The organism is Bacillus sp. Marseille-Q1617 (assembly GCF_903645295.1).
Lineage (GTDB): Bacteria > Bacillota > Bacilli > Bacillales > Bacillaceae_B > Rossellomorea.
The window spans coordinates 691,742-749,412 of sequence record NZ_CAHJXM010000003.1 but is presented as its reverse complement, the minus strand read 5'-3'; the positions used below and the strand labels follow the sequence as shown (position 1 = coordinate 749,412).

General features: G+C 41.3%; 59 protein-coding genes and 1 riboswitch (1 of these 60 cut by a window edge). Of the genes, 19 read left to right on the top strand and 40 right to left on the bottom strand.

What is annotated here, in order from left to right:
* The first annotated feature begins 167 nt into the window (after positions 1-167).
* Complete coding sequence (locus HWX64_RS22220) at positions 168-434, top strand: hypothetical protein (RefSeq protein ID WP_175991448.1); 267 nt, start codon at positions 168-170, stop codon at positions 432-434.
* Positions 435-472: 38 nt separating this feature from the next.
* Here the strand turns inward: HWX64_RS22220 and HWX64_RS21090 are convergent, their stop codons facing one another.
* The 16 genes from HWX64_RS21090 to HWX64_RS21015 all read right to left on the bottom strand — a co-directional run bounded on the left by HWX64_RS21090 (position 473) and on the right by HWX64_RS21015 (position 13,117).
* Positions 473-835 (bottom strand): YidH family protein, encoded by a 363-nt coding sequence (locus tag HWX64_RS21090; protein WP_254871232.1) that lies wholly within the window; start codon positions 833-835, stop codon positions 473-475.
* A 107-nt stretch (positions 836-942) separates the two neighbouring features.
* Positions 943-1,239 (bottom strand): rhodanese-like domain-containing protein, encoded by a 297-nt coding sequence (locus tag HWX64_RS21085; protein WP_175991447.1) that lies wholly within the window; start codon positions 1,237-1,239, stop codon positions 943-945.
* 25 nt (positions 1,240-1,264) lie between these two features.
* Positions 1,265-1,627 carry a rhodanese-like domain-containing protein gene (locus tag HWX64_RS21080; RefSeq protein ID WP_175991446.1) on the bottom strand — a complete coding sequence of 121 codons (363 nt, stop codon included), beginning with the start codon at positions 1,625-1,627 and terminating at the stop codon, positions 1,265-1,267.
* 563 nt (positions 1,628-2,190) lie between these two features.
* Positions 2,191-2,499, bottom strand: coding sequence for a hypothetical protein (locus HWX64_RS22010; RefSeq protein ID WP_175990789.1), 309 nt, complete (start codon positions 2,497-2,499; stop codon positions 2,191-2,193).
* Between the two features lie 149 nt (positions 2,500-2,648).
* Complete coding sequence (locus HWX64_RS21070; RefSeq protein WP_175991445.1) at positions 2,649-3,575, bottom strand: DUF1002 domain-containing protein; 927 nt, start codon at positions 3,573-3,575, stop codon at positions 2,649-2,651.
* A 226-nt stretch (positions 3,576-3,801) separates the two neighbouring features.
* Positions 3,802-5,256: an ATP-binding protein gene (locus HWX64_RS21065; protein ID WP_175991444.1), complete on the bottom strand. Its 1,455-nt coding sequence runs from the start codon at positions 5,254-5,256 to the stop codon at positions 3,802-3,804.
* 180 nt (positions 5,257-5,436) lie between these two features.
* On the bottom strand, positions 5,437-6,213 hold the full coding sequence (locus tag HWX64_RS21060) for a sulfite exporter TauE/SafE family protein (RefSeq protein ID WP_175991443.1): 777 nt from the start codon (positions 6,211-6,213) through the stop codon (positions 5,437-5,439).
* An 81-nt stretch (positions 6,214-6,294) separates the two neighbouring features.
* A complete protein-coding gene (locus HWX64_RS21055; RefSeq protein ID WP_175991442.1) occupies positions 6,295-7,422 on the bottom strand; it encodes an MBL fold metallo-hydrolase in 1,128 nt (375 codons plus the stop codon).
* Between the two features lie 49 nt (positions 7,423-7,471).
* Positions 7,472-8,041 carry a sulfurtransferase TusA family protein gene (locus tag HWX64_RS21050; protein WP_175991441.1) on the bottom strand — a complete coding sequence of 190 codons (570 nt, stop codon included), beginning with the start codon at positions 8,039-8,041 and terminating at the stop codon, positions 7,472-7,474.
* 48 nt (positions 8,042-8,089) lie between these two features.
* Entirely contained in the window at positions 8,090-8,569 is a 480-nt protein-coding gene (locus HWX64_RS21045) for a DsrE/DsrF/DrsH-like family protein (RefSeq protein WP_175991440.1), read from the bottom strand.
* A 52-nt stretch (positions 8,570-8,621) separates the two neighbouring features.
* Positions 8,622-8,849 carry a sulfurtransferase TusA family protein gene (locus HWX64_RS21040; RefSeq protein WP_058297472.1) on the bottom strand — a complete coding sequence of 76 codons (228 nt, stop codon included), beginning with the start codon at positions 8,847-8,849 and terminating at the stop codon, positions 8,622-8,624.
* 96 nt (positions 8,850-8,945) lie between these two features.
* Positions 8,946-9,206 (bottom strand): metal-sensitive transcriptional regulator, encoded by a 261-nt coding sequence (locus tag HWX64_RS21035; protein ID WP_175991439.1) that lies wholly within the window; start codon positions 9,204-9,206, stop codon positions 8,946-8,948.
* Positions 9,207-9,416: 210 nt separating this feature from the next.
* A complete protein-coding gene (locus HWX64_RS21030; RefSeq protein WP_175991438.1) occupies positions 9,417-10,367 on the bottom strand; it encodes an ArsA family ATPase in 951 nt (316 codons plus the stop codon).
* A 25-nt stretch (positions 10,368-10,392) separates the two neighbouring features.
* Positions 10,393-10,650: a cory-CC-star protein gene (locus HWX64_RS21025; protein ID WP_175991640.1), complete on the bottom strand. Its 258-nt coding sequence runs from the start codon at positions 10,648-10,650 to the stop codon at positions 10,393-10,395.
* 90 nt (positions 10,651-10,740) lie between these two features.
* The gene (locus HWX64_RS21020) at positions 10,741-12,480 is read right to left on the bottom strand and encodes a carbon starvation protein A (protein ID WP_175991437.1); all 1,740 of its coding nucleotides are present in this window, start codon (positions 12,478-12,480) and stop codon (positions 10,741-10,743) included.
* Between the two features lie 232 nt (positions 12,481-12,712).
* Positions 12,713-13,117: a sporulation protein gene (locus HWX64_RS21015; protein WP_175991436.1), complete on the bottom strand. Its 405-nt coding sequence runs from the start codon at positions 13,115-13,117 to the stop codon at positions 12,713-12,715.
* Positions 13,118-13,250: 133 nt separating this feature from the next.
* Here HWX64_RS21015 and HWX64_RS21010 point away from each other — a divergent pair, with 133 nt between their 5' ends.
* Complete coding sequence (locus tag HWX64_RS21010; protein WP_175991435.1) at positions 13,251-13,583, top strand: YckD family protein; 333 nt, start codon at positions 13,251-13,253, stop codon at positions 13,581-13,583.
* 106 nt (positions 13,584-13,689) lie between these two features.
* Here the strand turns inward: HWX64_RS21010 and ltaE are convergent, their stop codons facing one another.
* A complete protein-coding gene (gene ltaE / locus HWX64_RS21005; protein ID WP_175991434.1) occupies positions 13,690-14,706 on the bottom strand; it encodes a low-specificity L-threonine aldolase in 1,017 nt (338 codons plus the stop codon).
* Positions 14,707-14,988: 282 nt separating this feature from the next.
* Here ltaE and HWX64_RS21000 point away from each other — a divergent pair, with 282 nt between their 5' ends.
* Positions 14,989-16,245 (top strand): helix-turn-helix transcriptional regulator, encoded by a 1,257-nt coding sequence (locus tag HWX64_RS21000; RefSeq protein ID WP_175991433.1) that lies wholly within the window; start codon positions 14,989-14,991, stop codon positions 16,243-16,245.
* A gap of 167 nt (positions 16,246-16,412) precedes the next feature.
* Here the strand turns inward: HWX64_RS21000 and HWX64_RS20995 are convergent, their stop codons facing one another.
* Positions 16,413-17,216 (bottom strand): DUF421 domain-containing protein, encoded by an 804-nt coding sequence (locus HWX64_RS20995; RefSeq protein WP_368495602.1) that lies wholly within the window; start codon positions 17,214-17,216, stop codon positions 16,413-16,415.
* Positions 17,217-17,322: 106 nt separating this feature from the next.
* Here HWX64_RS20995 and HWX64_RS20990 point away from each other — a divergent pair, with 106 nt between their 5' ends.
* From HWX64_RS20990 to HWX64_RS20965, 6 genes are all read left to right on the top strand, one after another.
* Positions 17,323-18,555, top strand: a complete 1,233-nt coding sequence (locus tag HWX64_RS20990) for an aminopeptidase (RefSeq protein WP_175991432.1) — start codon at positions 17,323-17,325, stop codon at positions 18,553-18,555.
* A 169-nt stretch (positions 18,556-18,724) separates the two neighbouring features.
* Positions 18,725-19,564, top strand: a complete 840-nt coding sequence (locus HWX64_RS20985) for an alpha/beta hydrolase (RefSeq protein WP_175991431.1) — start codon at positions 18,725-18,727, stop codon at positions 19,562-19,564.
* Between the two features lie 147 nt (positions 19,565-19,711).
* Positions 19,712-20,905 (top strand): class I SAM-dependent rRNA methyltransferase, encoded by a 1,194-nt coding sequence (locus HWX64_RS20980; RefSeq protein ID WP_175991430.1) that lies wholly within the window; start codon positions 19,712-19,714, stop codon positions 20,903-20,905.
* 251 nt (positions 20,906-21,156) lie between these two features.
* Positions 21,157-21,693 carry an HAD-IIIA family hydrolase gene (locus HWX64_RS20975; protein ID WP_175991429.1) on the top strand — a complete coding sequence of 179 codons (537 nt, stop codon included), beginning with the start codon at positions 21,157-21,159 and terminating at the stop codon, positions 21,691-21,693.
* Between the two features lie 131 nt (positions 21,694-21,824).
* Positions 21,825-23,738 (top strand): DUF294 nucleotidyltransferase-like domain-containing protein, encoded by a 1,914-nt coding sequence (locus HWX64_RS20970; RefSeq protein ID WP_175991428.1) that lies wholly within the window; start codon positions 21,825-21,827, stop codon positions 23,736-23,738.
* Positions 23,738-24,478, top strand: coding sequence for a PolC-type DNA polymerase III (locus HWX64_RS20965; RefSeq protein WP_175991427.1), 741 nt, complete (start codon positions 23,738-23,740; stop codon positions 24,476-24,478). The genes HWX64_RS20970 and HWX64_RS20965 overlap by 1 nt, the downstream gene beginning before the upstream one ends.
* An 82-nt stretch (positions 24,479-24,560) precedes the next feature.
* Here the strand turns inward: HWX64_RS20965 and HWX64_RS20960 are convergent, their stop codons facing one another.
* The 7 genes from HWX64_RS20960 to HWX64_RS20930 form a co-directional block, all read right to left on the bottom strand.
* Complete coding sequence (locus HWX64_RS20960; RefSeq protein ID WP_175991426.1) at positions 24,561-25,823, bottom strand: glutamate-5-semialdehyde dehydrogenase; 1,263 nt, start codon at positions 25,821-25,823, stop codon at positions 24,561-24,563.
* 301 nt (positions 25,824-26,124) lie between these two features.
* On the bottom strand, positions 26,125-27,240 hold the full coding sequence (gene proB / locus HWX64_RS20955) for a glutamate 5-kinase (RefSeq protein WP_175991425.1): 1,116 nt from the start codon (positions 27,238-27,240) through the stop codon (positions 26,125-26,127).
* 131 nt (positions 27,241-27,371) lie between these two features.
* Entirely contained in the window at positions 27,372-28,217 is an 846-nt protein-coding gene (proC, locus tag HWX64_RS20950; protein WP_254871231.1) for a pyrroline-5-carboxylate reductase, read from the bottom strand.
* A gap of 554 nt (positions 28,218-28,771) precedes the next feature.
* Complete coding sequence (locus tag HWX64_RS20945; protein WP_175991423.1) at positions 28,772-29,725, bottom strand: LCP family protein; 954 nt, start codon at positions 29,723-29,725, stop codon at positions 28,772-28,774.
* A gap of 275 nt (positions 29,726-30,000) precedes the next feature.
* Complete coding sequence (locus HWX64_RS20940) at positions 30,001-31,473, bottom strand: heme ABC transporter ATP-binding protein (RefSeq protein WP_175991422.1); 1,473 nt, start codon at positions 31,471-31,473, stop codon at positions 30,001-30,003.
* Between the two features lies 1 nt (position 31,474).
* On the bottom strand, positions 31,475-32,527 hold the full coding sequence (locus HWX64_RS20935) for an iron ABC transporter permease (protein ID WP_175991421.1): 1,053 nt from the start codon (positions 32,525-32,527) through the stop codon (positions 31,475-31,477).
* A complete protein-coding gene (locus HWX64_RS20930; protein ID WP_175991638.1) occupies positions 32,490-33,431 on the bottom strand; it encodes an ABC transporter substrate-binding protein in 942 nt (313 codons plus the stop codon). The genes HWX64_RS20935 and HWX64_RS20930 overlap by 38 nt, the downstream gene beginning before the upstream one ends.
* A 242-nt stretch (positions 33,432-33,673) precedes the next feature.
* Positions 33,674-33,871, bottom strand: a riboswitch (cobalamin riboswitch).
* A gap of 175 nt (positions 33,872-34,046) precedes the next feature.
* On the opposite strand from HWX64_RS20930, the gene msrA reads away from it, so the two are divergent.
* Both msrA and HWX64_RS20920 read left to right on the top strand, forming a co-directional pair.
* On the top strand, positions 34,047-34,577 hold the full coding sequence (gene msrA / locus HWX64_RS20925) for a peptide-methionine (S)-S-oxide reductase MsrA (protein ID WP_175991420.1): 531 nt from the start codon (positions 34,047-34,049) through the stop codon (positions 34,575-34,577).
* A gap of 56 nt (positions 34,578-34,633) precedes the next feature.
* Positions 34,634-34,783 (top strand): hypothetical protein, encoded by a 150-nt coding sequence (locus tag HWX64_RS20920; RefSeq protein ID WP_175991419.1) that lies wholly within the window; start codon positions 34,634-34,636, stop codon positions 34,781-34,783.
* Between the two features lie 87 nt (positions 34,784-34,870).
* On the opposite strand, the gene HWX64_RS20915 is transcribed toward HWX64_RS20920, so the two are convergent.
* The 4 genes from HWX64_RS20915 to HWX64_RS20900 form a co-directional block, all read right to left on the bottom strand.
* Complete coding sequence (locus HWX64_RS20915; RefSeq protein ID WP_175991418.1) at positions 34,871-35,416, bottom strand: GNAT family N-acetyltransferase; 546 nt, start codon at positions 35,414-35,416, stop codon at positions 34,871-34,873.
* 119 nt (positions 35,417-35,535) lie between these two features.
* A complete protein-coding gene (locus HWX64_RS20910) occupies positions 35,536-36,396 on the bottom strand; it encodes a S1 RNA-binding domain-containing protein (protein ID WP_175991417.1) in 861 nt (286 codons plus the stop codon).
* A gap of 325 nt (positions 36,397-36,721) precedes the next feature.
* Positions 36,722-37,933 (bottom strand): MFS transporter, encoded by a 1,212-nt coding sequence (locus tag HWX64_RS20905; protein ID WP_175991637.1) that lies wholly within the window; start codon positions 37,931-37,933, stop codon positions 36,722-36,724.
* 158 nt (positions 37,934-38,091) lie between these two features.
* Positions 38,092-38,619 (bottom strand): YhcN/YlaJ family sporulation lipoprotein, encoded by a 528-nt coding sequence (locus HWX64_RS20900; RefSeq protein ID WP_175991416.1) that lies wholly within the window; start codon positions 38,617-38,619, stop codon positions 38,092-38,094.
* 164 nt (positions 38,620-38,783) lie between these two features.
* On the opposite strand from HWX64_RS20900, the gene HWX64_RS20895 reads away from it, so the two are divergent.
* The gene (locus HWX64_RS20895; protein ID WP_175991415.1) at positions 38,784-39,509 is read left to right on the top strand and encodes a ZIP family metal transporter; all 726 of its coding nucleotides are present in this window, start codon (positions 38,784-38,786) and stop codon (positions 39,507-39,509) included.
* A gap of 54 nt (positions 39,510-39,563) precedes the next feature.
* Here the strand turns inward: HWX64_RS20895 and HWX64_RS20890 are convergent, their stop codons facing one another.
* From HWX64_RS20890 to HWX64_RS22005, 3 genes are all read right to left on the bottom strand, one after another.
* Positions 39,564-39,992 (bottom strand): DUF4395 domain-containing protein, encoded by a 429-nt coding sequence (locus HWX64_RS20890; RefSeq protein WP_254871230.1) that lies wholly within the window; start codon positions 39,990-39,992, stop codon positions 39,564-39,566.
* Positions 39,993-40,113: 121 nt separating this feature from the next.
* Complete coding sequence (locus tag HWX64_RS20885; RefSeq protein WP_254871229.1) at positions 40,114-40,467, bottom strand: ferritin-like domain-containing protein; 354 nt, start codon at positions 40,465-40,467, stop codon at positions 40,114-40,116.
* Complete coding sequence (locus HWX64_RS22005) at positions 40,412-40,558, bottom strand: hypothetical protein (RefSeq protein ID WP_254871228.1); 147 nt, start codon at positions 40,556-40,558, stop codon at positions 40,412-40,414. Before HWX64_RS22005 ends, HWX64_RS20885 begins: the two co-directional genes overlap by 56 nt.
* A 243-nt stretch (positions 40,559-40,801) precedes the next feature.
* Between HWX64_RS22005 and HWX64_RS20880 the strand changes: the two genes are divergently transcribed.
* A complete protein-coding gene (locus HWX64_RS20880; RefSeq protein WP_175991414.1) occupies positions 40,802-42,403 on the top strand; it encodes an ABC-F family ATP-binding cassette domain-containing protein in 1,602 nt (533 codons plus the stop codon).
* Positions 42,404-42,476: 73 nt separating this feature from the next.
* Here HWX64_RS20880 and recQ read toward each other — a convergent pair whose 3' ends face one another.
* From recQ to HWX64_RS20855, 5 genes are all read right to left on the bottom strand, one after another.
* Positions 42,477-44,612 carry a DNA helicase RecQ gene (gene recQ / locus HWX64_RS20875; protein ID WP_175991413.1) on the bottom strand — a complete coding sequence of 712 codons (2,136 nt, stop codon included), beginning with the start codon at positions 44,610-44,612 and terminating at the stop codon, positions 42,477-42,479.
* A 132-nt stretch (positions 44,613-44,744) separates the two neighbouring features.
* Positions 44,745-46,349 carry an amidohydrolase gene (locus HWX64_RS20870; RefSeq protein WP_175991412.1) on the bottom strand — a complete coding sequence of 535 codons (1,605 nt, stop codon included), beginning with the start codon at positions 46,347-46,349 and terminating at the stop codon, positions 44,745-44,747.
* A 128-nt stretch (positions 46,350-46,477) separates the two neighbouring features.
* A complete protein-coding gene (locus tag HWX64_RS20865; protein ID WP_175991411.1) occupies positions 46,478-46,639 on the bottom strand; it encodes a hypothetical protein in 162 nt (53 codons plus the stop codon).
* 109 nt (positions 46,640-46,748) lie between these two features.
* Positions 46,749-46,964 carry a cold-inducible protein YdjO-related protein gene (locus tag HWX64_RS20860; RefSeq protein ID WP_175991410.1) on the bottom strand — a complete coding sequence of 72 codons (216 nt, stop codon included), beginning with the start codon at positions 46,962-46,964 and terminating at the stop codon, positions 46,749-46,751.
* 222 nt (positions 46,965-47,186) lie between these two features.
* Positions 47,187-47,318, bottom strand: coding sequence for a YuzL family protein (locus HWX64_RS20855; protein WP_175991409.1), 132 nt, complete (start codon positions 47,316-47,318; stop codon positions 47,187-47,189).
* A gap of 141 nt (positions 47,319-47,459) precedes the next feature.
* Here HWX64_RS20855 and HWX64_RS20850 point away from each other — a divergent pair, with 141 nt between their 5' ends.
* The 3 genes from HWX64_RS20850 to HWX64_RS20840 all read left to right on the top strand — a co-directional run bounded on the left by HWX64_RS20850 (position 47,460) and on the right by HWX64_RS20840 (position 51,308).
* The gene (locus tag HWX64_RS20850) at positions 47,460-48,974 is read left to right on the top strand and encodes a spore germination protein (RefSeq protein ID WP_254871227.1); all 1,515 of its coding nucleotides are present in this window, start codon (positions 47,460-47,462) and stop codon (positions 48,972-48,974) included.
* Between the two features lie 67 nt (positions 48,975-49,041).
* A complete protein-coding gene (locus HWX64_RS20845; RefSeq protein WP_175991408.1) occupies positions 49,042-50,157 on the top strand; it encodes a GerAB/ArcD/ProY family transporter in 1,116 nt (371 codons plus the stop codon).
* On the top strand, positions 50,154-51,308 hold the full coding sequence (locus HWX64_RS20840; RefSeq protein ID WP_175991407.1) for a Ger(x)C family spore germination protein: 1,155 nt from the start codon (positions 50,154-50,156) through the stop codon (positions 51,306-51,308). The genes HWX64_RS20845 and HWX64_RS20840 overlap by 4 nt, the downstream gene beginning before the upstream one ends.
* A gap of 55 nt (positions 51,309-51,363) precedes the next feature.
* Here the strand turns inward: HWX64_RS20840 and HWX64_RS20835 are convergent, their stop codons facing one another.
* A complete protein-coding gene (locus tag HWX64_RS20835) occupies positions 51,364-51,723 on the bottom strand; it encodes a DUF1033 family protein (RefSeq protein ID WP_175991406.1) in 360 nt (119 codons plus the stop codon).
* A gap of 163 nt (positions 51,724-51,886) precedes the next feature.
* On the opposite strand from HWX64_RS20835, the gene HWX64_RS20830 reads away from it, so the two are divergent.
* Positions 51,887-52,339 carry a cupredoxin domain-containing protein gene (locus HWX64_RS20830; RefSeq protein WP_175991405.1) on the top strand — a complete coding sequence of 151 codons (453 nt, stop codon included), beginning with the start codon at positions 51,887-51,889 and terminating at the stop codon, positions 52,337-52,339.
* A 61-nt stretch (positions 52,340-52,400) separates the two neighbouring features.
* On the opposite strand, the gene HWX64_RS20825 is transcribed toward HWX64_RS20830, so the two are convergent.
* Complete coding sequence (locus HWX64_RS20825; RefSeq protein WP_175991404.1) at positions 52,401-53,579, bottom strand: D-alanyl-D-alanine carboxypeptidase family protein; 1,179 nt, start codon at positions 53,577-53,579, stop codon at positions 52,401-52,403.
* A gap of 1,370 nt (positions 53,580-54,949) precedes the next feature.
* Here HWX64_RS20825 and HWX64_RS20820 point away from each other — a divergent pair.
* Together HWX64_RS20820 and HWX64_RS20815 are read left to right on the top strand one after the other, a co-directional pair.
* Positions 54,950-55,579: a 5-bromo-4-chloroindolyl phosphate hydrolysis family protein gene (locus HWX64_RS20820; protein WP_175991403.1), complete on the top strand. Its 630-nt coding sequence runs from the start codon at positions 54,950-54,952 to the stop codon at positions 55,577-55,579.
* 17 nt (positions 55,580-55,596) lie between these two features.
* The gene (locus HWX64_RS20815) at positions 55,597-56,730 is read left to right on the top strand and encodes a toxic anion resistance protein (protein ID WP_175991402.1); all 1,134 of its coding nucleotides are present in this window, start codon (positions 55,597-55,599) and stop codon (positions 56,728-56,730) included.
* Between the two features lie 23 nt (positions 56,731-56,753).
* Here HWX64_RS20815 and HWX64_RS20810 read toward each other — a convergent pair whose 3' ends face one another.
* A protein-coding gene (locus HWX64_RS20810) for a sodium:proton antiporter (protein ID WP_175991401.1) crosses the window boundary here: on the bottom strand, positions 56,754-57,671 show its 3' portion. 657 nt of this gene lie beyond the right edge of the window; the window shows 918 of its 1,575 coding nt (coding positions 658-1,575); the start codon falls outside the window, past its right edge; its stop codon occupies positions 56,754-56,756.

The window sequence follows — 57,671 nt, the reverse complement described above, 5'->3', positions numbered from 1 at the left end:
ATGAATGCCGGATTTTCATACCTGCGAAATACTCTAAAGGAAGAAGTATAGTTGACCGCCTGTATTACTATTTATTGGATTTTATAAAATGTTTAAAAGAATAGATGCCGGGAATACAAAAAGCAAAGAAGCAATTTAAAAAGATGCATTTACTAGGAGGAGAAAATATGAAAGTGAATAAAACATTATTAGTTGGAGCTACTGTAACTGCAGGTTCGTTAGGATGGCTTTTATCTTCTAAAGAAAACAGAAATCACCTGCACAATATGAAAGAAGGAATCATGACAAAGATCAAAAAACGGAAATCAGAAGACCTTCCAGTTGAAAAAGGCGGTAATCCCGACCCTCAAAATATCGAGGATAATTCGATGGTAAGTGAAGGTGCAATGACGTCAGTTCAATATTATAATGAAAAGAAACAGGATAATGAATAAAGCAGGGATTTCAATCCCTGCTTTTTTGCTTTTACAAACTATATATTTAACGAAAATAAATACATACATACAAAGATTAAAATGACCATCGCAACAATGGACATGAAGATAATCACTGCGTTGGCGGATGTAAACGTTTGTGTATTGATATGCTTGCGTGCCCGATAATAATTAACGGTTGAGCCGATTATCAGGAATAGACCGATCAATATGCTTACCCCGCTTATCAAAACAGTGATCTGCCCTTGAAATTCATTCTGCTGGGTTGAGGTGTAATGCAAGCTGGTTGTTAAAAAACCTATCCCCAGTATCGCTATGGATGTTCTGATCCAGGCTAAATAGGTCCGTTCATTTGCCAAATGCTGCTGGATATATTTAGATTCATTTGTTTCTTTCAACACACATCATCTCATTTCCTTTGTTCTGCCATTACTCCTTACTATAATTACCTTGATTATGATTGAGAAAACAAAAAGGACCAAAAAATTTCAGTCCTTTACACGCAGTATTATTGAAGTGTACCTTCCCAAGCAGACATCCCACCATCCATGTTCACTACATCAAAGCCTTGATATTCAAGAAACCGGACAGCCTGACTGCTTCTTCCACCAGATTGACATACGATGAAATATTGATTTGTCTTATCCAATTCATTCATTCTGAATTCCAATAGACCCAAGGGAATATTTACTGCATCAGGAATTTTCCCTGTTCTGACCTCGTCTGTTTCTCTTACATCAATGATATTTAGTACATCCCCATTTTCAAGTTTCTTTTGTAATTCAGCAGGTGTAATACGATTCATATTCATTCCCCTTTCTTTCATCAGATTATTCAGACCATGCATTCATTCCGCCTCTTACGTTTACAACAGATTGGAATCCTGAAGATGATAAAATCTTACCCGCTTTGGCACTTCGCATTCCACTCTGGCAGATCACGATTATTTCTTTTTCCTTCGAAAGCTTGTCCATATTTTTTTGCAGTGTATGAAGCGGAATATTTTTAAATCCTTTTATACGACTTCCTTTAAACTCACCAGGAGTGCGTACATCAATAAATTGTTTGGAAGTATCTCCTAAGTGCTTCTTTAACTCTGAAGTGGTGATTTGTTTTATATTTTTCCCGGGCTTCATTTGCCTTACATATAATAATATCAAGAATACCATGATCAATAATCCTATAAATTCCATGAAGACACCCTTTCTGTTTAATATATAATCATTATATACCCCTATAGGTATACAGTCAAATAATTTTTTCACTCAGTTAATCGCAATATAAATTTATAAGGAGAAGGAAAGAGCTGGGACAAAACTAAAAAGTCACCACTTTAAGGCTAACATTTTATTTTAGGGTTTAATACCGCTATTGATTTCCGTGCAAGACTTCGCTTTCCGCGGGTAGCCCGTGAGCCTCCTCGGCAAGCCTGCGGGGTCTCACATGTCTAGCTGCAGGGCTTAGAGGCACAGGTCATAAGCCAAACCGACCAAGAAGGCAAAGAGCGCCTTCCAGGCCGATTCGTCTTATGCCCCCCGCCTCTCTTCAAAGCCCTTCCGCTTTTCTTATAAGCTACTCTTTCCGCAGGAGTCTTCGTCTTGCACTACAATCAACCGCTGGAAACAGCTAAAAATTAATTGTACGTTTAGACAAATAAAAAACCCAACTAATTTGCCTTCTAGGAGACAAATTAGTTCGGGTTTTTCTTAACATTAATGTTTCATCCTTCAATGTAAATATCTCATCACATAAATAATCAATAGTAATAAAAATATCTTTTTCCAAATTTATTATATGGGCCTCCTACGATCTGTCCTCCCAGAAACCCCAGTCCCAATCCGATCAACCCGGCACCTAACGGATTTAAACCATACCCATAGCCATAGCCATATCCTGGCCCGGGTCCCTGTACTGGCGGAGGATACCCTGGAAACCAATATCCGTATCCAGGCTGTCCGCCAACCGGTCCATATTGAGCATATGCCCCTTGGTAGGATGGATCAATAGTTGAAAACCCAGGACTCTGATTAAAGTTCATTCCATACATATTTCGTTTAAAGTTCATAGCTGACACTCCTCTTTATTAGCCTATTAGCAAACAGGAATTATGGAAGGGCATTTGACTAGTGAAAATAAAGTATTCATATCATGTCATTCCACTTAAAAAAATGAGATCTCAAAAAAAGAAGCCCAGATTGGTCTGGGCTTCAAAAGTTACGAGAATAAATTCTTTATCGATCTAAAGAAATCAGCTATTGCGTCCAATAAACTTGTAAAGAAATCTGATACCTTTTGACCAAAACTCTCATCATTTACAATATCTTTTATGGTTGATTGAATATCCTTCGTTAAATCCTCGAGTTGCTGCTGGACGTTATCAAAGTCAATATCGAGGGATCTGATTTTATCAAATAAATCAACCAGTAATTGACGATCTTCGGGACTTAGCTCAATGTTCATATTCTGAAGCTTTTCTTCAACTATTTTCTCCACTTCTTCTTTGGTTGCCGGATCCTGTTCTGCAATTTCCTTTTTGATTTCTGTAAGCAATTCACTTACTTGTTCTTTATCGATGCCGGCTTCCTTTGCTAATTCAGTGGCTACGTTTAATTCTTCGTTCGCCACTTCCATCCGAACGGAATCCAGTTTTTCACCACTAACATCATAAGCCTTATAGATGCCAGTTAAAGCGGAGTGTCCGCTTACCTTTACAGGGGAGGCTACTTCAACATCTGCATTTTCCACTCCAGCAGTCAATAAAGCATTGGCATACATGGATTCAGTTACTTCTGTAATATGATCAGGTGTAACGATTTCTACATTCAGACCCTGTCCTTTTTCCTGTCTGGTTATCTTGGCCGATGAAAACATGCGGGCATTCCTGTTTTCTCCTTCGATATATTTAACAAGGTCTTCCCCTGTTGCGGTAAATTCCTCGACATCGTCATTCTCATCAATGCCGAGCTGGTCCTGTACATCCTTTTTTTGCTGTTCCGTGAGTGTCTCACCGTATACCACAATCGGAACTCCAAACTTTTCATTAATACTTTCTTTTTCATTGTTGTTATCTGAAGCCGCTGCGGGCTGTCCTAAACCAATCACCAATAGTATAAGAAGTACAATACTCATTAATTTTTTCATTTTTGGATTCTCCTTTTTACTCCATTCAATGTTTTTGGTGGTTCTTCAAACTTTCATACATTGTACTAGTCCCTTTCTTTCTTTGCATCATTCTCTGGTCTTATTTTTCTACATTGTAATAGACGTTTAATAATGAAATAAGTTTCAAACCAAGCTTGGTAATTTACTCCACAACAATACACGTGCAATATAAAAATCGATGATGGACTTGGCCTCATCGTTTTCGTTAACTATGTACTGCTATAGGTAAAAGTACCTCGACACTTGTTCCGTTTGAATCACTGCTGATGTTCATCTTACCAAAGTGATTCTCGATGATTTGTTTACTCACCATGATCCCTAAACCTGTTCCATCACTTTTGGTAGTAAAGAAGGGTTCGCCGATTCTGCCGGCTATTTCTTCAGGGATTCCTTCTCCTTCATCAATAAACCGAATCACCATGTCCTGGCTGCATCTTTCAATTTCGATTGTGACTTTTCCTCCAAAGGACATAGCTTCAATTGCATTTTTTATAAAATTGATGAATACTTGTTTGATCTGATTTTCATCACAGGTTATTGAGCATGGACGGCTATTGAACCTATATGAAATTTCAATATTTTTCATGATGGCATCTGCATTAATCAATGTAACTACCTGATTGACCAAGTCAATCAAATTAACTTCTTTCATGTCAGCATCCTTAGGTTTTGCCAATGCGAGCATCTCATTTAAAATCGATTCGATTCTCGTCATTTCAGATGAAATTACTTCAAAATAACCTTTCTTTTGAGGTAAATCACTCTCCATTAATTGGAGGAAGCCTTTAATCGAAGTAATTGGATTTCTTATTTCATGGGCGATTCCGGCAGCCAGCTGACCTGCAACAGATAGTTTTTCTGACTTTAACATCAGTTCTTGTGTTAATTTTTGTTCAGAAAGATCGCGTATAATAATGTGAAAGGCTTTTTCATGATTAAAATAAGTCGGAATGGCTTTTATCTCTACTTCTATGGACGATCCATCCAAGCAAACAAGCTTATAGGATTTTGGCAGGACCGTTTCTCCTTTGCTTAATTTCGTCAGTCTTTCTTCCAGCGTCTCTCTATCAGTATGATGTACAAATTCCAGTATGCTTCTATTCATGATCTGCGACTTACTTTCCGCTTTCAACAGCTTGACGCCTGTTTCATTAATATATTGACAAATATCCTTTTTGGAGATCAGTACCGTGTCAGGGGAAAACTCCACAATTCTTCTATACAGCTCCCCGCTGTATTCAAGATTCTTATCATTTAATTTTTCAGCCGTCAAATTTTTCAAGAAACCATACATCCCGATGACTTCACCATTATGTTCAATTGCTAAAAAGGTCATATTCGTATCTATTTGCTTATCATTTGAATCAACGATTCTTAAGTCCACATTACGGATACCGCCGTTCCTTATTGCGGAAAGTGCAGATTTTGCATTATCGATGTCTTTATGAGCTATATAGTGCAGGAAGTTGGTATGTAATAATTCAGAATGTGGGTATCCCAATTCTGGTTTCACCAGCTCATTCAGATACATAAAATGCCCTTGGTCATCCAAGACAAATATACAGTCAGCATGATTCGTGAACGTTATTTCATTGGAAAGAAGCTTTTGCTGTATATGATCATGCAGCAGCCTTCTTTTTATTTGAGCTTCATCAGACACAGTCCTCTTCCCTCCATCCAGCATATTAAAATTGGTTTTTATTTCCTAGACAACTCTATTGTACCGAAAATGAAACCATTTGTATAACGTTTTTGCTCAATTCTGATAATTCAAACTAGTAAAAAACACCTATTCCCGCCTGCGATACATTGCAGTGTGGGAAAGGTGTCTTAGGATTTCTTATAGTATATCGAGCCAAATCTTGATGGCTGTACCCAAAATCAATACTGCCAAGATAGTCTGCAGTAATTTAGTGTTCATTTTCTTACCTGCCGTGGCACCGAGTGGGGAAGCGATTAAGCTTGCAACCACCATAATCAATGCCGGTACATAATCTACTTGACCAGTACTGATTTTCCCGACTGTTGAGCCGATAGAAGAAATGAGGGTAATGGCAAGTGATGAAGCAATCGTCATCTTTGTAGGGATTTTAAGAACCACAAGCATGATTGGAACTAATAGAAATGCTCCAGCAGCTCCAACGATCCCTGCTCCGATCCCGACGATTAATGACAATACGGCTGCAAGCCATTTATTGAATGTAACATCCTCAAACTTGATGTCATCGATGCCTTTTTTGGGGATGAACATCATGATTGCTGCCGTTAATGCAAGTACTCCGTATACAAGGTTGATGCCGTCTTCACTCATGGCCTTGGAACCGTAGCCCCCGATGAAGCTTCCGATCAGGATGCTCACACCCATGTAAGTGATGAGCGTTTTGTTCAAGTAACCGCCTTTACGGTAAGCCCATACCCCGCCCAGTGTGGCGAAGAACACTTGCACCGCACTGATACCGGATACTTCATGAGCGGAAAATGAAGCGACTCCAAGTAATGGAGGGATATATAGAAGCATCGGGTACTTGATGATACTCCCTCCGATTCCTACCACCCCGGAAATATATGAGCCAATGAAGCCAATTAAAAAGACTGTAATGATAAATGCCAGATCCACTGTAAAGTTCCTCCTTTACTGTTAAATGGGAACCTTTTAAAGGTCCCCATTTATTTCTTTCGTGTTGAAAAAGTATTCAGATTATCGAACGGCACAGCGGTTTGGTCCGATTTCCATTTCACGCTGCTTTTCTTCATCAGGAGTGACTTTCCCCATGTTTGTTTCACGGATTTCCTGATAAGCATTTGGCTGTGGAGGCAGGTTTTCAGAAACCAATTTTCTGAACTCTTCTTCATCTTCAATATTCAAACCGTGGTTTTTGGCAAATAGAGTACCCAGTTTTTCTCCAACCGTTCCGTCTTCGTTTAATTCGTCAATGATCATGAAGTGAGCAGGTAATACAGTCAGCTCCATGGATAAGTTTTTATAACGCTTATAAAGACTTTCTCTTAAGTCTGCAACCCAGTCTTCAGCTTTTCCAGCAAGGTCTGGACGTCCGATGCTGTCTATGAACAGGATGTCTCCTGATAGTAAATATTTCTCGTCAATGACGAATGAAGTTGATCCAATTGTGTGTCCAGGTGAATATAAAGCATTGATATCGATCGTTGAATTACCGATAACGACTTTATTACCATCCTGGAGTGCAGCATACTCAAACGTAACTTCCTCAGCATCTTTCGGAGGCAGCCAGTAAGCGGCATTCGTCGCTTCAGCGATTTTTCGTCCGCCTGAAATATGATCCGCATGTAAGTGAGTATCGAAAACATTCGTGATTTCTGCGTTTTTCTCTTTTGCAAAATCGATGAAAATATCAGTCATGCGTGTAGCATCAACCACTGCTGCTTCACCATTCGAAACCACCATGTATGAAAGACAGCCTTTACCTAAACGGACGAATTGATATAGCTCTCCTCCGTCAGTGAGATCACCGACCTTGACCGGTTCAAGATGTTCACTCCACGCTTTCATTCCGCCTTCAAGATAAGCCACATCTTTGCCTTCTTCTGAAAGCATTTCTGCCACCATTACAGAAGAACCTTCTTTCGCACAGACAACCAGAATATCCTTATCGTTTGGAAGTTTATCCATTATCTCTTCGACACCATCTAAAAGATCGAAGTAAGGGATGTTCAGATATTCAAACGTATGTCCGTCAATTTTCCAATCTTCAAACGCATCTGTGTTACGTACATCCAAGATAAACAAATCTTCTTTATTCATCACTTTTTTTGCTACTTCTTTTGGACTCATTGCTTTTACTGCCATTGTTTCTACCTCCCAGTATTATTTTTATCTGTTATTCACGAAAGATTTATTATTCAACGTCAGACTCTACGTCGCCTGACCATTCGCTCATGCCAGGCACTACGTTGATGACATTCTCAAATCCTTTATCTGCTAATAATTGCGCTGCCATATCACTGCGGTTACCCGTGCGGCACACCACATAAATGTTCTTATCTTTAGCAAGCTCATCAGCTTTGGCTTCTAATTCTCCAAGGGGAATGGAAACCGCTCCTGGAATGTGTTTGAATGCGTATTCTGCCTTTTCACGTACATCCACTACGAGCGTGTTGCCGTCGCCGAGCTTACCTGCCAATTCTTCATTATTGGTAACCGTTTCGTGCTTACGCTCCACACTATCTTCACCGCTTGATTTACGAACGAAGTGCTTCAGAACATCGCCTTCTTCAATCGTGCCAAGATATTCATGACCTGAACTCTTCGCCCATGCTTGAAGGTCGGCTTTTGATCCTTTATCAGTGGCCTGAATTTCAATTACGTGTCCGGCTTCAAGGTCCTTCATTGCTTTCTTCGTTTTTACGATCGGCATAGGACATGCTAAACCTTTTGCATCCAATACAAAATTCGCTTCAATAGTCATACAAAAACCTCCGAGTACCACATAGGGTATATTTTTTATTAAAAAAAATTAGATGAATAAGTTTACGTTACCGTTTTCTGCATCCGCTAGATATGCGGCTACTCCTGCATATTCAATCTCTTCCATAAGTTCATCTTTATGAAGTCCCAATAAATCCATTGTCATGGTACAAGCAACAAGCTTTACATCTTGCTCTTTAGCCATCTCAATCAAGTCAGGCAGCGGCATTGCATTATGCTTTTTCATGACTCCTTTGATCATTTTAGGTCCCATTCCTGCAAAATTCATATTGGATAAACCCAATTTATCTGCACCGCGCGGCATCATTTTACCGAACATCTTTTCCATGAAGCTTTTCTTAACAGGAACCATCTCTTCTTTTCTCAGTGCATTCAAGCCCCAGAAAGTATGGAAAATCGTTACCTCATGGTCGTATGCAGCAGCACCATTTGCGATGATGTATGCAGCCATCGCTTTATCATAATCTCCACTGAAGAGAATAATATTAGTTGATTTTGTCTCTGACATCTGTTTTCCTCCTTTAAAATACAAGAGGGGGTATGTTTCCCCTCAAAAAAATTTATCCTTTTTTAATCCAGAATGTGAATACATCATTTTCTTCTTTAGAATCTACAAGTTCATGTCCACCTGACTTAGCCCAAGCAGTCAAATCACTCTTTGCACCTTTATCAGTCGTTTGGACTTCAAGGATCTGTCCTGATTCGATTTCTTTAATTGCCTTTCTTGTTTTCACGATTGGCATCGGGCAAGCTAATCCTTTTGCGTCTAGTACTTTATCTGCGTTCATTCGTAATTCCTCCTAAATGTTTGTTTATATTTTATAATTTAAAAATACCTATAAGGGTATGTTAAATGATATAAAAAAAGTTGTCAACACTTTTAATTATCTGCTTTTCACTAACAAATTTACTGCTTCTTTTACAATTTCATCTGTATTTTCACCAGATTCTTGTGAATCTCTCACACATTCAACAAGGTTCAAACTTACAATCAAGCCGACTGAACGATCGAGAGCCGTTTTGGCTGCTGACAGCTGGGAAATCACATCTTTGCAATCTTCCCCCTGCTCCATCATCCTCAAGACTCCCCGGAGCTGCCCTTCAACACGTTTGATTCGATTTTTAACTTGAGAATTGTATTCCATGTAGACACCTCCCAGAAACAAGCTTATTGTGTTTTTTCTTGCTACATCCACAATACTATACCCTACTAGGTATATTGTCAACAGGTTATTAAAAATTTTTTCATCTTTCTTTGATTTCCAGATAAGATTTCTTTCTCAACATTGAAACGTGATGATCGATTGATTCGACCATCACATTCGCTGCTCTTCTATATTATTGTGAACGATTCCTTATACCCTTCCATATACCTCCTGCTGTATGTGCTGAACGAATGATTCCAGATGTGTGAGTGTACATACATCTTCCTCTAATAAAGGAATTTCATACAATCTCTGTTCGGTAAATTTCTTCTTCATCAGCTGCAGGTAATTTTTCTCCTGCTCTTTTCTTTTTTGAAGAAATGCCCCGTCTGCTGAAGGAGGAAGGATTTTATTGACGATCAACCCTTGAATTTTCAAATGATGCTTTTCCATTAATTCGATGGCTTTTTCCGTTTCCAGAATCGGGAGCCTCTCTGGGATCAAGACAAAGATGAACCCTGTCTGGGCTGTATCTAACATGATTGAGCGAACTTGTGCAAATTTATCTCTTCGATTCTGTAATACCTCGAAAATCGGGTCCTCCACCGGCTCCCCATCATTCAACAGCTGAGAATAGTTTTTATTTGTTTTCTTCCTTCTTTCAAGCATGCCGTCCATCCAGACACCCATCAACTCAGGAAGTGAAAGCAGGCGGATTGTATGACCGGTCGGCGCAGTGTCAAAGATGATCTTATCAAACTCATCCTTTTCTTCTAAAATGATCGATACAATCCTGTCAAATAAGGCTGCTTCTTCAGCACCCGGTGCAGATGCCGCCATATCGATTTGCCGGTGAACCTCCTCAATTATAGAGGACTTGACCATGCCTTTTAAATTATTCTTTACACCCTTGATATACGTTTGTGTTTCCAGCTCAGGATTTATTTCAAGGCCCCATAAGTTTTCAAGTAAAGGTGTTATCTCTTCACCTATCTCTTTATGAAAGATATCTCCTAAATTATGAGCTGGATCTGTTGAAATGATAAGCGTCTTCCTCCCTGACTTGGCGAACATCAAAGCTAATGCAGAAGCAGAGGTGGACTTCCCCACCCCTCCTTTACCTCCTACAAAAAGAATCGATTGCTTTTCCATATCATTCATTCGTTTTTCACACCTTCCCTTAGCTTCAGCAGCACCTTATTCCTTCCAGCGGGGAATGCTCCATACCCATCCGTAAATGCCAATCATGAAACTTCTCTATCATATACGGGTAGAGTTCCAATGTGTAGTAAAAGACCGGATTAGGGAGTCCCAGCATATCCGAATATAGTAATAAAAAGAACAAATCATCCTCATCTCTTAATTCCCTAGCAATTTCAGTTTTATGAGGATGTTTAATGATCTCATCATATAGATTGATGATGTGTTTAAATTTTTCTATCATGGATGAATGGATCATCCTTTACCTCCCCCTTAATAAAAGGGAACCCTTTCTGCGCCTCTGCTCAAAAGGGTTCCCTATCTTTCAATACGATCAGGCAGTGAACTGTGTCGGGTCCTCTCCTCTTTTAGAGAGGGATGAGGCAGCTGTGATTAAAATCCATAGTGTGAATATCAAGATGATGCTTCCAAATATAAACAAAAGCATGTTCCCTTCTGTTTCACCTATCCCGGACCATTCGAATAGTACCTGATTAATCATTGCCCAAAGCGTCATGAACATAAGGAACAGCATTGGGATCAATGTGGCAAAATAATTTCTTCCCTGTCTCTTGAGCCAAATGGTGATCAACAGTAAACTGATGCCTGCCAGCAATTGATTCGATGTACCAAATAACGGCCAAAGCAGATACCCTCCTGAACCGAATCCTTTAGGTCCTTGCGGCAGAAGTGTCAGGGCTGCACTGGATACCACGGCTATCGTGGTGGCCACATGTGTTTTCGTAAGCGGCATGACATTATACTCTTCGCCCAATTCTGCAATGATATATCTCATTAACCGTACAGAAGAATCGAGAGTGGTTGCAGCAAAGCTGACGATTATGACGGAAACGATTGTTGCAGCAATATCTGCCGGGATTCCTAAACCTGTCGCAAGCTGTCCTGCCCCTTGGATGAATACCCCCAGCCCTGCACCGCTTGCCGCTGCAAATCCGCTGTATGTAGCTTTGAATTCTTCCACATTCGGGAAAAAGGTAATGCAGGCGATGATGGCAATAAGAGCTAAAGCCCCTTCACCAACTGCCCCTAAATACCCTACAAACCTGGCATCTGTCTCTTTATTCAGTTGTTTAGATGACGTACCGGATGAGACCAACCCGTGAAAGCCAGAAATTGCTCCGCAGGCAATGGTAATGAATAATAACGGGAACCAAGAAACATCAGCCGAACCATTGGTCATAGGCGCTGTGATCTGAGGATTCGTAAATAATAACCCCAAATAAAGCAAGCCAAGCCCGACCACTAATTGATGTGAATTGATATAATCCCTGGGCTGTAATAACTTCCATACAGGAAGGGTTGATGCAATATAAACATAAATCATTAAAATGACGATCCAGACAAAAAATGCCATGCTGGTGGAACTTAAACCAAATAGAGACGATGCGCCTTCACCGCCGAAATATTTAACAAGGTCGATTTGAAGGAATTCCACCCTGCTTGCAATGATTGCAGATGCATACATCACCGCAAGGGCAACAATGGATGGCAGCAGCATGCTTCCGCTGCGTTTATATACTCTATATCCGATCCATACCGCCAATGGTATCTGGATGAAGACAGAAAGCACACTTGCCGGAAATGTAATGAAAAGATTCGCGATTACCCATGCAAAAACCGCATTGACCATTAGTACCAGGATAAGGATAATGCATAGAAAGAGTACCTTTGCCCTTTTTCCAATCAGCTTACTCGCCAATGTACCAACGGATTGCCCCTTATTTCTGACAGAAAGCACAAGCGTACCGAAATCATGCACCCCTGCAGCGAAGACCGTTCCAAGAATAACCCATAAAAATGCTGGCAGCCAGCCCCAATAAACAGCGATGGCAGGTCCTACAATCGGTGCAGCTCCAGCGACAGATGTAAAGTGATGTCCCCAAAGGACGAACTTGTTTGTCGGAACAAAGTCAACCCCATCCTTAAATTGATGTGCTGGCGTGACGTAGTTCGGATCTAATCGGTAGATTTTTTCCGCAATGAGCTTTGAGTAATACTTATACCCAAATAAAAATACGATCCCCCCTATTAATGCAAGCCAGATTCCTCCCATAATACTCCTCCTTCATAATAAGAAATACAGCCATATCATTCATTTTCATTCAGGAAGCCTTTCATGCTGCGTGAAAATACAGAATTTTTAGAATGTATTCGCTTACTACATTTTACATGGGCTTATCCTTCATTTCAACGGATTTTTACGTGATAGAATTTACTTTACATGAGCCTGAGAAAAAGGTCCTGTAAAATAAAGAGCCGGAATCCTTTAGATTCCGGCTCTTCTATTAACTCACTATGATACGGTCTTCATCTGTCGGATCGACAGCCTGGGGAATATCCACTGTTGTCCTTAAGATGGTTTGATCAGTCTCAGTTGTTTTAGGATGATTGATCTCTGTTGGGAATTGAAAGCTGATTGATTTTTTCTCCCCGGCTTTTATCGTTCCGATATCATTTAGTATGATGGTCTTCAGCTCTTTTTCGTGGTAGGGAAAGTCACTGTCCTCTTTATCTTCTTCGTATTTATGCAGAAGAAGCAATTGAACTTCATTGATCGGCTGATCAGCCTTTCCCCCTTCTATGATGACGTCCCCTTTGATAATTTCGCCTTGTTTAATGGACGCTTTTCCTACGACGGTATCTACTTTTACATGCCCGATCCCGATACTGGATAAAAATTTTTCTAGCATATTATGACCACCTTCTGATTCAAAAATTGTATGAACATCACTTTACATTACCCAAAATCTATAAAAACCTATACATATATTGCTATATTTTCGTTGAAACTATCAAAGAAACTAAAGGAAAGAAGGGATTTGAATGAAAAAATTTATTTTCACACTAGTCACGGTCTGTCTCCTAAGCTTTAGCTTACATGGATATGCTTCTGCTGAAGGTCAACAGCTCACTCCTCAGAAAGTCAATCTGTCGGACACTCAGAAACAAGAACTGGACAAATTGCATAAGCAGCTATTCACTACAAAAAAGGAACTAATCAATAAGTATGTAGAGTACGGCGTTTTCACCCAAGAACAAGGCGATATGATGCTTAAGAAAATGGAAGAACGCTATCAAAAACTTAAAGAAAATGGTTATATGATGAGATGGCATCATCATCAGGGAAAAATGCCTCAACCTCAAAAGAACAATTAAGAAAGCAGCTTCTGCCGGGGCTTGCTTACCATACCATTTAATTAAAAACTACTATCGTTCAGAAAAAGCTGGTTGGATGCTTGTCTTCTTCCCGGCTTTTTTTGTTTTAAAGGGATTTAAGGATCTTTGCCACCTTTTCCACTTCATCCATACTTACATCATAATGAGTGGTAAATCTTACAGTATCCGGTCCGAAACCACCTATCATTATTCCCTTGTCTTTAAGGAGTTCTACAAAACCTTCAGTTGAAAGTCCACTGTCCTGAATATCTGCAACTACTATATTGGTGTCAACATCATTCACCACCTTGATTCCTTTGACGCTTTGCAAAGCATCTTTGAGGACCGCGGCCTTTTCATGGTCTTCCACCAATCGCTCCCTCATGGTTGTCAGCGCCACCAGGCCGGGAGCAGCAATGATTCCCACTTGTCTCAAACCACCCCCAAGTCTCTTCCTCCACTTTCTTGCCCGCTTAATGAATGTTTCATCCCCTGCAATGATGGATCCAACTGGTGCTCCCAAACCCTTCGATAAGCAAACCTGCACAGTATCACAATGTTTGGTGAATTCCTTTACATCCTTTCCACTCCCGGCTGCAGCATTAAAAAGTCTTGCGCCATCTACGTGAACGGGAACAGAATTATTTCTGGCAATTGAATGGATAGCTTCCATGTTCTCTGGGGAAATGATTGCTCCTCCTGCACGATTATGGGTATTTTCGAGACAGATCAAGCCCGTTTCAGGAAAATGTTGATCCTCATCCCTGATCGCTTTTTTCACTGCTTCAGGATTCATTTCTCCTTTTAGACCTGGTATTGTCCTGGTCTGAACACCAGCCAAAGCTGCAACCGCACCCGATTCATAATAAAAAATATGGGAATTTTCTTCTAGTATGATTTCATTCCCAGGACGGGTATGTGTCAAAACGGCTATTTGATTCCCTTGTGTCCCGCTTGTAACAAAGAGTGCCGCTTCTTTTCCCAATATGCGGGCAGCTTCCTGCTCTAACCTTGTTACTGTGGGATCTTCCCCGTATACATCATCCCCCACTTCAGCTTCAAATGCAGCCTGCCTCATTTCCATGGTTGGTTTGGTTACTGTATCACTTCTTAAATCGATCATCCTTAACCCTCCTGAGTCTTTTATTCTTTGAACATATTATAACAAAAAAGTTTTAACTCTTTTAGGATGAAATATTCACCCTTTAAAACTTGAAGATAATTCCATATACCCATTAAAAATATAATTATAGGAATATTCGCAACATTCACTTCTTTTTTGTGTTACTATTTTAATGGATGGTGTAAAGACACTTGGTTTTTCGGGTGTACCATGTTTCTTCTATTATAATGGCGACATCAGCCCCATCCTTCATACATCACTAACGTTTAGAGGAGTAAGAACATGAATATCGGTTCAAAAATCCGCTTCCATAGACAAAAAAGAAATTTAACCCAGGAGGAACTATCAAAAGGGATCATTTCCGTCTCTTATCTTTCTAAACTGGAAAACAACCAGGTCACCCCTTCTGATGACATTATTGGTTTATTATGTGAACGTTTGGGAGTGTCCTCACTGCAAAGCGACGGACAGGAACTGAATCAGCTGCTTGAAAAGTGGAATCATTCATTATTATGGAAGAACCTCCAGGAGGCGGAATCCTACCATGAACAGATAAAAACACAGCTGGAGGACACAGATAATTTGACTCCTCAGCTTTATTATCAAATTCTGTGCATTCGCTTTGAATTGATTCACTCCAAGCTCGATCAAGCAAGAAACCATATCATACACATTCATAATCATTATAGAGAATTATCAGATACACTGAGATTTTATTATCACAAGTACAAAGGCAATTATTATTACTTGCTTCAACAATATGAGAAAGCACGAACTGAACTAAAAGAGGCCGAAACTTATTATGTTTTAGGCAGTGTGGTGAATGAAGAAGAAAGAGCGGACCTTTATTATTTATTCAGTTTGGTGTTAACACGTTTAAATGTGTACAGGCTTGCGATTTACTATGGTGAAAAATCATTATCCATATTTCAAGGAGTTTACTTCCAAAAGCGGTGTGCCGAAGTTCACTTGCTGCTTGGTATTTGCTACCGGCGAATCAGGTACAGTGAAGAAGCACTCAAACATTATGAATGGGCAAATTTTATCAGCAGTTCAATCAATTACAACAGTCTCAGCTCTATGGTGGAACAAAACCTGGGGTATTTAAAATCGGTAATGAATAAAAGCGAAGAAGCTATCCTTCACTATTCAAGAAGCATTGAACTGAAAGAATCCGATATGGAAGGAAAGTTAAACTCCATTTTAGCTCTTGTAAAGGAGTACTTTAAGTTAAACCAATTCAACCAGGTGCGGTATTGGCTCCCAAAGGGTTTGGAATTGTGTTCGAGAGACGTGTTTCCTGATAAATATTATCAACTTTCCTATTATGATTATGCCTTGAATGATTTCGCAAATGGGTTTGAATATTTTATGAAGGAACATACATTGCCCTACTTTAAAGAAAATGGTGAACTACTTTTATATGCCGAGTATTCGAAATTCCTTGGTCAATATTACCAGGGAATCAGAAAATATAAAAATGCAGCTTTTCATTTAAAGGAAGCTAATTCCATTTATGAAGATATGCTGTCCTTATAGGGAGGTGAGATCATGAAAAAGATAAAACAATTCGTCATCGTAACAAGCTTAACCGCTATGGCCCTGGGTGGAGTGGTAGTAATCAATTCACCAGAAGAAGATTTCCCGCCATACAGTGTGAAACAATAATCATTTCAGAAAGACTGGTTTTTAAATGACCAGTCTTTTTATTTCAATTCTTCAGGGGGTTCAATCATATGTGTCCCCGTCTCGACTTCACTGAACAAATCGTTTTCTTGATGAATTGTTGATGAGGAAACAGCTTCTGACACGCTTATGGAAGGTGTAATACGGCTTGTATTCACCAGTGATACATTTTCAACCATTAATCTTAATGCATGGATTTCTTGTTTCAATAGATGAATTTCACTTTTTGTCGAAGGCTGATTATTTTCTTTGAGGATAAATCCCACCTGCCCATTTGGCTCTAACGTGACTTCCTCAACATCCGAAAGAGATCGGATTTGATTCTGCCTCAATTTCATTTCCAATTGGTCGACAGTGAGTCGAAGCTTTTTAAGGTTATCTGTCTGTAACTCTCCATTTTTTACCAGGATCTTTGCTCTTCCTGTGATGAACTTTTCTATCCAATCCACCTTTATTTGCAGATATTCAACCACGACCAGAGAGAGCACCAATACCAATCCCACCATCAGGGTAGACCATATGCTTTTTCCCACAATCGGCTGAACCAAAAGCGATCCTATTCCCACCATAATGACAACCTGGGCAAGAGACATTTGAGAAATGGATTTCCTGCCAGCAATTCTCAACAGGAGTGTTCCTCCAAGCACCACAAGTATGGCTTTCCATATTAAATCCAAGTCCACTTCCATCACTCCCTTTATCTTGAAGGCTCCATTCTGAACTTTGCTGTATACACAAGCACCAAGTGCAAAATGAACACGATCACACACTCTTTTTCGGCTGTCAGCTGGATAAGAAAAACTATAGTCCCAGATTACAGCCACTTTCGATTATCATTTGATGCCTTACAGAAAATATCCATTAAATAAATGGAAATTTTCAGAATAAAGTTATATAGTTAGAAAGGATACTTAAAGGGGGAATCAAACAATGAACGCACATTACAAAGAGAATTTAGAAAGATATGCCGATCTCATTGTACAGGTTGGACTGAACCTGCAAAAAGATCAGGAATTATTAATTTCCGCTCCTATTGCAGCCTATGAATTCGTTCGTCAAATTACAGCAAAAGCATATGAAGCCGGAGCTCTACATGTCATGACAGATTTCCATGATGAAGAGTTAAAGAAGATACGGCTGGAGAAATCCAGTGAGGAAGGTTTAAAGGTATTTCCTCATTGGAAACAAAAAGGATATATTGAGATGGCGGAGAACAACGTTGCCTTATTGAACCTTATTGCGCCCAACCCTTCTCTACTCAAACAAGCAGATCCCGGCAGAGTCGCATTATTGAATAAGGTAGCTGCAGAAGCATCCAAGGAATTCTCAGCTTATATTGGAGGCGGAAAAATAAGCTGGCTGATTGCAGCTTATCCAACCGAGGAATGGGCGCAGAGTGTTTTTCCTGAGTCCGATCGTACAGAGGCAGTCGAAAAGCTTTGGGAAAACATTTTTTATACTACCAAAACAGACCGCGGCCAAACAGTTGAACGATGGGAGCAGCACATTAGTAACCTGAATGAAAGAGCCAGCCTGCTGAATCAGTCACAGTTTAAAAAACTTCATTATAAGGGACCAGGAACAGATTTGACGATTGGATTCCATCCTAAAACAAAATGGATCAGTGCCCAATTTACAAATGATAAGGGAATTCCATTTGTCCCTAACCTGCCAACGGAAGAAGTCTTTACTATCCCTGATAAAACAAGCGTAAACGGCGTAGTGAGCTCAACAAAACCACTCAATTATGGGGGGACACTTATTAAAGACTTCTCGTTGACTTTCAAAGAAGGGAAAGTAGTGGACTTTTCTGCAAGGGAAGGATATGAAACACTTAAAAATCTTTTAGCGGCAGATGAAGGTGCCTCTTATTTGGGAGAAGTTGCCCTTGTACCACATGACTCCCCTATCTCTAATACAAATATCATTTTTAATAACACGCTGTTCGATGAGAATGCATCTTGTCATATCGCGCTTGGAAGGGCTCTGTCCGTTTGTGTGGAAAATGGGAAAGAAATGAGTCAGGAAGAATTGAATGATATCGGATTTAATGAGAGCATGATACACGTAGATTTCATGATAGGGTCCAGAGATTTACATATCGATGGAGAAAAAGCAGACGGTACTTTACAGCCAATTTTCCGGAACGGCGATTGGGTTTAATGGCATACGGTAGAAAAAGGGTCTTTTCTAAAGATCCTTTTTTCATTCCATTCAACATTTAATTACCATAAATTACATACAATATGACAAATAAATTTCTTTTTTAACATTTTCAATACCACTCGAATCGCTTACAATAAAGATATAGGATTTAAAGGAGCGATATCATTTGTCAAACTTCACGAATAAACCTGCATTATTTTGGAGCGGACTTATATTAGCCTCTCTTTTCATCATAATTGTTTTATCCAAGACATCTAATGTACAATCAAGCGAAAAAGCATTAACAGAGGTTGAACGATATCCGACCGTGTTTGTACACGGATACAAAGGAACATACAATTCGTTCAAAACAATGCTTGACCGCTTCGAGCATCATCACGGCTGGGGGAAAAAGACGTTAGAAATTTATGTTTCCAGGAATGGCAGTGTATCCTATAAGGGAACGATTCCTGAAAATCCTTCTGCGCCGCCTCTCGTACAGGTGGTGTTCGAGGATAATCGGGCAGCATTGGATAAACAAGCAATATGGCTGGAAAATGCAATGAAACTTTTGCATCACCGCTTTGATGTGGAGAATGTCAATATGATCGGTCATTCAATGGGCGGCTTGGCCACAACCAAGTATCTGGAAAACGCACACGGTCAAGACTTTCTGCCAAAAACATATAAATTCATTTCCATTGCCACACCTTTTCTGGGAGTGACAAAAGATTCATATGACCAAATCAACACCGGTGCTGCAGTGATTGACTTAAAGCCAAATTCTAAAGCAATCGAACACCTGTATCATAATCGCCATTTAATTGATTCATCAATCAAAGTATTATCCATAGCGGGTTCTGGTGACGATATAGTGAATGTACCAAGCGCGCTTGCAAGCGAAAAAATCTTTGATCGAAATGAATTTATGTCTAAAATCGTTTATGACCCTTCTATTTCCCACAGCGGACTGCATGAGACCACAAAAGTCGACCGGCTTGCAGGTGATTTTTTATGGGGGAAATAATCTCTCGTTATAACCTTACCCTTGAAACCAGGGTAAGGTTTTTTTACCTCTCCCCTCTTCCCGCTGATTGGCTGCATAGGACGGTTGCGTTATTTCTTAAGAAGTTCTATACTACACAAGACTATAATGATAGTAAGGATGAATGGCATGACGACTGAAATCACCTTGAAAGCTAACCCTAAATACATAAAACAATTTATAAAAGGATTCCCTTTATTAAACAAGGAGAATGTCAGTTCACCAGTGGACAGCCTCAATGAAGGAGACATCATTAACCTTGTCGATACCAGTAGAAATTTCATCGCAAGAGGATATTACGGCAAACAGAACAAAGGGCTCGGCTGGCTTGTAAGCTGGAAAGAACATGAACCGATCGATCAGGAATTTTTCAACCGAAAGTTTCAAAACGCAGTCAATCAACGGCTTCATTTTTTTTATGATGAACAAACAACAGCGTTCCGTGTGTTTAACAGTGAAGGGGACGGTTTTGGAGGAATCACGGTTGATTACTTTGAAGGATACTATCTTATCCAATGGTACAGTAAGGGTGCCTACTCATTTAAAGAAGATATCGTCTCCGTGATAAAAAAGCTTCCTAATTATAAAGGTCTTTATCAGAAGAAGCGATTTTCCGTTGAAGGGAAGTATGTGGATGAAGATGACTTCGTTCATGGCGAACGTCCTTCCTTCCCTTTACTGGTAAAGGAAAACGGCGTCAACTTTGCCATCTACCTGAATGACGGTGCAATGGTCGGTGTTTTCCTGGATCAGCGGGATGTGAGAAAGCTGATCCGTGATAAATATGCTGAGGGTAAAAAGGTTCTAAATACCTTTTCCTATACAGGAGCTTTTTCTGTATTCGCTGCCCTTGGTGGTGCCTCAGAAACAACTAGTGTGGACTTAGCTAATCGAAGCCTGAGTAAAACGATTGAACAATTCAGCATCAACGGGATTGATTACGAGGCACAAAATATTGTCGTAGAGGATGTATTCAAGTACTTTAAATTTGCTGTGAAGAAAGAACTTACTTTTGATATGGTCATCCTTGATCCTCCAAGTTTTGCGCGTTCCAAAAAGCACACTTTTTCAGCCTCTAAAGACTACAAGGACTTACTTAAAGAAGCTATCGCCATCACAGAAAAGAATGGAGTGATTGTGGCTTCGACAAATTGCAGCACCTTCAATATGAAGAAATTCAAAGGGTTCATAGATACGGCTTTCAAAGAAACCAGCGGAACATATCAGCTGCTGGAGGAGTTTACACTTCCTGAAGATTTTAAAACAATCAACCAATACAAACAAGGTGATTACCTTAAGGTCGTATTTATTCAAAAACGTTGAATATATTTCTGGAGAGTTTCATTCGAGACTTTCCTTTTTTATTTCCCTCTGCCCTCTTCCATGTAATTATTCAGACAGATTGGGTAAACTTGATATCGAGAGTCTCTTATTGTTATAAGCAGGATAGTATAGGACATTCTATGTCGCCCGAAATAATGACAGACTATTCTGTCATTATTTCCTTGGAAACCGCAAGATACGACAAACCATACTTATCACTGTAGAATTTAATCGAATGAGGGGTGTTATTGTTGAATAAAGCGGTATTTCTTGATCGTGACGGGGTTATTAATGAAGTAAAATCGAAACGGGTAAAGTTTGTAAACAAGCCGGAGCAGTTTTATTTCCTAGAAGGTGTAAAGGAAGCAGTCAAATTATTGACTGATGAAGGTTTTCATTTATTTGTCGTTACCAACCAAGGCGGAGTTGGTCTTGGATACTTATCACATGAACATTTACAATCCATCCATGATTATATGGTCGCGGAACTTGAGACAGCGGGGGGGAAAATCCATGAAGTTTCCTGCTGCACCCACAAACCTCATGAAGGCTGTGCTTGCAGAAAGCCGGAACCTGGAATGATGGTGGAGCTCTCAAAGAAATACGATCTCGATCTTTCATCTTCGTTTATGATTGGTGACAGAGAGCCGGATATAGAGGCTGGACGTAAAGCTGGGTGTAAAACCATATTAATTTCCGATGCCGCTTCCCCCCTTTATGATGCTGATTATGTCTTTAAGTCTTTATCTGATGCAGCTGCATTTGTGGCAGACTTATCAAATTCATAGTGCACCTATCCCCTGCTCTCTATTTGGCAGGGGTTTATTTTTCTCCCCAATCCCCGCCGTTTTATCCTTTTCCAAATAGGGAAATCTATGTTAGAGTACTATGGAACTAGTAAGAAAGGGAGGGAATCGTCTTGGAGCAGCATGAACTTTTAGAGATCATCAAAAACGTGTATCCGTTTGATTTGCTGACAGAAGACCAATTAAGCTATATTATTTCGGGTTCAAAATATACTACATTCAAAAAAGGTGAATTCCTTTTCCATGAAGATGAAACACTTGAAGAACTTGACATATATTTCCTTGTTTCTGGCCTGGCTAAAAATGTCCTTCACCGGACAAGCGGTAAGCAATATTCTTTAAGATTTTATTACCCGGGTGACCTGATTGGGATTATGATCATGCTGACAAGCGGGGAAATGACTTTTTCGGTACAAGCGATGGAAGATTGTAATGTGTTTCGCATCCAGAAGCAGCGCCTGCTTGATATCATGACAAAGAATAATGATTTCTCTAAAATTGTGTTTGAAAGTATCGGAAACCGCATGAAAACTCTATATGACGAAATCAAATCGAAGTCGTCAGATAACGATGAGGAAAATATCTCGCTTTTCCGTACAAAAGTACATACCCTGATGGACTTCCCCACTTTTATCGGTGAAGATGATACAATTCTGCAAGCTGCACAGTTAATGAAAGAAAGAAATACATACGGGTTGGTTACAGTCGATACGAACGGTAAAATGAAAGGAATCCTTACTCAGAGAGAGATTCTCTCCTATCTTACTGAGCCGGCTGGATCTGAGAAAGTGCAGGATTGGATGAAACGCAACCCTTTCTGGATCAGAGATGAGTCATTCGCATACGAGGCCTTGTCTTATTTTAAACACGAGGAAGTGGATTTTGTGCCTATCATCCGGAATGATTCTGTAGTAGGCGTGCTTACTAGCAGCTCATTCCTGAATATTCAGGATTCAAATTACCTCGATCTATCCTACCGGATTCAAAAAGCAGTCAGTAAGGAAGAATTGGTTCAATTGGCTACGGTCAAAAGTGAGACCTTCCAGCAATTCATCGGAGACCTTCTCCTTCAGGACAGCCCGGGATATGATGTATGTGAAGTCATCAGCAATTACAATGACCGCCTGCACCGAAAGATCATCCAATTAACGGAGAAGGAAATGCGGGAAGAAGGATTTGGACGTGCACCCATCAACTATTGCTTCATTGTTATGGGAAGCCAGGGACGGAGTGAGCAGGGATTTCATACGGATCAGGATAATGGAATCATATTGGATGACTACAGCCACCTATCAGATACGAAAAGAGTGGATACGTACTTTCAAGCCTTTACTGAAAAGTTAAATCATAAACTTGCGGCATGCGGGTTCCCTGAGTGTACAGGCGGAATCATGGCAAAAGAACAGAAATGGAAACGATCCTACACTGACTGGAAAAAAGCGATTGATGAATGGCTGCATGAAATGGACGCACAAGAAGTCCAGAATACCACGATGTTTTATGATTTCCGGCCGATCTATGGTGATTATTCAATTGCTGAGGAAATCCGTAACTATCTGGCTGAAAAATCAAAGCGCTCCCTCAACATGCAGCAGCTTCTTAGAAAAGATGCATTACGCTTCAAGCTCCCTGTCGGACCCCTTGGCAGGGTCAACCTAAAACCCAAGAATCACTTATTCAACATCAAGAAGTCGGGTCTCCTGCAAATTGTCAACATGATAAGGATTCACAGCGTCAAATATGGTGTGAAAGAGGTAAATACCATAAAGAGAGTAAATGCACTGAAGAATATGCAGGCTTTTCACCCCAGGGATGCAGAGAATGTAAAGATGGCGATGCACATTCTTTTAAGCCTTCGCACAAAACAAAACCTGAAAGAGTTAAAAGAAGGCAAACTGCTTAGTAATGACATTGATGTCCGTGAATTGTCAAAAGAAGAAAGACAAAGATTGAAGGAAGCCATCCAGATCGCAAACCGATTACAGCAAGTGATGGAAATAAGCTTTAACAGAAATCGGGTGGTTTGATGAATGACATAGGAATAAATGCAGGATACCGCATCCTGAAATATTATTTATGGCAGCAGTTTTTCTTCAGGGCCCAGGTGAATATTGAAAAGGCACGGCCATCTTACTATAAAGTAGCCGCTGCATTAAAAGAATTTGAAGCAGAAAAACCAACTCTTCAACAGAAGCACTTGTTTAATTGTACGTTTACCATTTTTGATTTGGAGACCACAGGTTTCTTCCCTGAAGTGGGTGATGAAATCATTTCAATCGGGGCAGTGAAAGTTTCTGAAGGGGAAATGAAGGAAGATGAGACATTTTACAAAGTCATCGATCCTCTTCAAACAGTCTCAAGAAAGACAAAAAAATTCACTGGGTTAAAGAGAAAAGATTTTAAGAATGGGGTCACGCTCCCTGTAGGACTAAAACATTTTTTTGAATTCAGTAAAGGAACCATTTTAGTCGCCCACCCTGCAAGCTTTGATATCAATTTTCTTCAGAAGAGATTGCATAAGTGGGAGCTTCCCTCGTTCCAGCCCGAGTACATCGATTCTTTTGCTCTCGCCAATGCATTATTGGAACGAGATGACTGTTACTTGGATGCAATGGTAAAAAAATTCGGTATCAATAAGAAAACAAGGCATCATGCATTGAATGATGCCATCATGACGGCTGAAATATTCGAACATCTGCTGAAGCTTTGTTATAAACACGAGGTCCATACGATTCGAGCACTGCATGAATTAATCAAAGATAAGTGAAGGTTGATGTATCACATTTATCTGAAACACAAAAAGGACTTCCAAAGGCTGTTGCCCTTGGAAGTCCTTTTTTCATATCAACTTAGCGGATTTGGCCAGTACCATGCATCATGTATTTCACTGTCGTTAATGCAGGAAGTCCCATTGGGCCTCTTGCATGTAATTTCTGAGTTGAAATTCCGATTTCAGCGCCGAATCCTAATGCTCCGCCGTCAGTAAAGCGTGTTGATGCATTATGATAAAGAGCTGCTGCATCGACCAGCATCATGAACTTCTTCGCTGTTTCTTTATTTTCAGTTACAATCGCTTCTGAATGTTTTGTACCATATTGTTCAATATGATCCACTGCCCCATCAAGTGATTCTACCACTTTCACTGCGATATCCAGGCTTAGATATTCATTCGCCCAGTCTTCTTCACCAGCAAGCTTTGCATCTTTAATGGCTTCTATCACTTTTTCATCACCATGAATCGAAACATTAGATTGAGCTAACTTAGATGTAAATGCCTCTTTATGCTCCTTAAACCAGTCTTCATGAATGATGACAGTCTCAGCTGCATTACATACAGCAGGTCGATCCGTTTTGGCATTAATGAGGATATTCAATGCTTTTTCAACATCCGCATCTTTATCGATATAGATATGGCAATTACCTACGCCTGTCTCCAGAACAGGTACCGTTGCATTGTTTACCACTGCATTAATAAGGGCTCCACCGCCGCGTGGTATCAGAACATCGATATATTCTTTCATTGTAAACAGTTCGTTTGTAGCTTCACGATCGGTTGTATTAATGAATTGAACCGCTTCTTTTGGAATATCTGTCTGTTCCAAAGCGTCATGCATGACATCCACAATCGCTTTATTTGAAGTAATCGCATTAGAACCGCCTTTTAGAACAATGGCATTTCCTGATTTTAATGCTAAACCTGTAGCATCCACAGTTACATTTGGACGCGCCTCATATATCATGCCGATAACACCAAGAGGAACTGTCACTTTTTGTACTTGAAGTTTATTTTCCAGTGTCCAGTCTGAAACAATCTTTCCTGTTGGATCTTCTAAGTCAGCCACTTGTCTCAGTCCATTTGCAAAGTCTTCCACACGTTCTTTTGATAGTGAGAGACGATCCATGAATGCTTCTTCAAATCCTTTTTCTCTTCCTTTTTGAAGATCTTTTTCGTTTTCATCCAAGATGGTTTGATAGTTTGCGTCCAGGTGGTCAGCAATTTTATGCAATGCTTTGTTTTTTTGTTGAGTTGTTAATAAGCTTAATGCTTTAGACGCTTTTTTTGCCTTCATGGCTTGTTTTTTTACATCGGTTTTTTCAATTGTTAAAGTCATCAAATGCCTCCTGTTTGGTATAAGGTATATTTTCATTAGTGTCCTAATATCCGTGAGCCACTTTTAAATACCGCTGTTGATTTCCGTGCAAGACTTCGCTTTCCGCGGGTAGCCCGTGAGCCTCCTCGTCGCTACGCTCCTGCGGGGTCTCACATAAGCTACTATTCCCGCAGGAGTCTTCGTCTTTCTCTCCAATCAACAGCTGGAACTAGCTAAATCAAATAACTAGATTAAGCCTATTTAAGCTTCACGTTGTATTTACATAAATAACCATTCAAAAAGTTCGTCAATAATTCCTATCTTAAACACCAACTGGTATCGGCACTTCGATGTGGCAGACGAGGTGGTCGATTTCTACTGCGATTTGGTCGTCTTTGATTTCGGATGGATTTTTGAGTTGGCCTGAACGGAAGTTGACCATTCCGAGTCCGATTTCTTCATTGCCGCTGTCCAGGATTCTAACGACAGCACCTTTGTCGAAGCGGCCTTTTACAGTATAAATATCATTGATCGTCAGGCTTTCTTTCTGTTCAAGAATACGTTCTTTTGCCTCTTTATCTATGGTGATTTCACCTTCAGGTCCGGAGTTGAATGCGATCCACTGTTTCTTGGAATCCAAGTTCACTGCATCTTCTGCTGATTCAAAGTACGTCCCTTTCGCCGTATGCTGCACAGCATCATAAATGATATTTGTGTTACCGGATTTACCAAGGAATGCAGGAATGCCGGATGCCATCGTAATTTTAAATGCATCAATTTTAGAGCGCATGCCGCCGGTTCCTACAGAACTGCCCGGTTCTCCTGCCATATCTTCAATATCATCATTGATTTCCGTAACGCTATCCAACAATTCTGCTTCAGGGTTCTTACGTGGATCAGAATCATACAGCCCATCAATATCTGATAGAATGATCAATTGGTCTGCGTCCACTAAAGCCGCTACTTTGGCTGATAGGGTATCGTTATCCCCAAATTTCAATCGATCGACTGTTACCGTATCGTTCTCATTTACGATCGGGATGATACCTCGTTCAAGCAGTACATTAATCGTGTTGCGAGCATTGTTGTAACGGTCTTCATCCGAAAAGTCACTACGAGTAATCAGAATTTGGGAAGCGACGTAACCATGTGATATAAACAGATCAGAGTATGCTTCAATTAATAATCCTTGACCAATTGCAGCTGCGGCTTGCTTCTCAGGCAGAGAGCTGGGACGTGTTAAGCAGCCCAGTTTACGGTACCCTGCAGCGACAGCTCCTGAAGATACAAGTAATACTTCATGACCGTCATCTTTCAGGCGTACAACTTCATCCACTAAACGTTCCAACTTTCTACGGCTCATCTCTCCATGCAAGCTCGTCAAAGAACTGCTTCCAATCTTGATTACTATACGTTTCTGCTTATTATCTTGGGACATCCAATCACTCCTAGTAAAAAGGTCCGTCCCTCGTCCCATGTTTGTGATGAAGGACGGACTTGTATTTCTTGTGTTTAACTTTCTTCTTTATAAGGTAATTGTTTATATAGAGGTTTTATTTTTCGGGTTCATTAGTTCGTTACTAATTGTCGGGACTGTAATTCAGAGCTTATTTCTTTGGATCTTTTTTCTGCTCCTTTTACAGCTTCTGAGATAGCCTTCCCTCCGCCAAACTCAGCTAAAGCGTCAAGTCCGGCAGCTGTCGTGCCATTAGGGGATGTTACATTTTCTCTTAGTTGTGTTGGTGTTTCTTCACGTTCGAGCATCATTTTAGCTGCACCGAAGATTGTCTGTGCACCGATCTTGCGTGCCAGCTTCGGATCTAATCCCGCTTCTGCACCAGTCTTTTCGATGTGTTCCATTAAATAATAGAAGTAAGCCGGTCCGCTTCCTGCAATCCCAGTGAAAATATCCATTTCACTTTCATCGATTACATATACTTCACCGATGCTTGAAAGCAATTCTTTGGCATTCTTCATATCTTCTTCAGATGTAAACCTGCCCGCACTAATTGCTGTTGCAGACTCTTTAAGCATACTGGACGTATTTGGCATCACGCGGATGACTGATTGACCTCCAGGAAGCTGCTCTTCCATATGCGAAGTGGTAATTCCTGCTAGTACTGACATGATGACAGTATCTCTCTTCACAAGATGATTAATCGAATCTAACGCTTTATCAATATCTTTTGGCTTCATTGCAAGTATCAGTATGTCGATTTCCTCGAAAGGAAGATCATCTTTTAATAGTGTGCGTACTCCATATTTTGCATTGATTTCCTGAAGCTTTTCTTTGTTACTTCGATTAGAAACAATGATTTGATTCTTTGGGATTTTTCCGCTTTGAACCGTTCCGGAAATCATTGCTTCAGCCATATTACCTGCACCAAGAAAAGCGATCGTTTTATTTTTCAACAAAAATATCCACTCCGTTTCATTCATATAATAAGGTTGTTTTTCAGTATTGTTTGTATTTTTAATGTCATGTTTAGTTTTAAATGTTTGTTTTGTCCTGTGCTTTGTTCACAACATTTATAATCGTAACACGCTGGTAAATGATATCAAGGCGATATCCGGAAGTAGTAAGGAATACGCCGAAAAAGAAAGTGGAAGCGTTATCATTCCCTTTTCAGTGATTCAAATGCCTTCTGAGAGCTTCAAATCACTGATAATCCCGTATAATCAGAATTATTGGATTTACTTTTGAAGAATAGGCGCCCTTTTCAGACATTGAGTGGAAGGATTATCGCCGTATGGCGCAGTAATCTTTTAGTTTTGAGTAATAAACTTTGATTTTAGGCCGATTAACTTTGAATTTGGGTAGAAATCTTTCATTTTCGACCATTAATCTTTCGATTTCCGCCGATCATTCCACCACTTGGTAAAAAAAGGAGATTTCTAACCTTTAATTAATCCCACAAAAAAATGCACATCGGACGAAAACGTCCGATGTGCACTCACAAACCATTATATTATTGTTCTGTCACTTCATCCGAGCTTTTTCCGTTTAGGAAATCTTTTAACGCCTGGATGTTTTCTTCAAAGTCCAATTCGATGACGGAACCGACTCCCTCATAATTTCCGAATCCGTATGAGCCTTCGACAGGGATTGTCAGCTTGTCAATTTCATCGCTATTACTTAAGAGAACATCTTTAACAAGCGAAATCTGATCAAGCATGGACATGTTCGTCTGTATATAAGGCTGTATGGAACCCGCTAGTTTAGGCAGCTTGGTGACACCGTCGATGGTAAGGACTTCACCTTTCAGAGCCGTGATGACTTTTTGCTGTCTCTCAACCCGTCCGAAATCACCTTCTGCATCTTGACGGAATCTGGCATAGCCTAATAATTCCTTCCCATTTAATTTCTGTACTCCCGGTTGGAGAGAGACTCCGATATTTTCAGACATCGCTTTTTCGACGTCCATCTCTATACCTTCAGGAGCAAGGATATCAACGGATTGTTCAAATCCTTTAAAATCTACCATCATATAGTATTGAATATCGATATCAAAGTTATGTTTGATCGTTTTTCTTAACAACTCTGGACCGCCTAAGTAAAAAGCGGTATTCAACTTATAATTCTGGTATCCAGGGATTTCTACATAAATGTCCCGCATAAAAGAAACCAGCTTAGTTTCATTCGTCTTTGGGTCTACTTGCGCGAGCATCATGGTATCTGTCCGGGATTTTTCTTCCCCCCTGCTGTCTACGCCCAATAATAATACATTTATCTTCCCGTTCTCGTCTTTAACCCCGTTGAATTTATATTCTTTCATATTCTGTTCGCCATCAGCCATCTGATATCCGTTATAAAATTGAAAGGCTGAATAGCCTAGTAACGATAAAATGATTAATAATAGCACTAAGATAATTTTTCTGCCTCTTTTTTTCTTTCGTTTCTTGCGATCGAGTCTTGAATCCATTTTTCCACCTTCTTTGCAAAATGAAATGGCAGCAAGCTATTGAAAAATTCTACTCTACAATTCCTCCTGACTCAATACTCAGGTTATGGAGGGACATGCATGAATTTCCAGCATGTTATAATTTATAGTACCATAACTAGTACGACTTCGTGAGCATTTTTTAGGTACCTGAAGTTATTACCCCTATATACCGCGGGATTAAACATTCCTCTCCAAAACAAAGAAGCTGAGTCTGTATGATTAACGACTCAGCTTTTAATAGCTTTGCAATGTTCTTAAGATGTGCTACTCATTCTTTTACGATAAGATTCAATGGCTTTCTTCGTTGTTTCATACACACCTTTACCAATCAGCCTGCCCAGGGGGGTGATGCTCCCTGCGAAGGGATAAGCCGTTCCCTGATGGGTCGAAGCGATCAGGATACTGTCAGTAGGGGTGCCGGTAGCGAGGGTGCCGGTTCTGTGATCATACACCTCTTGTTCCTGCATCGCCCTGACTTTTGCTTCAGTGGATGTTACAAGGGCTTCAATGAAAGCTTCATCAGAAAGCTTTCCATTGACAAAAACCCAAGTATTGATCGTGCCAGGCCTCGTCTCCTGAGGAAACAGGTAAGTACCAGTCACATCCACAGCATTTCCTATACCTGCTGTGACGACAACAAAAATCGAATGCTCATCCACGGTGAACAAGCCATATTCCACATCCTCCAAGTTCACTGCCGTCATCATTCCAACAGTGAAAGAGGGATCAAATTCCTTTTCTCCAAGAAAATTCATCAAATCCCCCTGGTAATCGGTGCAATCATAATGAGGGGGGACATATCGGTTCACCACGTTTTTGTACCAGCCAAACCCTGAACCGATCACCCCTGAGGACATGCATTTCATATGGATGGGGGACTGATAAGTGATCATTTCAGGGGAAACAGTCAGAAACTCCTCACACGCTTCCACCATTCCATCATCCACTTTCTCATCAGGGAGCAGAACTATTTGCGGTTTGGCTACATCGGGATGGGCTTGTTTATGTACTTCAGTATCATATACCTCTTGAATATGTGTTTCCTTCAACACTTCTTCCGGATGATCGACTACTCTGGCCAGGCCGTTCTGCATCAAAAGCAGACGGTCACAATAGAGGCTGGCAAGATTTAAATCATGAAAGATGGACACGACTGTCAAGTTACGCTCTTTTGTTTGTTGCTTCAACAGTTCCAGCAAGCTTTTCTGAAAAGAGAGGTCCAGGTGATTGGTCGGTTCGTCCAGCAGGATGACCTTCGGTTCCTGGGCAAGAGCCTGGGCAAGGAATACCCTTTGCTTTTCTCCCCCTGACAGCTCATCCAGCTTGCGTTCATGCAGACTCTCTACTCCTGTTTGAGCCATGGCTGCATGAACGATTTCATTATCATAAGGGGAAATCGTTTTAAATATCCCTTTCTGATGAGGATAGCGGCCAAGCATGACTGTTTCTTTCACACTGTAAGAAAAGGAATGCGATGAGTTTTGCGGCAGCACGGCTATCAGTTTCGCTAACTCCTTTGAGGAGTATTCGCCCAAGGTCTTTTCATTCAGCATTATCGTTCCGGCCGTTAGAGGAAGGACGCCCGAAAGAGCCTTCAAGAGGGTAGTCTTCCCGCTGCCGTTAGGACCCAATATACCAAAGAATTCACCTGTCTCAACTTGAAAATCAATATTTTCCACTATAGCTTTTTCTTCATAGCCAACAGATAAATGATGGACTTTCAGCATGTCATCCCCCTCGTTTCTTAAGCAGTATATAGGCAAAGATCGGCGCACCGATCAATGCGGTGATCACTCCGATTGGTAACTCAGACGGACTGATCACGGTGCGGGATATCAAGTCTGCAATGACCAGGAACGCGCCGCCTGAAATGACCGAGAGCGGGAGCACATGCTGATGGTCATATCCAATCATCCTTCTGATAAAGTGAGGGATCACGAGCCCTACAAAACCGATCGTACCGGAAACGGCAACTGCCGCTCCGGTCAATGTGCTTCCTGCAATCAGAATCATATATTTTCTCTTCTGAACCGAGATGCCTATATGGCGGGCTTGCTCTTCCCCGAAGCTCATGCCGTTCAATTCCTTGGCATTTAACATCAGGAGCAGCGTCCCGGCAACAAAGAAAGGAAAGACAATGAAAATATAATCCCAGCCCCTCATGGATACGCTGCCCAGCAGCCAGCCGATGATCTGCCTCAACTCCTCTCCGGAAAGTGCAATCATAAGGGAAATGACAGAGCCGAGAAATGAGCTGAAAATAATTCCTGTCAGTATGATGGTTTCTACCTTCATCGTGCGGTCTACCTTCCTTGCAAACGTCAATACTAGAAATACAGTCAGCAATGAACCCAGGATACTGATGACCGGCAGCGTGAACAACCCCAGAAACGGCAGGCTGATATTGAAGAATAAAGTCACAACTGCACCCACCGATGCCCCTGAAGACATTCCCAGGGTATATGGATCGGCAAGGGGATTTCTTAATAACCCTTGAAAGGAAGCCCCCGCTACCGCTAAGGAGCTCCCCACTAGTAAAGCTAATAAAACTCGTGGTAAGCGAATGGAAAATACAATGTTTGAATGCATGGGGTCGACGGTCTCCGCTGAGCCGTCCCCAAACATTTCGGCACTGATGATCTTAAGGATATCAATGATGGGAACCTTTACAGTTCCAATCGATATCCCGATCAATAGCGACAGGATAAGAATACTTAATGCCAGCAGATAGATGATCCATATTCTATTCTGTAAATATCTCCGGATAAACAGACTTGGCAATTTCCTCTACTCCTTCTACCAATCTAGGACCGGTACGGGTCACGAGATCAGTGTGCACATCATAAACGTGTTCATTTTTGACTGCGTTGATATCCTGCCAGCCGTCCCGGGTCATGATCTGTTCGTTATCACCGTACGTGGTAATAATGACATCAGGATTCGCTGCGATGACCTCTTCTTGATTGACGGCGATCCACCCTTCCTGATCTTTCAGCGCATTCTCTGCATTGATCAATTCAAGCATCTCATTGATAAAGGTATTGTTTCCTGTTGAGTAAATATCCGGTGCAGGAGCCACTTCCACGTACACCTTCCTCTTCTGCTCAACTTCCTCTGCTTTTGATTTAAGTTCTTGAAGATCTTTTTTCATGCCAGATACCAGCTTTTCCGCTTTCTTTTCCGTATCTGTAAGCTTTCCAATATTCTCTATGATTGTGTATACTTCATCTATTTTCTGTGTATCCTTAACGACGAATACGCTGATTCCCGAGTCGCGCAATTGATTTAATCCTTCTTTCGCGCTCACAGCAGTCGACTCATGCGCAAGTACGAGATCTGGATCGAGGCTGATGATTTTCTCGACATTGAATTCCATACCTCCGATTTTCTCTTTTGCAGCAGCTTCCTCGGGATAGTTATCGAAATCTGTCACTCCCACGACTTCTCCACCAAGACCCAGTTCAAATAGTATTTCCGTATTACTCGGAATTAACGAAATGATTCGTTCGGGCTTTGATTCCAAAGTTATTTCATCACCTAAAGCATCCTTCACATGAATGGATTGGTCAACTGATTTCTCTTCAGTACCTTCCCCGGCCTTTTGGTTGTCAGAATCATTGCCACAAGCAGCTGTGAATAATACTGACAGCATTAAAATAATAATCAGACTACTAATCTTTTTCATTTTTTTTCCTTCTTTCCTCGTGATATTAACCGCTTTTATCAAGATCGCTGCATTCTTTTCCTTATCCGGCAGGTAGTGGATTCGAACGGGCATCGATCAAAATCCCCTTTTGACTTTCGAAAAAGTGCAAAAAAGAGACAAATAAAAAAACATCCCCGAAAAGGCGATGCTGTGTAATATGCATTTAGGACCATCATGTAAAAAAACATGCATGCATGTTACACTTTCCCATCCGCGTAGTACCAGTGTCAAAGATGTCAGGCAGGTCTCCTGGCTCATGGTCATTGCTTGCTGCCCCTTCCCGTACCTATGTACAGTGGCTTATTGCAGCTTGCTCCCATTTACAGTGGCGGGACCGCGTTGGAGTTGCACCAACTTCCCTTTTAAGAAGCGCAGGAATATGAAAACATACTCCGCTTCACCCGATCATTCAACTATGTAATTTTCCGTTCACATGAATTATACAGGAGCGTCTGCGTTCAGGTAAATACATTTTTATATAATCTAGACATTTTTTTGATTGTCAAACCGTCAATGAAAATGATAAAATTTGTTCATTCTGATATACCTTTACCACATTACAGCAGCAAAAAAGCTGCAGGAGGTTTCATAGAAATGAAAAAAGAATTTGAACTCGCTACCTTTGCCGGAGGATGTTTCTGGTGCATGGTAAAACCTTTTGACGAATTACCCGGCATCGTTGATGTCGTTTCCGGATATTCAGGAGGACACGTTGATCATCCTACTTATAAAGAAGTAAAAGAAGGACAGAGCGGGCATTATGAAGTGGTACAGATTACATTTGACCCTTCCATCTTCCCATATGAAAGCCTCTTGGACCTTTATTGGCCGCAAATCGACCCGACAGATGATGGCGGGCAATTCCATGACCGCGGCGATCAGTATCGAACGGCCATCTTCTATCACAATGAGAAACAAAAAAAAGCTGCAGAAGATTCCAAACAAAGAATTGCAGAAAGTGGACGATTCAATAAACCGATCGTTACAAAGATCCTGCCGGCGGCAGCCTTTTATCCTGCTGAGGATTATCATCAAAAGTTTTATAAAAAAAGTCCAGATGAATATAAAGCTGATCGCAAAGTTTCCGGCAGGGATGAATTCATCCGCAATCACTGGGAGCAATAAAAGTGCATGACAACCGCCCCTTTCTCACAAACTAAGTGCCAGAAAGGGGGTTTTTTATGATGAATAAAAAAAATCCAGACAAGGAACAAGTGAAAGGTTTCGAGGGTCCGGGCAGGGCTGTGAATTTTTTCGACCCCTATCCTGATGAAGACAAAGTGAATTACAAAAATGCAGAACAAGGTGAAGATGGAAAAGAAAGAGAATAAAGATGTCGAACACAAGACGAATAGTATGATAACTTTTGTATAAGTTAAGAAGAAGGAACCGGGGAAATCCTCCACCATGAAAAGCCATCAATCGCTAGATTTTCTCGGTTTTGCTATCATTTTTTCATACTTATTGTGCACTCCATGAACATGGACGGTCTCCCTCAGTGTATATCTGGTCTGATAGTAATGATTCAACCCGTCATTGCTATGCAGACAATCGAATCTTAGCTTTTCATAACCATTCTGTTGACAGAAGGACTCCGCCCAGTTTAAACATTCTGCCCCCAACCCTTCTCCTTTCCACTTCCTCTTCACGACTAAACGATGCAAATATAAGCACCTTTCTTCACTTGCTTCATCCCCCCATATATCACAATCCCATTCATTCGGTGAGGGTTCCAGTGTCAATGAACCTGCCGCTTCATTCTTCCAAAAGAGTAAATATGTATGACCTCTCCTGATTGAATCAATAATTTCCACAAGATTTCCATCCATGTCTGTGAGGTAATAATCCCATTGTGTAAGCCCTTTCGTTTTCAGCCACAAAGAAGCATCTTTTAATAAATCCAGTATGATGTCGAGCTCTTCGATTCCAGCTTTCTTTATCGTATACTCAGCCGTAGCTTCCATAATATCCCTCCTTTCTCGCCATCATTTTAACATATCTCCTTTAAGGGAGGACAGGCTTTATAAGTAAAAACACAGAAAAAAAGGAGGCGGGGTATCCGCTCTCCTTCAATACATACTCATTATTTTTTCAAGTACGTCCAGCCCTCTTCCTGGTATACTTTGTTTTCTTTCATCAGTTTCCCGATTGCGCGTTTAAAGGAAGCCTTGCTCATGTTGAAGCGTTCCTTAATTTCATCCGGCTGGCTCTTGTCCCAGAACGGGATCGCACCATTCCGCTGATGCAGGTAAGAAAGAATCACATCGGCATCATCATGCATCTTATCTTGTTTTAATGGAAGGAAAGAGACATTAAGATTTCCGTCATCCTTTACATCGATGACTCTTCCTTCAACAAGCTCGCCAAGTCTTGGTTCTTGTTTACGCTCATTCTCATGTACGAAGCAGCGGTAACCCTGTTCGGATAAAAAGAACGTGCCCACTTTCAATAGACGGTAAACCCTGCCTTGGACCTTTGCATTAAGCATTTCTTTTGATGCTCTTCTAGACACTTGCTCGATGATATTTTCCGTTGCAAGCTTTCCATACAGACGATCCTGCTTGTCCCGATTTAATGACATGAACAATTGGTCGCCGGGTTCCGGCCATAAGGAAAGGAACTTCGGCAGGTCGTCTGCAGAGACCAAAATGTCTTTAGGAAGTCCGATATTGACAAACACTCCTAAATCTTCTCGTTTATCCACTACCTCAGCCCATCCATAAGACCCTACTTGCACCTTCGGAATACGCATGGTCGCCGTCAGCCTGACATCCTTATCGTGATAAAGAAATACTTTGACAGTATCCCCCTCTTGTATTTCATCTGTTATTTCTGAATGATGCAGCAGTACGCGATCCTCATAATCATTTGTCAAGAAGAAGCCGTATGGGACTTCATGATCGACATATAATTCTTCTACCGTGCCCGGTGTCAATGAAGACATAATCTAATTCCTCCCATTGAAATGGTAATAGCTCTCATCCGCTCATTACACATCATGTATATTGAATTAATATATCTTTTTTTCTTCTATATGTATAGTGCCTATTTTCTGCAGAAAATAGTAAATGTATTTTGAAAATATACATTTGTGTTCCAAAATATACTGATTACAACGTATTAAAAATCTTCACGTTTATGTCCTTCACATACTCAGTATAAAAGAACTTAATTAATGAAGGGTTACATCCCTACTCAACCTATTATAACAGTGCATAGTAAATCATGCAGGTGCCCTGCTGATTAAAGCCAGGGTTCCCTGCATGAATTTAAGAATGATTATACTTCCTCACTGCTTCGTCAGCCGGAAGTAAGAATGTGAGCATTCCCAGTAATGGAAGGAAACTGCATAGAATCATGACAAATCGAATGGAATAAAGATCTGCCAGTCCTCCGAAAAGAACAGCGCCCACGGCGCCCATGCCAAATGCAAGCCCTACGGTCAGACCTGATACCATGCCGATCTTTCTAGGCAATAATTCCTGAGCATATACGACAATGACGCTGAAGCTCGATGAAATGATGAAACCGATGCAGAAAATAACCGGGAACACTAGTGATAAAGATAAATACGGAAGTGCCAATGTCAATGGGGCAGCGCCCAGCATTGAGAAGAAAATGATATTCCTTTTACCGAATTTGTCTGCCAACGGTCCGCCTAAGAAAGTACCCAGCACACCCGCAAACATGAATGCAAAAATATACGCCTGTGCTTTCTTGATGGATAACCCGTAATCTTCTATTAAATAAAATTGATAATAATTCGATAAACCGGCCCCATACCAAGAGCGGGCGAATACCAAAAAAACAACTAAAACCATAGCCCATTTAATCTTTTGATGGATAGGGGATGACGTCATATCTCCTTTTTTCCGGACATCATTCACTTCTTTTGATTCAATCTGCCTTGAATACCAGTTGGATACTCTAAGTAATATTACTACACCAAAGATGGCAGCCAGGGTAAACCAGAGGGCCCCCTTTTGACCGAATGGAACGAAGATGAATGCTGTAATCAAAGGAGCGAGTGACTGTCCTGTGTTTCCTCCGACCTGATAGATCGACTGAGCGAGGCCCCTTCTCTGTCCTGCTGCCATATAAGCGACCCTTGAACCTTCAGGGTGAAAAATGGCTGACCCAAACCCGATAAATAACACAGAAAGAATGATCCATAAAAAGTGCCCCGATAATGCAAACCCTATGAGGCCAATCAAACTCGAAAGCATCCCAAAAGGCAGTAAGTAGGGCCGGGATTTCATGTCTGCATAATAACCAAAAACAGGCTGCAATAAGGATGACGTCATGTTCAAAGCAAACGCAATCCACCCTATCTGTGTGTAACTTAATTGGAGAGATCTCTCGATAATCGGAAACATGGCAGGAACCACTGACTGTAATGTGTCATTTATAAAATGTCCTGAACTGATGGCAAATAGGATGCCGTAAATTGTAGTACTTTTTTGTTTATGTACTTGTTTCATGGCTGCCTGAGCCAAATGATCTCCCCCTTATTTATTTCGGTATGCTAAATAGTATAATGAATTTCATTCATGTTTTGTACACTTTCTCTAATAATAACCATTAATTAACATGATAAAAAGCCGCCGGGTATTGTCCCGACGGCTTTTTATCATGTTCATTAGTTTCGATCTGGGAATACCCGCTGAAGGACATCCACTAATTCCTCGCCGAACCCTTCAATCGGTTCGCCGTTTTCAGCCCTGTCTGCATACCCTCTAATCCGATCAAAAAAATCAGGGTTGGTGGAAACGTAAACATTTTCAATACCTGCATCTACATTTCTGATCTGTTTCGCCACTTTATCTTCAAGTTGTTGACTTACTCCATTTTCGCCATTTTCCAATACTGCTGCAACATAAGCATTTCTTTCAGTAGTCAGAACGTAAGCTCTTTTAACTTCTTTTAAATCTGCCACATTATTTGCAGCTTCTTTAGATAGGGAATAATTTTCTCTCACCGAATCACGTGTTCCGGCATCGTTTACGTTCATGTAATCCCCCGTCCGATCCCGGTCATATCCCACTCTTTCAAGGGCATCATTATCATTCATGCCTTGCTCATTCATATTATCATTGTTCATTCCGCATCCGGCTGCCGCCCCTGATACCATTACACCAAGTAAAGTAACGATAAGATATTTTTTCATGTTGCTTCCTCCTTTTGATTAAATCGTCGATTTTACTATCTCCAATAATGGGGATAACTATTCAAAATACATTTCTTAGGAAGAAGACAAGATCATCTGAGGAATTATTCGTTGTATGTAAAGTTGAGTAATTTCCATACTACTAACATAAAGGAGGCAGTGAAATGTTTCAGGCAGCGCTTTGGGGAGGAGCAGCGAGTTTATCGTTATTTTTAGGAGCCTTAATCGGCATTTTCTTTAAGATACCAAAAAGAATCACTGCCTTTATCATGGCTTTTGGAACAGGGCTTATCATTGGCTCTGCTACCTTTGATTTACTTAGCGAAGCCGCGGGCAACGCTAATATCATTCATATCACCGCGATGTTTTTATTAGGCGCAGCCATTTTTACAGCTTTTGAATTATGGATATCAAAAAAAGGGGGAAGTCAACGGAAACGCTCAAAGAAGAATCCCCATGATCATTCTGGTTTAGCCATTTACATAGGCACGCTTATGGATGCCATACCTGAATCCATTATCATCGGGGTGAGTTTCCTTGGAAGTCAATCCATCCAATGGGTATTTATTGCCGCAATTTTCATCAGTAATTTTCCTGAAGCATTATCAAGCAGCATCGGGTTAAAGCTTGATCGATACAGCACCAAAAAAATTTTGATCCTCTGGGGCAGCGTTGTAGTGGTGTCTTCCCTAAGTTCCCTTTTAGGTTACACCTTTTTACAAGATGCTCCCGAGAGTACGGAGTATATCATCGGAGCCTTTGGTGCAGGAGGATTATTAGCGATGGTTTCTTCTACCATGCTTCCAGAAGCGTTTGAAGATGGAGGTCCGCTGGTAGGCTTCCTTTCTGCAGCAGGGATTATTCTTTCATATATCTTTACAAATTTATAATGAAGAAAAGAAGGACGCATCCTCGAATAGGTTGAGGTGCGTCCAACATTTTGATCATTCTTTAATGATCTTCCGTTTGTATTGCTGCCGCTGCCATTGATAACGTATGAAACATCCGATGCAGAAGCCTGCCAGAGCGATTGAGGCGGCTAGTAATACCATCCCGGAGAACAGATAAAACCCGATTCTCCAATGAAGCAGTTCGCAGAGCAGTGCAGTTCCAAGACACCCGGCTGCAATAACTGCATTGAATCTCTGCTGTCCTGCATCTTCAGGACGGTAAGAATTAACCTCATTTTTCAAGAACAATCTTCCTATTTTCATGACAGGGTTAAATTTAAAAAGCGCACCTGAGAGAACGGCGAAAAATGGAATCCATAACAGCCATGGAAGCTGCAGTACCCAGGATAGTATGACAAAGCTTACAATAAACCATTGATTTAAGTCTACTAATGGTTTCGGTATCGAATTTTGTGCATTCACATTAATTCATACCTTTCTGATTGGAATTTATGTAATTATAGTATACTCCAATGTATGATTCTAATCAAAATAAAAAACCGAAAATCACTGTCCAATTTTTTAAGTGATTTTCGGTTTCTTTTTATACATTTCTGAGTATCTGGGCATGACGCTGTTCATCATAAGCGGCTCTGGTAAATCTTCTTTTTGCACGAGGCTCAGTGAGTCGGTTTGCAATCGAAAGATAAAACGGAACCGTTTCTGATTCATCTTTGATGCTTTCTCTTATGCCCTGTCTATAATTCGTTGGAAGGTCTCTTGGTTTGACCAGGTCGATGCGCGGATATCTGCCAGTCAATTCAAGATATACTTGTGAAAAGGCATTAAAGTGACGGATTTCATCCTGCCTTATTCCCAGAATGGCCTGACGCGCATTATTATCAGGGGCCAGTTTCAGCCAATTGTGTATAATAGGATATTGCCTTGAATTCATCATTTATCGCTTTTTGAATATCCCTTCGTAATGTCTGATCGATTTGTCTCGTAAACTTATTCATCTCTTCATATGGATGGTATTGATGATACATGTTCATTCCTCCTCTTTCCAGCACATTACAAACTATGACACGAGCCTATCCATTGTGACTAAGTGTGAACATCAAGAGGGTGTACAATGGAGAGATTAACATCTCATGTTGTTCACTGGTATAAAAGTGGAACAACATAACAAGATGAATGAATTCATTGCTACTTGGATTCTCCTAAACGCTATCTTTTTTCCCCTTTCACATGTTATAATCTTTTAGATTGAGTAATGGGAGGTAGTATGAATGATTCAAGTATCAGATGTAAGCTTACGTTTCGGTGACCGCAAGTTATTCGAAGACGTGAATATAAAATTTACTCCTGGGAACTGTTACGGACTGATCGGTGCGAACGGTGCAGGTAAATCTACATTTCTTAAAATTCTATCGGGTGATATCGAAGCTCAAACCGGTAATGTCTCCATGTCACCGGGTGAGCGCCTTGCGGTATTGAAGCAGGATCACTTTGAGTATGAAGAATATGAAGTATTGAAAGTTGTCATCATGGGACACACCCGTTTATACGAAGTTATGCAGGAAAAAGACGCTATTTACATGAAAGAAGATTTCTCTGATGAAGACGGCATGAGAGCCGCTGAATTGGAAGGCGAATTCGCTGAACTGAATGGATGGGAAGCAGAATCAGAAGCCGCCATCCTATTGAAAGGCCTAGGAATCGGGGAAAATCTTCATGCAAAGCAGATGTCCGAGCTTACAGGTGGAGATAAAGTAAAAGTTCTTCTTGCCCAGGCATTATTCGGAAAACCCGATGTCCTGCTTCTTGATGAGCCTACCAACCACTTGGATATCCAGGCGATTCAATGGCTGGAAGAATTTCTGATAAACTTTGAAAATACGGTCATCGTTGTATCCCATGACCGTCATTTCTTGAATAAGGTATGTACGCACATTGCCGATCTTGATTTTGGAAAGCTCCAGATTTATGTCGGTAACTATGATTTCTGGTATGAGTCCAGCCAGCTGGCACTAAAAATGGCTCAGGATCAGAATAAGAAGAAGGAAGAAAAAATCAAGGAGCTTCAAGCTTTCGTAGCGAGGTTCTCTGCCAATGCTTCCAAATCGAAGCAAGCAACTTCCCGTAAAAAGCTATTGGATAAAATTTCTTTAGATGATATCAAACCGAGCTCCCGCCGCTACCCTTACGTTCAGTTCAAGCCAGAAAGGGAAATCGGGAACGACGTCCTGAGAGTTGAAGGACTGACCAAAACAATCGACGGGGTGAAGGTTTTAGACAACGTCAGCTTTATCATGAACAAGGAAGATAAAATCGCCCTTGTCGGAGCAGATGAAATTGCCAAAACGACTTTGTTCAAAATCCTCGCCGGAGAGATGGAGCCTGACAGTGGTTCTTATAAATGGGGTGTCACGACATCTCAAGCTTATTTCCCTAAAGACAACTCGGAGTACTTTGAAGGGTCGGAACCTTCACTAGTTGAGTGGCTGCGCCAATATTCTCCGGAAGATGAAAGTGAAACATTCCTTCGCGGATTCTTGGGACGCATGTTATTCTCCGGAGAAGAAGTTCTGAAAAAGCCTAGTGTACTTTCAGGTGGAGAAAAAGTCCGCTGCATGCTATCCAAGATGATGCTGAGCGGCTCAAATGTCCTGCTGCTGGATGAGCCTACCAACCACTTGGATCTTGAGTCCATCACGGCATTGAATAATGGATTGATCGCGTTTAAGGGAGCCATGATCTTTGCTTCCCATGACCATCAGTTCATTCAGACGATTGCAAACCGCATCATTGAAATCAAGGATGGCGGAATCATCGATAAGCAGACGACTTATGATGAATTCCTTGAGCTGAAAGCATCTCAAAAAGCATAAATGACATTTGCCGCATATATTTTATGCCGGAATGCAAAAAACCAATCAGGGACCGCGTCCCTGATTGGTTTTTTTAATGCATTCTCTTTTTAGCCAGATATCCTTTGATCTGGAAATACGATATTTCTTCAGGTAGTTCCTCTTTTATCGGCTTCAGAGGCTTTTCCCCTGTTTTGTTGACTGCTGATTCGATCAGTGATTCTTCTTCATCGGTAAAGAAGCGGCTCCAGTCATCCAGAAGGCCTTCTTCGTAGGAACGGATGATATGGTTTTCGATCGTTGCCGTGCTCATTCCCCGAGCTGAAGCAATTTCTTTAATATCTTTATTTTCGCTGAACATTTTGAACGTGACCAAATGAGATGGCTCGTCCGATTGTCCCCTCCCCCTTGGTGATGGGGATTCAGCCGGTTCTTCTTCAATCTTACGGGTATAGCCTTGATTGTCATTTAAGAAGGATTTGATTTCTTTCATGAATAATTCACCGTAGCGTTCGAGTTTACTTTCCCCGACTCCGCTGACATTGAGGAACTCAGCTTCATCAGAAGGCTGCTTCAGGCACATATCATGCAGCGTTTTGTCTGAAAAGATGACAAACGGAGGAACCCCTTCTTCTTTTGCGATGGTCTTCCTCAAATCCCTCAAGACCTGGAACAGTTCATCTTCATTTGATAAGGCTGGAGCAGGAGTGACCTGTTTCTTGCGTGTAACCTGCTTTTCCCCTATTAAGACTTCCCGTCCTTTACTTGAGACTTTAAGTACCGGATAGCTTCCCCCCTCTACTTCGATGATGCCTTCTGAAATCAAGTAGTCGATGAAGAGGCCGACTTCCTTCTGCGACTCCCCTTTCAACAACCCGTAGGTCGACAGCTTATCGAATCTGAAATCGAGAATCTTCTTCCCTTTCGATCCGGTCAGCACGCCGCTGATCATGGAGGTGCCGAAACGTTCGTTCATCCGGATCATGCATGAAAGCACCATCTGGGCTTTGACCGTGACATCCTCCGACTCCCTGTCATCAAGACAGTTGCTGCAGTGACCGCATTCACCCTCAGACTCTTCCCCGAAATAAGAAAGGATATAATTCTGAAGGCAGGTTTCAGTATGCACAAAATCCACCATGTCCCTCAGTTTCTGCAATTCATTATGATGAAGTTCCGGACTCATCACGTTCTGATCGATGATGTACCGCTGGGTCTGGATGTCCTGCGGGGAAAAGAGCAGGATGCATTCGCTTTCCACTCCGTCCCTCCCGGCACGGCCGGCTTCCTGGTAGTACGCTTCCATATTTTTCGGGATTTGATAATGAACGACGTATCTTACATTTGATTTGTTGATCCCCATCCCGAATGCATTTGTGGCCACCATTACCATGATGGAGTCATTTAAAAACGACTCCTGCTGTTCGAGCCTGAGGGAATCGGACAGTCCGCCGTGATATTTCCCTGCAGACACTCCCTTTTTCACCAAGTGATCATGCACATTTTCAACTTCCTTGCGGGTTGCGCAATAGATGATCCCTGACTGCTGGCTGTTCCTCCCGATATATTGACCAATCCAGCGCTTCCTGTCCTCACCTTTTAACACATTAAAGAAAAGATTGTTTCGTTGAAAACCCGTCAATACTTTGTTTTCTGAGGGGATATGAAGATGGTTGAGGATATCACGTTGAACTTGAGGGGTTGCCGTGGCGGTCAAAGCCAGAATGACAGGTTGTGAAGATAGTTGATTCACTGCATCATAGATTCCCATATAGCTCGGCCTGAAATCATGTCCCCATTGAGATAAGCAATGAGCTTCATCCACAGCGACCAGCGGTATAACCAATGAATTGAGGTAGCGGATGAATTGCGGGGACTCCAGCCGTTCAGGTGCTATATACAGCAGTTTATATTCTCCGTAAGAAAGTTCTTCCATCCGCTCTTCCACTTCGGCTGCACTGAGTGTGCTGTTTATGTATGTGGCAGGGATGCCTTGGAATGTCAGCGAATCAACCTGATCTTTCATTAATGAAATCAAAGGAGAGATGACAAGGGTGACTCCCTCAAGCAGCAATGCGGGAACTTGATAACAAATTGATTTCCCTCCGCCGGTTGGCATGATACCGGCTGTATTCTTTCCGGATAAGACGTTGGATATGATTTCATCCTGTCCTTTTCTGAATTCTGAATACCCAAAGTATTGTTTGAGTATGTCATGAGCTTCTTTCAATCTCTTTCAGCCTCCTTTCCATTTTTCTTTCTTTATTGTAATCTACATTTTTCCTTGTGCCAACTCATACACAAAAACAAAACGATCCAGAGAAAACATTGGCTCTCCGGATCGTCGTCTAAACCATTATATTCATTTATTACTGTAAACTTTTTCACCTTCAGCCCATGTCTCCACCACTTGAATATGATGAAGCTGGTTTTCAGCGACTTCCAGAGGATGCCGATCGAGGAGCAGGAAATCTGCCCTTTCTCCAATAGTCAGCCTGCCTTGATTATGCTCCTCGTTCAATTCGATGAGTGTCGGGGTCGAGGTATAGCCAATAAAAGCTTCATCTACGGCAAGCTTTTCCTGGGGCTGCCAGCCGCCTCCCGGGTTTCCTTTATAGTCGGTCCGATTCACTGCAGCAAAGATCCCTTCAAAAGGATTAAGCGAACCAATGGGCAAATCAGAACTGAGTGTAATCGGAACATTGTGATTGAGCATACTCTTGAATGCATCACAGTACGGTGCCAGCTCCTCTCCTGTCCACTTTTCTTTCTTATCCCACTCACTGAGGAGGAAAGATGGCTGGGTCTCAATGACAGCGTGAAGCTTCTTCAATCGGTAAAGAAGATCTTGTCCCAGAGTTTGGGCATGGATGATCCTGTGCCGCAGGGTTTCTGTATTCGCCTCAGGCTGCTCAAACGCTGTTATCGCCTGTTCCACTGCCCTGTCCCCGATGGCGTGCACCGCCACCTGCATCCTGTTCTGGCCGGCAAGCTTTACAATATCATTCAGTTCCTCTTGTGAATAGACAAGATTTCCTGCCGTATCCTTTTTATCTTTATACGGGATTCTCATCGCAGAAGTATGTAACCTTTGAGTCCCGTCAAGGAAAACCTTCACCGCTCCCACCTTCACTTTTTCCGTTCCTTCACCGGTACGGAATGGATGCGACTGCAGATAGTCCTCCAGATGTTTCTTTTTGAAGATATAGTGATGCAGATAAGCCTTGATCGGAAGCTTTCCTACTTTCTCTAATGCAGTGTAGGCGCTCCATAGGCGGTCAAATGATCCGATGAAGTTCAAATCCTCAGAGTGGATGGTGGTGATCCCGTGTTTGAGGAGATGGGGGATGCCGTATTTCAGGGCATCTATTGCATCTTCAGTGTCCCTGCTGCGAAAATGATGTTTGATAAAGTGAACAGCCGTATCCTTGAAGCGCCCTGTCCAATTTCCTTCACCATCCGTCTCCTTAAAAGCGTCCGGGATGTCAGAGAATTCTTCTTCCTGTTTCAGGAGATCCATCACTTTATGATTAACAACACATTCATGCCCGTCCTGATGCAGGAAGAACATATATGTATGAAGGTGCAGCTCATCCAGGTCCTTTGCCTGGATAAGAGAATCACGGTCAGTGAATGAACTGTCGTCCAGCCCTCTCCCTACAACCCAGTCACCCTTTTCCATTTGAGGATAATGTACGCGCACTTCTTCCTTCATATGTTCCCAGCTCGTTACATGCCTCAGGTCCAATTCCCTTTTCATCAAGCCGTAGCGCAGGAAATGCATATGGGAATCATGGAATGCAGGGGTCATGACCCTCTCCTTGCCATCCACGACATGTGCGCCGTGTTCCTCCGTTTTCCCTTTGCGGATTTCTCTTATTTTTCCCTCTTCAATGATCACATGATGGACCCCGCCTTCTTGTTTGAAATCCTGTCCATCATATAATCTTACGTTATCAATGATCAATTCCAACATTCCCCCTTTTGTCTTATATATTTTTTCTACCAATTTTGGGGTATCGGTAAACATATCAGAAACAGCCAGGCACCATAAAAAACTGCAGAGGGGCTAAACTCCTCTGCAGTACTGAAAAATCAAAACCATCTGAAAGTGGTTTCTTCTGTATTCTGTTCTTCAGCTTGGGGTTTAGCTTCAGCTTCTGGCCTTTCAAGCTTCCAAAAGCTGTCCCAAATCGAATTTTCATTTTTCTCTGGCATGATCGGTACTTCTTTTTCCTTTTTGTTTTTACCGGACATGGTGCTCCCTCCTTTTACGCATGTTACACTACATACTATTCAGGAACAAAAAAAGCGTTTTAAAATAATAAAAAAAAAGAATCAATCAGGAGATTGATTCTTAGACGGATCAGGACGATTTCATTGTTGGATGGGGATTATCCACTACTTGCAGAACTTTCGTTGATTTTTCCATGTCAGCGTTGCAAAGCGGGCATTTAGGAGTTTCTTCGCTCTTGAAGTTATCCCTCATCCACCCTTTGCAATCAACAGAAGAACAAGCCCAAATTTCTGTTTCCTCGGTTTTAATTTCTTCTTCTACTTGATTTCGACGACCAAAAGCCATTGAATGTCCTCCTTTTAGGTAAGCAGGATTTCCATGCCAGGCACGAAAAAACTGATTGTGGTGATAGTGCACAGTAAATTTAAAAGTGGTTATATAATGAAAGCTGGGTGTAATGTAGGTAAATTTTCTGCGATTAATACCATTATACCATACTTGCTCGCATAATTATATACACAGTCGCCCTGACAGTCAGAACCCGTCAGACTGATGGAATGCGTACGATTATTTTTTCTTCTTCGACCTTGAAGAATCTGCTTTCGTCCCTCCGGATAACTCTTGATTGGTCGTTCCTTGCCCTTCTACCTGGGAAGAGCCCAGCATTGCCTTAGATGGATCTTCTTTTTTTCTACTCATCTATCATCACCTCCATTTTTATCGTTACCATCCCCTTCAGGATTTATGTACGCCCTCTCTATTCCTAATCCTTCGTGAAAATGATTAATAAAACAAAACGTGGGAAATCTAAAAATAAATTCAGGCATAGGGTGATGAGAAGTGTTCAGACGCAATAAAGCAGCTGCTAACCTGGAAAAGAACGCTGCTCATAGCTTCGATGTAGGAAAATTCAAACAAGAAATAAAATCGTATGTGAGCAGCAGTGATGATTTGATTTTTAGGATTCTGCAGCCGAATGAGCAGAAAATCATCCTCGTTTATTTTGAAGATTTAGTCAATGTAAATTCATTAAACACGTCTATCATACGTCCGCTTGAAGAATACAAGGATGAACTGGACGCTGAAACAATCGCAAATAAGATAAATATAGCGAACATTACACGGACAAATCAAATTAGCGAGGTAGTTGAACAGTTGGCAAATGGTTCAGCTTATATGTTCAGAGAAAACGATTCTTATGGGGTCATCGCAGATGTACAGGATAAAGCGACTCGCGGATTAGAAAAGGCTGAAACTGAATCACTTGTCTTCGGCCCCAAAATAGCTTTTACGGAATCGATTTCTAAAAATTTGAACCTCATACGCTCAAATATCAACGATCCCAAGCTTTGTGTAGAGACGCTAATGATTGGTACACGTGCCAAAAAGAAAGTTCAGATGGTCTATATAAGAGATATAGCAGATGAGGAAAACGTCAATACATTCAGACAAAGGATCAAGGATCTTGAGGTGGATAGCATCATTGATTCGACGGTGCTGTCACAGATGATAGAAGACAACTCCCTGACTGTCTTTCCTCAATTCATCACTACTGAACTTCCCGACCGGCTCACGATTTCACTGCTGCACGGAAAAATCGGTCTGCTCGTGGACAGAAGTCCTACTGTGATCATCGGTCCATCTACTTTTATGAATTTCTTTGAATCAACTGAAGATATCTATATGAGATGGAATATGGGGACTTTCCTCCGGATCATACGATTCATTGCCATATTCTTTTCAGTTTTATTAACGCCGGCGTACGTAGCCGTGCTCACTTTTCATTATGAGGTCATCCCTTCCGCGCTATTGGTTTCTTTAGGCCAATCACGATCCAATGTCCCGTTTCCTCCAGTATTCGAAGCGTTACTTTTGGAATTTGTCATAGAGCTCTTAAGGGAAGCAGGAGCCAGGCTTCCTACTAAAGTCGGTCAGACGATGGGTATCGTTGGAGGTATTGTTATCGGACAGGCTGCTGTAGACGCAGGATTCACCAGTAATATCCTGATCATCATCATTGCCATAAGCGCCCTGGGATCCTTTACCGCACCGAGTTATGCCATTGGTACAGCGGTGCGCATGATCCGCTTTCCTATCATTTTGATGGCGGGTTTGTACGGCGGGGGGGGCATCATGTTTTGTTTTTGTTTCATTCTGATTCACTTATTGAAAGTGACGACATTGGGACGGCCATATTTGTCACCCGTTTACCCACTCAGATTTTCAGACTTGAAGTATAGTCTTTTCCGTCTCCCTTATCAATTTTTATTACAGCGCCCGATAACGAATCATCCAGTAGATACGAATCGAATTCCCGCTAAAAAAAGAAAGCAGAAAAAAGATGTGGACGAATGATTTTCACATTTCCAGTGAATGAAAAAGAATGATGATATGTCCGTAGTCTCTAAGAAGGGTGATGAGAATGAAAGTAAACCTTGAGCCAAAGAAAAATTTGATATTCAACGCATACTTGGTTGCTTTTATTCTTCACACTGCTCAAATAGGCGTAGGGATAGCAGGGGTGCCAAGGGTCGTCTATATGGAATCAAAACAGGATGCATGGATATCTGCGTTTGCGGCGGGAATCCTTGTGTTCATCGTTCTTTTCTTCATGTCTAAATTACTCTCATGTTATTCCAGCGCTGATCTATATGGCATACAGTTTGATCTTTTTGGAAAGTGGATAAGTAAACTTTTGAATCTTGTGTACATCCTCTATTTTTTAGTTGTTACGTATGTAATCATAATGAATTACACAGAGATGGTACAGGCATGGATTTTTCCTAAAATGCCTACCTGGCTCCTAGTTGCTTTTTTAGTCTTTTTGGCAAGCTACGCGGTGCTTGGCGGCATTAGAGTGGTTGTGGGGGTTACCTTTATCAGTTTAATCCTTACCCTATGGCTGATAGTCATGATCTATACACCAATCAAGCATTTGGACATCAACCACCTTCAACCTGTTTTCGTTGCATCGTGGAAAGATCACATGAAGGCGATATATAAGGTCAGCTTTTCAATGATTGGTTTTGAATTATTGTTATTGATATATCCATACATAAAAGAAAAGAAGAACGCGTTGAAATTCGCGTTGATCGGGACCGGTTACAGTACGCTTCTTTTGACTCTAGTAACAGCTGTAAGCATTGGTTTTTTCTCACATGAATCATTAATGAAAACGATTTGGCCTGTTCTTTCCATGTTTAAAATTGTACGGATACCCAATCTGGAAAGATTCGAATTTATTGCAGTTTCATTTTGGATGCTGGTCATCCTTCCTAATATATGTATATTTTTCTGGGCATCCACGAGGGGGGTCAAACGAGTATTCAATGTTTCACAAAAAAAAACCATTTATTGCTTTGCCGCTGCCCTGGTTGCAGGCAGTTTGCTGATTGATGATCGATTGACAATGAATAAAGTTACCGACAAAGTTGGTGCTGCCGCGTTTATTTTATCTTTCATATACCCTTGTTTCTTGTTCATGCTGGTGAAAATCAAACAGACCTTCACCAAAATGAAGGGAGGGAAAGGAACATGAAACGATATATACTACTCTTCATGGTATTACTGGCACCAGTAATCACCGGCTGTGTCGAATATAAATATTTAGAAAAGCTCGGGTTGATAACGGCAGTCGGCTACGACGAAACGGAAGACAAGGAGCTGAAAGCGACGGTTGTACTGTATCAATTCAACCCTGCCATGCAGGATGTGGAAAAAGTACTCACCAGTAAAGCTAATTCTTCAAAAGGCAATCGAATATCCTTAAACTTTGATACTGACCATAAACTTGTTTCCGGTCAATTAAGGATAGCCATATATGGAAGGGAATTAGCCAGTAAAGGCATCTCTCATCTCGTTGATACTCTCGAAAGAGATTCTTCCATAGGCAATATGGTGTACTTAGCCGTTTCTGATACGACATCAGAGGATTTACTCACATATCAGATGACTGAAAAACATTCAAATAAGGGCACCTATTTATATAATCTTGTCAAACAGAATGTGGAGAGTGAGTTCATAATCGCTCCTACCCTGCAGGAATTCATCACAGATTACGGAAGCATAGGCAAAGATCCCATACTGCCAATTCTCGCACCTTCTAAAGGTACATTGGGTATTGACGGATTTGCCATATTTCACAAGGATAAATTCGTTAAGGAATTAAAAAAGGAAGATATGTTTTATCTTCGAGCGTTAGTTGAAAATTATCATACTGCCGGCAGTTTTGAAGTGGGATTGCCTTTGGAACCTTTTAAACCACATCTTTCCGACATGGGAAATGCGGATGGGGAGGAAACGAATGACGAAGAGAAGATTTATATTGTGTTTGACAGTATAAAGTCCGACCATCTAATTAAAGCCGGCAAACAGGATAAACCAACATTTACAGTTAAATTAACACTTGATGCACGTCTTCATGAAATAACCGAACAATTAAAGCTTTCTGATCCAAAAACCCTTAAACTTGTTGAAGCGGAAGCAAGTAAATTCATCGAAAAAAAAATCAAGGAGAACATCAAGATGCTTCAAGAAGTCAATGCTGACCCCATCGGTTTTGGTATGGAATATAAAACACGTAGAAATCATGCATCTCTTACCGATAAGGAGTGGGAAGAAAAATATAAAGATGCAGAATTCGATGTCAGCGTTCAACTTAAGCTGATTAGAACCGGAGTGACAGATTAAGACTTCCCTGCTAAATAAAAAGAATGTGGCAGCTGCCACATTCCTTTTTTTATGCTTACAACTTTTCGTTTGCTAAAGATTGTATTTCTTCCTTCAGCCCTTCAAGAGTATCAACATTCTCGATAAGATGATCATTCTCGAATAGAATGATACCATGATACATTTGCAAATCATCATCGCAAGCCTCACAAAACACTACTTCGTTTTCATTCCAGAATGCAATCGAATTGTATTTCTTCGTCTTCATGTTGGGAAATTCCCTGCTTAATGCTACACACTCATCCAGATATTTTCTTACTGCTTCGCTTTTATTATCAAACTCCCACTCTTTCACAATATCGCGTTTCCAATCTTCAAAAAACCACCACGGTTCGGCATCACTATGTGTCATGATCACTTTCCAAGTGTTTTCCAATGCTTCACCCTCCTTGCTCTCTCCATCAAATTTTACATAAATACAAGGCAAAATCAAATTGATATGTTCATTACACTCCTCATTAAGTAGACAAGTTCGACCCCTGCCCAGCATAACAATAAACTAAAGGTTTCAATTGATATAATTATAAGGAGGAGAAGTCTTGAAATTTTTAGTACTGAAAAAATCATCCATTATTGCCATCTTTTTTACCATTTTGATTATTAGTATTGGATCCATCTGGGCTTATAAAACGCAACATTCGTACCCTACTGTATCTTTAGGGGGTTCATCGGATGTACAGACAATTGAATTAGTGACTGGAGAGTTCACAACACAAGGCACTGATGGAGAAGAGATTGAATCATACCGCTGGGATCCTGGCACAATCGTTGTGGAAAAGGATAAACAAGTACAATTCCGAATCCATGGAGTGAATGGACAGGAGCATCCATTTTACATCGAAGGAACAAATGTCAAGGGAACTGTAAAGAAAGGAAAAGAAACCATTGTCAATGTTACGTTTACAAAAGAAGGCACGTATCGGTTGATATGTAAAACCCACAAAACGATGGAACATAACGGACCTATGATCGGATATATAATCGTGGACTAAGGATAAAACAGGCTGTCCCCATCGGAACAGCCTGTTTATATCGTTTAAAAAATATGCGGAACTAAAGCTCGCGTTCCCTTCTTTTCATCATGGAAATCCCAGCCATTACCAAGATGATCAAGTAAAGAAATAGAGGGTAAAATACGGCCGAATCCGACACATCACTTTTTTTCATCCCATGAATGCTCGATGCCAGTACATCTTGCTGTTTTTTAGCAGAGATATGAGCAGCTTTAAGCTTCGTGGAAGCTATTTTTTCGTTTTGTCCGTTATAAATCGTGAGGATGCCATCTTGATCGACCACCTCATTTACTGTTTCGTTAAGGTGCTTTGTATAATGAAAATCAGATGGTAGTTGATACGATTCGCTGCTTGTCTGAAATTCACTATCCTTGGATACATAGGTACGCATAAACTGCTTCAATCCGTAATCCAACAGGGATTTGGTGTCTGCATAAATGGCCCGCTTACTTTGTGCATTCATCGTCACTGCAACAACCGATAAACCAGCATTTTCTGCAGAAGTAACAAGCGTATGATTAGCTTCAGGTACAAAACCATTCTTACCGCCAGTCACTTCGGGATAAGGTAATTCACCCTTGACCATTTTATGATGATTGTAAAGGGTTGTCTTCCATCCCTCAGAAGACCAATTCATCATACCAATATCAAAAAGTTGTTTAAAAGCATCATTCTTTAAAGCATAGCTTGTTATTTCTGCCATATCATACGCTGTCGTATAATGGTTTTCGTCATAAAGCCCATGAGGATTGTCAAAGTGAGTATTCTTTACACCCACCTCATCCCTTAAAAACTCGTTCAATTTTTTCATGAAGGCCTCTACAGATCCTTCTGTATGCTCTGCTATGGCTACTGCAGCATCATTTCCAGAATTGACCATTAGTCCTTGCAATAACTGATGCATCGAAATGGTTTCACCGGCTAGCAAATAAACCGTGGAGCCTTCTGTTTTCGAAGCACGATCACTGACTGTGACGGTTTCATCCAGGCTGGTGTGCTCAAGCGCATATATAGCTGTTGCGACCTTAGTTATACTCGCAGGGTTCATTTTTTTATGGGCATTCTTTGAGTAAAGGACACTTCCTGTCCCGGAATCTATTAAGACAGCCGATTTACTGAAAAGTGTATCCGGCTTATTGGCTTTATTTTCCTGAGCTGATGCCATGGGTGAAGACACCCAGAAAAGCATGATGATCATCAGCGTGATCGTTTTTTTCATCTGTCCACCCACCTGTGTCGTCAATCTGTCCAGCTCCAGCGGCTTGAGGCTCAAGACATAAGCCATGCCATCCAGAAAGGCAAAGAACGCCTTTATGGCTGCCCCGTCTTATGCTTGTCGCCTCTGAGCGAGCCGCCTACGCTTTTCTTTTGTCCAGCTCCGGCGGCTTGAGGCTCGAGACATAAGTCATGCCATCCAGAAAGGCAAAGAGCGCCTTTATGGCTGCCCTGTCTTATGCTTGTCGCCTCTGAGCGAGCCGCCTCCGCTTTTCTTTTGTCCAGCTCCGGCGGCTAGCCCCTCGAGGTCATAAGCTTAATGGTCCAAGAAGGCAGAGAACGCCTTCCCGGCCCATTCATCTTATGCTTGTCGGGGCTGAGCGAGCCGCCTACGCTTTTCTTTTGTCCAGCTCCGGCGGCTAAAGGCTCGAGACATAAGCCATGCCATCCAGAAAGGCAAAGAGCGCCTTTATGGCTGCCCTGTCTTATGCTTGTCGCCTCTGAGCGAGCCGCCTCCGCTTTTCTTTTGTCCAGCTCCGGCGGCTAGAGGCTCGAGACATAAGTCATGCCATCCAGAAAGGCAAAGAGCGCCTTTATGGCTGCCCTGTCTTATGCTTGTCGCCTCTGAGCGAGCCGCCTCCGCTTTTCTTTTGTCCAGCTCCGGCGGCTAGAGGCTCGAGACATAAGTCATGCCATCCAGAAAGGCAAAGAGCGCCTTTATGGCTGCCCTGTCTTATGCTTGTCGCCTCTGAGCGAGCCGCCTCCGCTTTTCTTTTGTCCAGCTCCGGCGGCTAGAGGCTCGAGACATAAGTCATGCCATCCAGAAAGGCAAAGAGCGCCTTTATGGCTGCCCTGTCTTATGCTTGTCGCCTCTGAGCGAGCCGCCTCCGCTTTTCTTTTGTCCAGCTCCGGCGGCTAGAGGCTCGAGACATAAGTCATGCCATCCAGAAAGGCAAAGAGCGCCTTTATGGCTGCCCTGTCTTATGCTTGTCGCCTCTGAGCGAGCCGCCTCCGCTTTTCTTTTGTCCAGCTCCGGCGGCTAGAGGCTCGAGACATAAGTCATGCCATCCAGAAAGGCAAAGAGCGCCTTTATGGCTGCCCTGTCTTATGCTTGTCGCCTCTGAGCGAGCCGCCTCCGCTTTTCTTTTCACTAAAACATTTTATCAAAAAAGCTGAAACTTTAATCATATATTCCGGAAATGTTATTAAATTGAAAGAATGTAGTCAATTCCTTACAGTAATTAAGATCGATTTTTAGTTAGTGCCCCAGTATGACCTTGCCTTGCATTCTGTTACAATTAGAATAACTTCATTGAAACTTTTTCGATCATTCGAACGTATTAAAGGAAAGCATTCTTTTAAGGGGTAGATAAGATGAATACGTTTTTACATTTAATAATAAGAGGTATACTTGCCGTTACAATCGGCTCAGCCAGTTTCATAGTATATTTACTGACTTTGGACATAGGATTTCCCCTGACTCTTTTATGCAGTATTGTCACAGGTATAATTACCTTCCTGCTTATTAAAGGAATTCAAAAAAGCTTGTGGCTGAATAAAAAAGGACTTACAAGAAAGGAATATCGGTATATCAGCAAGAATTTAAAAGAAGCGAAGGAAAAAATCAAACGGCTGCAGAAACAACAGTTAAAAGTCCGTTCATTAGGTGCATTCAAACAAATCCTTGAAATAAACCGGTTATCAAGAAGAATCTTTCAGTTAGTAAATAAAGAACCCAAACGTTATTACTCATCTGAATCTTTCTTCTACTACCATCTGGATTCTGTTGTCGAACTCACTGAGAAATATACCTTCCTGGCAGCCCAGCCAGGCAAAAGCCAAGAGGCTTTTTTATCGCTTCAGCAGACCCGTTCAACCTTGGATGAATTAATCGATTCATTGGAAAAGGATTTGGAAGCGGTATTGGCTGATGATATGGATCATTTGAAGATAGAATTGAACTTTGCCAACCAGCACCTTTCACATAATAAAGATTTAAAATAGATGATGGAGGTTTTATCATGGAACAACGTCAGGAGCTTAATGAATTAGACCAACTGCTTTCCAACCCATTTTCAAATGAAGCGGACACCCATACGCCCAGCAATCCTGCCTTAGTGGACCGACTTCCAAAAGAACAACAGGAAAAGGCAAAGCAACTCGCTGAACAGATCGATTATAAAGATTATGAGGCCATACTAAAATACGGTACTGCCGCACAAAACCAGTTATCAAGCTTCTCTCATTCGATGCTCGATCATGTCCAAAAAAGGGATATCGGACCTATCGGGGATGTATTAAGCGATCTAATGAAAAAACTGGAACAGATGAATCCGGAAGAATTGAATACGCAGCAAAAAGGGATTTTCAAAAAATTATTCAGAAAAGTCTCTTCGTCCTTACAGGAGGTTCTTTCCAAATATCAAAAAATAGGTTCGCAGATTGACCGCATTTCCGTAAGGCTGGAACATTCCCAGAAAACATTGCTGGATGATAATAGACTTTTGGAAACACTCTACGAAAAAAATAAGGATTACTTTCAGGCTCTGAATATTTATATTGCTGCAGCGGAGCTTAAAAGGGATGAAATCCAGCATACACTCCTTCCCGCCTTACGCAAAAAAGCAGAAGAATCGGGGGACGAACTTCTTTTTCAAGAAGTAAATGATACAATGCAGTTTCTTGATCGCCTGGACAAGCGGATTCACGACCTCAAATTAAGCAGACAAATGACTATTCAGTCTGCCCCGCAAATCCGCTTGATTCAGAATACCAACCAGGCCCTGGCGGAAAAGATCCAGGCGTCCATCCTTACTGCCATACCACTGTGGAAAAACCAGATTGCGATAGCGCTCACCCTGTTAAATCAACAGAAAGCGGTCACGGCTCAAAAACAGGTATCGCGTACAACGAATGAACTTCTATTAAAAAACTCAGAAATGCTGAAAACAAACAGTATTGAGACTGCACGGGAAAATGAACGAGGAATCATTGATGTGGAAACACTTAAGAAAACTCAAGAAAATTTAATAACAACCATTGAGGAAACCTTGACCATTCAAGCGGAAGGACGTCAAAAACGCCAGCAAGCAGAACAGGAAATGGTGGTCATGGAACAGGAATTGAAACAAAAGTTAATGGAAATAAAAAAATAAGAGACGCCCTCGAGGCGTCTCCTTTACTTTTCTTCATTATTTACGATGGCATCGGTAATCGCGTCGTACTGCCTTTCAGCAAGGGTACTTGAAATGATATCTTCTTTTTCAAGTTTTAAAATGGCGTCGTACTCAGCATATAATGCATGCTTCTTTAAGGTTAATAGCTGATTTTCCTTTAACTCCGGATGTTCTTCATAAAGGTTATTTAACTGTGCCTTAATCATATCAATTCGTTTCTTATACATATCCATTACTTCTTCAGAGACTGTATCGGTAATATAAAGCTTTTGTTTGACGCGATGTATTTCAGAAATGGCCGTTTCATAACGATGGACTTGGGACAGCAATTCTTGAAACTCCTGATGCTCCCCTTCTTTCGCCTTTACCCCAAGCAAGGAAATTAACGGTTTAATAGTTAACCCTTGGACCACCAAGCTGAAGAGTACAACGCTGAATCCAAGAATCAATACATCCTCCCGGGCCGGAAAATCCCTTGGAAGACTTAATACAAGGGCAACAGAAAGCGACCCCTTTAAGCCTCCCCAATTCAATACATGTTTCCATTTGTTAGGGAAATTACTGATCAAGGAAAGACTGGAGTAAACAGCAATACTTCTTGCAATCAGCACGATTGGAATGGCAGCAAATATTAGCGGCCATTTTTCCATCAAATCAATCCTTGTTATTTCAAGACCGACCATTAAAAATACAAGTGAATTCGCAAGTAACGCGGCTACATCCCAAAAGCTGTTGATGTTCAGCTTAGTCGTAGGGCTCATACCGATTTTACCGCCATAATTGCCAAAAATGAGGGCTGCAATCACCACCGCGATAACCCCGGATGCATGGACACTTTCAGCGAGGAGGAAGGAACCATAAAATAAAATGATACTAAATATGATTTCTAATGGGTAGTCATCAAAATACTTTGTAAGGAT

Excerpts from the sequence above, each read along its gene's own strand:
- HWX64_RS22220 (WP_175991448.1), top strand. The coding sequence starts at position 168 with ATGAAAGTGAATAAAACATTATTAGTTGGAGCTACTGTAACTGCAGGT.
- HWX64_RS21085 (WP_175991447.1), bottom strand. The coding sequence starts at position 1,239 with ATGAATCGTATTACACCTGCTGAATTACAAAAGAAACTTGAAAATGGG.
- HWX64_RS21080 (WP_175991446.1), bottom strand. The coding sequence starts at position 1,627 with ATGGAATTTATAGGATTATTGATCATGGTATTCTTGATATTATTATAT.
- HWX64_RS22010 (WP_175990789.1), bottom strand. The coding sequence starts at position 2,499 with ATGAACTTTAAACGAAATATGTATGGAATGAACTTTAATCAGAGTCCT.
- HWX64_RS21070 (WP_175991445.1), bottom strand. The coding sequence starts at position 3,575 with ATGAAAAAATTAATGAGTATTGTACTTCTTATACTATTGGTGATTGGT.
- HWX64_RS21055 (WP_175991442.1), bottom strand. The coding sequence starts at position 7,422 with ATGGCAGTAAAAGCAATGAGTCCAAAAGAAGTAGCAAAAAAAGTGATG.
- HWX64_RS21050 (WP_175991441.1), bottom strand. The coding sequence starts at position 8,041 with ATGACTATTGAAGCGAATTTTGTATTGGATGCAAAAGGTTTAGCATGT.
- HWX64_RS21045 (WP_175991440.1), bottom strand. The coding sequence starts at position 8,569 with ATGTCAGAGACAAAATCAACTAATATTATTCTCTTCAGTGGAGATTAT.
- HWX64_RS21040 (WP_058297472.1), bottom strand. The coding sequence starts at position 8,849 with ATGAACGCAGATAAAGTACTAGACGCAAAAGGATTAGCTTGCCCGATG.
- HWX64_RS21035 (WP_175991439.1), bottom strand. The coding sequence starts at position 9,206 with ATGGAATACAATTCTCAAGTTAAAAATCGAATCAAACGTGTTGAAGGG.
- HWX64_RS21030 (WP_175991438.1), bottom strand. The coding sequence starts at position 10,367 with ATGAATGATATGGAAAAGCAATCGATTCTTTTTGTAGGAGGTAAAGGA.
- HWX64_RS21025 (WP_175991640.1), bottom strand. The coding sequence starts at position 10,650 with ATGATAGAAAAATTTAAACACATCATCAATCTATATGATGAGATCATT.
- HWX64_RS21020 (WP_175991437.1), bottom strand. The coding sequence starts at position 12,480 with ATGGGAGGAATCTGGCTTGCATTAATAGGGGGGATCGTATTTTTATTT.
- HWX64_RS21015 (WP_175991436.1), bottom strand. The coding sequence starts at position 13,117 with ATGCTAGAAAAATTTTTATCCAGTATCGGGATCGGGCATGTAAAAGTA.
- HWX64_RS21010 (WP_175991435.1), top strand. The coding sequence starts at position 13,251 with ATGAAAAAATTTATTTTCACACTAGTCACGGTCTGTCTCCTAAGCTTT.
- ltaE (WP_175991434.1), bottom strand. The coding sequence starts at position 14,706 with ATGATCGATTTAAGAAGTGATACAGTAACCAAACCAACCATGGAAATG.
- HWX64_RS21000 (WP_175991433.1), top strand. The coding sequence starts at position 14,989 with ATGAATATCGGTTCAAAAATCCGCTTCCATAGACAAAAAAGAAATTTA.
- HWX64_RS20990 (WP_175991432.1), top strand. The coding sequence starts at position 17,323 with ATGAACGCACATTACAAAGAGAATTTAGAAAGATATGCCGATCTCATT.
- HWX64_RS20980 (WP_175991430.1), top strand. The coding sequence starts at position 19,712 with ATGACGACTGAAATCACCTTGAAAGCTAACCCTAAATACATAAAACAA.
- HWX64_RS20965 (WP_175991427.1), top strand. The coding sequence starts at position 23,738 with ATGAATGACATAGGAATAAATGCAGGATACCGCATCCTGAAATATTAT.
- HWX64_RS20960 (WP_175991426.1), bottom strand. The coding sequence starts at position 25,823 with ATGACTTTAACAATTGAAAAAACCGATGTAAAAAAACAAGCCATGAAG.
- proB (WP_175991425.1), bottom strand. The coding sequence starts at position 27,240 with ATGTCCCAAGATAATAAGCAGAAACGTATAGTAATCAAGATTGGAAGC.
- HWX64_RS20945 (WP_175991423.1), bottom strand. The coding sequence starts at position 29,725 with ATGGATTCAAGACTCGATCGCAAGAAACGAAAGAAAAAAAGAGGCAGA.
- HWX64_RS20940 (WP_175991422.1), bottom strand. The coding sequence starts at position 31,473 with ATGCTGAAAGTCCATCATTTATCTGTTGGCTATGAAGAAAAAGCTATA.
- HWX64_RS20930 (WP_175991638.1), bottom strand. The coding sequence starts at position 33,431 with ATGAAAAAGATTAGTAGTCTGATTATTATTTTAATGCTGTCAGTATTA.
- msrA (WP_175991420.1), top strand. The coding sequence starts at position 34,047 with ATGAAAAAAGAATTTGAACTCGCTACCTTTGCCGGAGGATGTTTCTGG.
- HWX64_RS20920 (WP_175991419.1), top strand. The coding sequence starts at position 34,634 with ATGATGAATAAAAAAAATCCAGACAAGGAACAAGTGAAAGGTTTCGAG.
- HWX64_RS20915 (WP_175991418.1), bottom strand. The coding sequence starts at position 35,416 with ATGGAAGCTACGGCTGAGTATACGATAAAGAAAGCTGGAATCGAAGAG.
- HWX64_RS20910 (WP_175991417.1), bottom strand. The coding sequence starts at position 36,396 with ATGTCTTCATTGACACCGGGCACGGTAGAAGAATTATATGTCGATCAT.
- HWX64_RS20905 (WP_175991637.1), bottom strand. The coding sequence starts at position 37,933 with ATGAAACAAGTACATAAACAAAAAAGTACTACAATTTACGGCATCCTA.
- HWX64_RS20900 (WP_175991416.1), bottom strand. The coding sequence starts at position 38,619 with ATGAAAAAATATCTTATCGTTACTTTACTTGGTGTAATGGTATCAGGG.
- HWX64_RS20895 (WP_175991415.1), top strand. The coding sequence starts at position 38,784 with ATGTTTCAGGCAGCGCTTTGGGGAGGAGCAGCGAGTTTATCGTTATTT.
- HWX64_RS20885 (WP_254871229.1), bottom strand. The coding sequence starts at position 40,467 with ATGATGAATTCAAGGCAATATCCTATTATACACAATTGGCTGAAACTG.
- HWX64_RS22005 (WP_254871228.1), bottom strand. The coding sequence starts at position 40,558 with ATGTATCATCAATACCATCCATATGAAGAGATGAATAAGTTTACGAGA.
- HWX64_RS20880 (WP_175991414.1), top strand. The coding sequence starts at position 40,802 with ATGATTCAAGTATCAGATGTAAGCTTACGTTTCGGTGACCGCAAGTTA.
- HWX64_RS20865 (WP_175991411.1), bottom strand. The coding sequence starts at position 46,639 with ATGTCCGGTAAAAACAAAAAGGAAAAAGAAGTACCGATCATGCCAGAG.
- HWX64_RS20860 (WP_175991410.1), bottom strand. The coding sequence starts at position 46,964 with ATGGCTTTTGGTCGTCGAAATCAAGTAGAAGAAGAAATTAAAACCGAG.
- HWX64_RS20855 (WP_175991409.1), bottom strand. The coding sequence starts at position 47,318 with ATGAGTAGAAAAAAAGAAGATCCATCTAAGGCAATGCTGGGCTCTTCC.
- HWX64_RS20845 (WP_175991408.1), top strand. The coding sequence starts at position 49,042 with ATGAAAGTAAACCTTGAGCCAAAGAAAAATTTGATATTCAACGCATAC.
- HWX64_RS20840 (WP_175991407.1), top strand. The coding sequence starts at position 50,154 with ATGAAACGATATATACTACTCTTCATGGTATTACTGGCACCAGTAATC.
- HWX64_RS20825 (WP_175991404.1), bottom strand. The coding sequence starts at position 53,579 with ATGAAAAAAACGATCACGCTGATGATCATCATGCTTTTCTGGGTGTCT.
- HWX64_RS20820 (WP_175991403.1), top strand. The coding sequence starts at position 54,950 with ATGAATACGTTTTTACATTTAATAATAAGAGGTATACTTGCCGTTACA.
- HWX64_RS20815 (WP_175991402.1), top strand. The coding sequence starts at position 55,597 with ATGGAACAACGTCAGGAGCTTAATGAATTAGACCAACTGCTTTCCAAC.